Raw genomic sequence first — 57,671 nt, forward strand, 5'->3', positions numbered from 1 at the left:
GTTCCCCGACAACACAGTTCAGGCGGGAAAAGCCGTCTCTCTTCTCTAAGCAAACAGGGCAACCGTCATCTCCGAACGTTAATTATTCATGGTGCCCGCGCGATGATGCAGGGCGTACAAAAACGGGATGACCCTTTAGGCGAGTGGCTAAGAACACGGATTACCCGATGTGGCCCCATAAAAGCCATCGTTGCTTTAGCTAACAAGCTGACCCGAATTATCTGGCGTATTCTGACAGATGAGGTTGATTATGATATGAAAAAAGCTTTTGCTATCCATTAATTAAATTAAGTGAATTGAAACAGGCGCTTTAACCGAGTTTGCAAACACTGATGAAAAAACGGCTATCGGCCCTGCAATAACCTGAGTAAAACCTAGGTAGTCACATACCGATGACGGCTGAGAAGGAAACAGGGTGCGGATGACATCATGGCGCGGGCAAATAAGTCCTTTATGACGCCGGATATATGGTAGCAAACCGTATCGACTCAATGCTTGCACAACCGGGGGCGTCCATATATGGTTTTATGGTTTCAAGTTACACTTGCTTGTCAATCATCAGGGAGAAATTCTGGCGCTGAAAGTGACTGCCGGTAATGTGGATGATCGGGAGCCCGTTCGCGAATTGACGACAGAATTAACAGGATCTCTGTACGGTGATAAAGGTTACCTGAGTCAAGAGCTCGCGGAGGATTTGGGCAAAACCGGTGTCACTTTCATTACTCAAAAACGCCGAAATATGAAAGCCCGCCTGCAAGCTGCATGGGATAAGATGATGTTATCAAGGCGATTTATCATTGAAACGATTAATGGGCAATTAAAAATAATTTCTCAAATAGAACACTCGCGCCACCGAAGTATCAACGGATTTTTGTTGACTGTGCTAGGTGGGGTGATTGCTTACTGCCTTAAATGGAAGAAGCCATCACTGAAAGTGTTCTACTCAGAAGACGATTTTCCAATGACGGCTTAAACGGAATTCGGGTTAAATATTTTATGACGACACCATCTAAGGTGACGAAGGTATTTTTGATAATGGCACCAATGACATTAATGCGGCCTTTGGCGTGCCAGTCATGCGTACCAAAACAGCGTAACCCTTTTTCCGAATATCCATGTTGACGTGGCATCGACTGAGCAAAACCACTTTCATCCAAATACACAATCGGCCTGCCAGCCCGTTCATAGTCGCTGATGCGCTCGATAAATGTCTGACGAGCCTGAAGATCAGCGCGAGGGTGTTTTAACGTTTTTTTTATGGGTGATCCGAAGCCGTTTCAAGGCGTAATGAATAGCCGATTGTGAGACACCTAAACGTTTTGCTCTTTCCCATTGATAGTCATCGGGAAAGTTTTGGACATCCGCAATGAGCACCGCATCAGGGATTTTCGTGGCGGGTTTATCACGGGTCATGCAAGGTTCTATCTTATTGCACCACCGAAACAAGGTGCGCATGGAGATTTCAAAGTGGGCACTCGTTTGTTCGAAAGTCAACGAATGCTTGTCTTTGTATGCCAGTACTCTCTTTCGAAAATCTAAACTGTAGCCCATCTCGTGTTATGCCTTGTCGTCTAGGGTTTAGGTATTATGTCATATTAATATGATTTAGCTATATATTCCTGTATCCGAGTTGTATTTTTCCCCACTATATCAACGTAATATCCTCTGCACCAAAACTCACGATGGCGATATTTGAATTTTAGATCGCCAAATTGTTCATAAAGCATCAGGCTACTTTTACCTTTCAGATACCCCATAAAACTTGACACACTCATTTTTGGCGGAATTTCCAGAAGCATGTGGATGTGGTCCACACAACACTCTGCCTCCAGTATGTTCACGTTTTTCCATTCACATCGCTTTCTTAATATGCTTCCTATCGCTCTGCGTTTTTCCCCGTAGAACACCTGCCTCCGGTATTTTGGGGCAAAGACGATGTGATATTTACAGTTCCATCGGGTATGCGCTAAACTTTTCTCATCCCTCATTGTGGGACCCCCTTTCGATTTCTTGATTCACTTTTGCAGTTGCCAGACAGCAAGGTGTTTTAACAAATCAAAAGGGGTTTTTATAGCCGCTTCATCGCTGAAAGCTCTACGGAACCCCCCTGCCTAGCAGGGGGTTTTCTATATACAATAATCTCCGGCACGGCAGAACCGGAGTTTTTCTCCGGCCTCCTGTGGGAAATGACTTTAACGGCAGTGCAGAGCACATGATAACGGCCTCTCAGCTAATGCAAATCAGCCACTCAGAACGAAACGATATCTGCCGGATTAAGTGTGCTTATCACACCCAGAGCGCCTTTAATTAATGGAATAGCCACCGGAGAGAGATAGGAGCCCAGCGGAATACTCGTGTGGTCGATGCGGGTAAGCATGGTAAAGTCGTGGTTGCGCCCGGTGAGATCGTCGCTGATGGCTTTGCCAATACGCACCGTCTGCGCTACTCCATGACCGCTCCAGCCATGCACCATATATACAGGGACACTATCACCACTTTTACGGGCATCGGTGGCACCGTTCAGGGTCAGATCGCTAATCCCGCCCCAAGAGTATTCCAGTTCGGGTTTTTCCAGATGCGGGAACACGGTTCTGATACGATCAAGCAAATAATTGTTCACATCACGTGGTGACCAGGAGTTACCGGTGCCCTGTCCACCAAACAGCAGGCGGTTGTTGCGCACCGTGCGATAATAGTCTATCTGTAACTGTGTATCGTAGACCGGCAAATCCGACGGGATTAGCTCTTTGCTCTCCACTGGCAACGGCGGAGTTACCGCCACATAGGTGAAAAAAGGGACTGTAGTGGAAGGGCCGGAGATAAACTCACCAGTGGAACCATGCACCCCCAGTACTACGGCTTGACTCGCCCTGATAACTCCCCGTTCAGTTTCTATGACTGTACTGCCGGTATCTTGCCTGATTCCCTTTACTTTCGTACCGTCATAGACTCGTCCACCCAGTTTGGCAAAACCATAAACCAAGCCTCGCAGCAGCGCCAGAGGCTGAACTTGTCCACCGATGCTATCGATATTGGCACCATGATAGATACTCGAACGCACATATTCTTCCTGCAATTCGTGTGGCCCAATCACCTTTACCGCCGTATCTCCCAGCTGGCGCCGGGCATCAGCATTAGCGACTAATGGCCCCATATGGCCTGGATGTATCGCTGCGGTAATATGACCATATTTGCGGTCACATTCAAAACCGTAACGCTCGCGAAGTTCATCCACAAGATTCATTGCTTCAATCGATGCAAAGCGCCATAAGCGTTTGGCCTCATCGGGTGAAAATTCCTCCAGTATGGTTTCAGCTGCCCAGCGGGCAATTCCGGGGGTTATCTGCCCCCCATTACGGCCAGAGGCTCCCGACCCAATATTATCCTTTTCAACCAGAATCACATCCACGCCCGCTTCAGCAAGATGCAATGCAGTGGAAGCACCCAGCAACCCGCCGCCAATGACTACAACCTCACAGCTCTGATCTCTGGAAAAACTTCCAAAAGCCGGCCAATCAGCCAAAGAGGCCTCATAGTAGTTGGCGGGCATGGAGTTGGCACCCATGTCTCTATGCCAACTCCAGATGCGCGGATCTAACCCTAACCGACTTGTTCTGTGCTGTGCATCCTGCAACAGCGTCGGCCGGAGTTGGTCAATATTGACGGCCGGAGCATCAACCGCAGTTAAGGTCCGGGCAAGCAGAGATGTAGTAGGAAGTATGGATGAGAGTACTCCCGCTCCTGCGAGGGTCGCGGCAGTAGAGATAAAATCTCTTCTGTTCATTGCCATTTCAGCACTCCTTTATGACCGGAAATTACCCGTTAGTCTGGCCCGGAGTATTTCCCTGTGAGTGAATCCGGTTTTCTGAACTGTATTTATTGCTGTCCGCCTGCCCTTTCAGAGTGGCGAGAATCAGTAAGATAACAGTGCCAACAAACGGGATAAGATGTAACAGTAGCCACCAGGCGCTACAGTTGATATCGTGCAGGCGGCGGGCATTTACCGCCAGTGCAGGCAAAAATGTGATCAGCAGATAGATAGCGCTGAACCAGCCCATATAAATTTCGGGATTGGCAACAGCAAACAACCTTTCCAGGAAAGAAATGATGAGAACAGCCAGGATCTGAAACAGAACGAAATACCAGAACTCCTTACGCTGGGCCCGCCCCCTGAAGCAGGTATAATTTTTTAATACGTTTAAATACCAGTGCATTGTTATCCTCTCTTTTGAACCAGCGGTTTACCCCTGCCACCACGCGCATTTTGGGTTAATCCTTCTTTAGCTGTCTCCGGTTATAGTTATTTTCGGTTACAGTTATCTCCGGTTACGCGGCAGAATAGCCATTTGAGGGAAAATGCTGAGCAAACCAAACACTGACTCACTCAGCATCACTCTTACACTGACGCAGCATCGTCTGTTGACGAAGTGATAACTTCGTCGTTGGAACAACTCCCTGAGTTTTAAACCATTACTTTCCCTATTTACGGTTCAGATCGAGCAGCACAGATTTCAGAATGTTGAGTGCCTCATCAAAAACATCATTTTGTATGGTCAGCGGTGGAAGGAAACGGATCACGTTGCCGTGTACACCGCACGTCAACAGAATCAGCCCACGCTCCAGCGCCTTCTGACGCACCATGTTGGTAAAATCGGCATCGGGTTCCTGACTATCCGCACGGTTAAATTCCACAGCAATCATCAATCCAAGCCCACGCACATCGGCGATCTGCGGGACACGCGGTCGTAGTTCATGCAGACATTGTTTTAACCGCTCTCCCAGCTGCGTCGCACGCGCAGCCAGCTTCTCTTCCTCGATCACATCCAGCACCGCATGGCTAGCCGCAATCGCCACCGGATTACCTCCATAAGTTCCCCCCAAGCCACCCGGCACCACAGCGTCCATCAGCTCTGCTCGCCCTGTTACAGCCGCCAGCGGTAATCCCCCCGCCAGACCTTTTGCCATCGTGGTTAGATCGGCCGAAACTTCATGATGTTCCATGGCAAACAGTTTGCCCGTACGCGCGAAACCGGTCTGGATCTCATCGGCAATGAGTACAATACCGTAGCGATCGGCAATTTCGCGCAGGGATTTGAGTAGCTCAGGAGGCGCAGGATAGAAACCACCTTCTCCCTGTACTGGTTCAATGATAATGGCGGCAATACGAGTGGGCTCGATATCGGTTTTGAAGAGATCCTCCAGCGCGTTCAGCGTCTGTTCCACGCTGATACCGCGTAGTCCTACCGGAAACGGGACACGGTAAACGTCGCTAACCAGCGGGCCGAACCCTATTTTATATGGCGTAACTTTGCCGGTTAATGACATACCGAGGAAGGTACGGCCATGAAAAGCGCCGCTGAAAGCCACCACACCGCTGCGCCCGGTAGCAGCACGCGCGATCTTCACAGCATTTTCTACTGCCTCAGCTCCGGTGGTAACAAAGACAGTCTTCTTCACAAAATTACCCGGCACCAGACGGTTCAGTCGTTCGGCTAATGCTACATAATTTTCATAAGGCACGACCTGATGACAGGTATGGGTAAACTGTTCCAACTGCTCTCTGGCTGCGGCAATGACACGCGGGTGACGGTGACCTGTATTCACCACGGCGATACCGGCTGCAAAATCAATATAGCGTTGCCCCTGAGCATTCCAGATTTCAGCATTTTCCGCACGTTCAACATAGACTTGTGTGGTCACGCCAACGCCTTTTGCGATAGCCGCATTGCGCCTTTTAGCTAACATAGATTCAGTCATAAAGTAGAAACTCCTCAGCAATCTGAATAAATGGGCTTCAGCAGACAAACGCCCTGTGTGATTCAGTGTGTGATGACGGTAGAATCACCAGACGCAGTGAAGGTACTTCTCCATCTGCCGATCGGTTAACGTCTTGGCCCTTCAATAGCGAGCCTGAACGTACTCCCGGTACTGTTGAAGTCACGACACGTGCATCATCATTAATGATTAATGCTGGCTGACCGATAGCGCCCAAAGCCGGAAGAAGTAACCGATCCAGCGTCGAAACCAGCATATCCACCGCCGCAACACCGACAAACGCCTCATTGATAAGCACCGGATGGGCTATGGTAATTGTGTAGGCGCCGTTGCAGACATAATCCACATAAGGGCCATCGATGACGGGAAGGTGACGACTGGCCGGCTGCCGGAACCACTCAAACAACCGGAAATCCAAGCGCCGGCGCTGCTCCTGATTATGTTCCAGCTGTGCATACTGAATGGTATTCCCTTCCTGCCGCCACCACTCCAGCGTCCAGTAACCTCCCTGCTCCTCAACCGTCTTCGTTACCGCATAGCTGGCAAATCCTGCCCCGTTACACCAGGCGTTGTTACGCAGTACATCGTGGATATGTTCTTGTAATGCGCCGCGCTGCTCCCGTGCCAAGCGGACACCTTCCGTATGATATAACGGCTGCCCCAATAAAATACGCGCTGCCTTATCTGCCAGAGCTGCGGTGGCCTGCTGCGCCGCGACTAAGATATCGTCCAGAATGCCTCTGGCCCGTTCTACGTGTATGTCGTTGTACATATCCCTCCCCCCTCTCTTGGGATGAATGCAGCCACATTACTCGTGATCAGATCTCTGCAAGAATGGCGCATCAGTATCCATACGCAATTTGTATTCAAGCAGGTGGTCGGTAATTCGGGTAATCATCTTCTGTGCCAACTGATAACAAGCGAGGTCATCACCCTGATACAGAGAGGCCAGAAGTGTACGCCAGGCGGCGGAAACCTCGCTGTGAATGGCAGTCTCTCGGTACAGAAACACCATCAAAGGTGCCCATTCGACCTGAATCTCCAGCTCCTGATTGGCAAGTCTGGCCGACTGTGCCTGGGATGCCAGAGTTAACAGACAGCGCATATCTGCTTGTATACGAGCATCCGGTTGCGTTGCGGCTGCAAAACTGTCGATCAGTTGCCCAAGTTTTCTCAGTTCACCCGGCGTTGAACGTTGAGCCGCAAGCCTCGCGCTGTGACCGATCACTGCACAGTGAAATTCGCTGAAATCTGCCAGTTCGCCTGAAGCCATCAACTGCAACGGGTGATATTTCCGCATTGTCTCAACGGGAACCTGACACACAAAACTACCGCCATAACGTCCGCGCCGAGTATCGATCAACTGTCTGGCGCGCAGCGTGTTCAGGGCATCACGAACCGTTACCGGTGACACACCCAACAATCGCGATAGCTCGTTCTCGTTAGGCAGCTGCTCATCGGTCTGCAATATCCCGGAGATGATCGCGTTACTTAAACGTTCCACAACCTGTTCTGTCCGGGTAGCCTGATCCAGTGGTGCGTAGACGATAGAATATGTCGTCATTCTCTAATTCCTGATTGAAATGACATGAGATTTCAGCATGTCCTCATACAACGCTAAAAAATACCGTGGCGATGCAGCGCTTGCGCATCCTCTGGCACCGGAGAGATAGCATCCCAAAGCTCAGCCACTTTGCCGTTCTCAACACGCCATAGCTCAAAGTAGCTGTGACGTGCTCCGGCAATACTTCCCTCTGAGTGGGTCAGAACAAACTGTCCGTCGGCTACTGTATGGTGGATTTTTGCATAATGCAGGCCCTGCCCTTCATCCCTGAGTTGCTTAAGAAACGCAATGACCTCAGCTGTTCCATCGGGAATATCGGGGCTGTGCTGGCGAAACGCCTCACCATTGGTGTAGTTTCCAAACTCATCATAATGCCCTTCGATCAGGGTACGCGTGAAAAAATTAACCACCAGTTCTCGGTTCTTCTCTCTGTCATGGTTATGGCCCGTTTCAGTCGGGCCGTCTAACTGAGTTCGGCCACTGGCATTGGGCGCAGACTGCGGCACTAAGCCATCCCAGTGCTCCACGATTAAACCATCGGCAACCCGGTACAGATCGAAACCGACCAACGGCTGATCGTCTAACCCCGTAAAACGGCCGTGGATAGCAACCAGATCTCCGTCCTGTAGTACGCGATACGTTTCATGGTGCAGTGCAGGATGTGTCTGAACTAGCTCACGCAGACCAGTAAGGCCATCTTTGACCAATGGGGAATGTTCAATGAAATTCGGCGCAAAATAACGCTCAAGCGCCCCCACATCACGGTCAGTAAACAGCTCGTGGTGCGCGCGTGACACTATGTTTCGTAAAGAATTGTTCCATGAAGAACCGTCACGCAAAGATCTATTTTGATTCATTATGGGTGTCCTGTATTAGTCGTTGGAACTCATTACGTGTTTGATACGCGTATATTCATCGAAACCATAAGCCGACAGATCTTTACCGTACCCAGAGTTTTTGAAGCCGCCATGCGGTGCTTCAGCCGTAAGAGGAATATGGGTGTTAATCCAGACAGTTCCAAAATCAAGCTCACGAGACAGGCGCAATGTGCGGCCATGGTCGCGGGTCCAGACACTGGAGGCCAACCCGTATTTCACATCATTAGCTTTCTCGATAGCATCCTGCTCTGTCAGGAACTTCTGCACTGTGATAACAGGGCCAAAAATCTCGGTCTGAATCATTTCATCGCTCTGCTCCAGACCGGTAATCACCGTAGGTTCAAAGTAATATCCCGAACGATCGGCCTGACGGCCTCCTGTTTCGATACGGGCATGAGCGGGCAGACGGGCAATGAATCCTTTGACCTGCTCTAGCTGGCGGATATTATTCAGCGGCCCATACAGCGCCTCTTTATCTTCTGGATTGCCAAAACGGGTGGCTTTAGCTGCCGCCACCAATTTAGTGACGAAGATATCGTGAACAGATTCATGCACCAGCACACGTGAAGCCGCCGTGCAGTCCTGACCGGCATTGAAGTACCCCGCGGTAACAATGGTCTCTACCGCTTTGTCTATATCCGCATCAGCAAAAATAACTACTGGCGCTTTGCCACCCAGTTCCAGATGCGCTCTGGTGAGATTAGCTGCTGCCGAAGAGGCAACCTGCAAACCTGCACGTACGGAACCGGTGATGGAAACCATAGCCGGCGTTTTGTGTGAAACTACCAGAGCACCCGCGCTGGCATTACCCAAAACCACATTGAAGGTGCCGGCAGGAAAGAACGGAGCGGACAGTTCAGCCAGTAACAGGGTACTCTCCGGCGTAGTATCGCTCGGTTTAAGCACCACGGCATTACCTGCTGCCAGCGCAGGCGCTATCTTCCACACCGCCATCATCAACGGATAGTTCCATGGGGTAACCTGCCCTACTACGCCCAGCGGTTCACGCCGGATACTGGTAGTCATACCAGAAAGATATTCAGCTGTGGCCTTACCTTCCAAAAAACGCGCTGCACCGGCGAAGAAACGGATATGATCCACCGATGTTGCAATCTCCTCGGAGGCAATCAGGTGTTTGAGCTGCCCGGTATTGCGGCTTTGCGACTCAATCAGGCGTTCAGCATTTTTTTCTACCGCATCAGCCAGCGCTAACAACGCCTGCTGACGTGCCGAGGGAGTGCTGCGTCCCCAAATTTTAAACGCCTCTTTGGCCGATGCGTAAGCATCATCAACATCCGCCGCGGTCGCGTTAGGAGAACGCGCATAAGATTCACCGGTGACCGGGCTTACCAGATCAAAATATTCGGAACCTTTAGATTCAGTATACTGACCATTAATGAAATGCCTGAGCGTTGGTACTGACATCGCTACCTCCTGATAGATTAAATGTATAAGATATAACCTATGATTTAATATATTTAATGGTTGCATTTCAGTCAAACTTGTAGCAGAAATGTAAAAACAAGAGGTAATTTAGATACATACATGTAACTTTCAGTGTTTCTGTCAGAAAAAAATATTCAGATCTGTGAAGAGGATCGAGGATTTCATATTTACGGATCGGATGTTACGAAGCGGATGTTACGAAACGGACAGTACGAACAAACCAGCTGACTCAGTTCGGTTTATGACACTGCACTGTTACAAATAGACTTATCGGTTATCATGAAACCACCGCGAATCGTCATTTGAAATGACGACATCAATCAGGAAAAGCAGGTCCCTGAAAATGGCGGCTCCGAAAGCCGTTTGCCTGTCGAGCAAAGCGCAGACCTTATCGACTATCTGACCGCCAACTTGTTATATACGATCGCCCAAATTATGGCCTATGTTCGGGAGTGTTGGCAGATTACTTTCATTCTTACGCAGATTTATTAACAGCGTATATCAATCAGTGATAAATAGGTAATAAATTAAACTGTGCCAATAATTGGCAAATGATACCGAATATACCAAATGCAATGACTGTATAAATTAACCCCTTACCGCCCCATACTTTAAAACCAAATTCAGAAAATTTTTTTCGGGCTTTTAATACCATCACTGCGGGACAGATAATCGCCCAAATACAAGCTGCCATACCAGCATACGCAATAGCAATTAAAAATCCGTTTGGAAAAAACATACATAACAACAGAGGAGGAGTAAAACAAATCAGTGCTGATTTCAATCTTCCGCCAGAATTATCCTTAAAATTAAGCGTAGCCAATATATAATCGAATAATCCAATTGCAACGCCTAAGAATGAGCAAAATACCGCACTAATTGAGAACCATAATAAAAATGTTTCGATATAATCGCTAGTTAGCACAGTATAAAGAGAATCAATAAACGCGTCTAAATTACCTCCTTTGTTAATAATGGTAATAAATTGTTCTCTTGGTAAATTCCCCATAGTGCCGATCATCCAAAGTAAATAAATGATCAACGCAAGAACACATCCGACAATACAACTTTTTACCACTTTTCTTTCATTCTGATTATAAATTTTATATAAACTACACACATTTCCATGATAACCAAATGAAGTAATCGCATATGGAATAATAATAAAAACAAAAGGATACAATGCTAACTGGTTACTTCCCTCTACCGAAAAACTAAAGAGTAATGAACTTTTTGCTTGTATAAACAAGCCTGAAAAAGCCAATACAAAAAGCACTATTTTAATGAAAAGAAATAGTGAAGTAAGCCGGCTCGCACATGTCCCTCCCCACCATATGGTTGCACCAAGGACAATGGAAAAGATAATAAAAATCGCTCTCAGGTTGATATTATATCCATAGAGGCGTGAAGCGCCATAAATAACAGATCCAGCAGCGGAAATATAGGCATACATTAATATATATAAAACGAAAATCAATGATACATTAGCAATATAACATGCCCACTTTGGTAATAACTCTTTTGAAATATAAAAGTAATTTGTTCCTGCGCCATACTTTGATGTGCATTCAAGAATATATATTCCAGAATGAAGCATAATAAAACAAACGATAAGTAAAACCAAAAGAGAGTTAATAAACCAAGCGCCTGACATTATGGTCGGCAAACTAAACATTCCGGCCCCTATCATTGCACCACCCAGCACAAAACCTCCCACAATAATTGAGGGCTCTTTATTAATTAAATGGCTCATTGTTCTTTCCTTAATAGAATAAGGATAAGGCTCCCGTATTGCACGAGAGCCGTTATTAATGATGGTTATTTGATAGGTTTTAATCTGGCCGTAAAGTGTCTTAATACCGGAGGCTCATATTCAAATTCAAGCCCTTTAAGGGTTGGGAGCTTATCTTTCAGGCCAATTAATGTATCTGCAATATAATCCATATGGTCATTGGTATATACCCGGCGAGCAATAGTCAGGCGCATAAATTCCATAGCAGAAGGTTTCTGTTCTCCTGTTGCCGGATCACGTCCTAAAAGAAACGAGCCAATTTCTACCGCACGCACACCTGATTCCAGATAAAGTGCATTAATAACAGCCTGAGCAGGGAACTGATCTCCGGGAATATGAGGAACTAATTTTTTACAGTCGACAAAAACAGCATGTCCGCCAGTAGGGTACTGAATAGGAATACCACCTTCCCGCAGGCGATCTCCCAGATATTTCACCTGACCGATACGATAATGCAGATATTCTTCCTTCGTTCCTTCTTCTAACCCTTGAACCATTGCTGCCATATCACGCCCAGCGAGTCCACCGTAGGTGACAAATCCTTCCATAGGAACACAACGTTGTCTTGCTAAAGTAAAGGTATTTTCATCATTTTTAATACATACCAATCCACCGATGTTTAATAATGGATCTTTTTTCGCTGACATAGTTAATGCATCTGCATATTTGTACATCTCAAAAATAATTTCTTTGATTGTTGCGTTTTTATATTTAGGATCGCGCTCTTTAATAAAGTAGGCGTTTTCACAGAAACGCGCTGAATCCATGACTACAAAAATATTATGTTGTTTGGCTATTTCATATACTTCTTTTAAATTACTCAGTGCGACCGGCTGACCGCCTGCACTATTACAAGTTACCGTTGATACAATAGCAACCACATTATCCCCACCGTGTTCAGCAATAGTGGCTTTTAATTTTTCAATATCAAAATTACCTTTCCAATCATAATAATTTTCAGAGTCAAATGCTTTTTCAGTGACAATGTTAATTGCCTTACAACCGTTTAATTCTACGTGTGCTGCGGTTGTATCAAAGTGGAAATTTGAAATAAAGACAGGCTGTTTCGCTTTACCTTCTTGTTGTTTCATTTTTAACAACACCGGGAAAAGAATATTCTCTGCCCCACGTCCCTGATGAGCAGGAATAACATAATCGTAATCAAATAATTCTTTTACCTTATCCTTTAAATCGTAATAATTTCTGGAACCTGCATAAGCTTCATCACCAGTCATCATCGCAGCCCATTGCTGGTCACTCATCGCATTTGTTCCGGAGTCGGTTAATAGATCGATATATACCGCACTGCTGGGAAGTAAAAATGGGTTATAACCTGCTTCTTTTAATGCCGCCTCACGCTCTTCTCTTGATGGAATGCGGATATTTTCTACCATTTTAATGCGGAACGGTTCTACGATTCTTTTAGCCATAACAATACCTTTAATATGAAATTAAATAATTTAAGTAAAATTTTCTGACTCTTTTTGCATGAGCAAAAAAAGCGAAATAAAAATGAAAAGAGGAAAATAAATCAGGTATTATTTTTGAGGGAAAAAGAAGGCGAGTTCGGTATCAATATTAAACCATTTCTTCATATTGAAGAAACCTCTTAATACTATTAACACTTCATAAGACGAGTACATACTTTTATCCTTCCATTCTGGAACTAGTATACTTTTCGTAACAATGTATATAACAGTTAAGACCATATAGTAATAGTATCAATGTATAAATTGAACAATAATCACATTATTAGTAAGTTACTCATAAATAACTTAGACATTCGTCACATTAATTTTCCTTGTGGTTACTCTGGTCTATTAATAATGATGAATGCTCAGATATGCTAACCCGCCCGAAAAACACCACTATCCGTGATCTGGTCATTTTGCCAAGCAGCGTTGATCTTTAGCCACAAAAGAGATAGGCGCTGAAGGAGAAACTATGAACAATAATGTACAGAGCAGACAGGACAGCAACAAAGTTATCATTGGTATTGATGTCGGTACAGGCAGTGCCCGTGCCGGTATCGGTATCGGTATCGGTTTCGATTCCACCTGCTCATTGGTCGTACTGGATAAAGATAAGGAGCCGATTTCTGTCAGTCCGAGTAAAGACCCGAACCGTAATATCATTGTCTGGATGGATCACCGGGCGACAGCACAGGCAGAACGCATCAACACCTGAAAACAAAAATATATTATTAAACAATATATTAGTCGCGTGTAATTACGAACTACCACAAAACTTATCTGCTGACGGTATCAGGAAAAAGTATCGCAATAGGATACATCGTACTCAACTATGACAAATAAAATACATAAGAAAGTTTTGTGAAAATAATTCAGGTATCTGTGATACTGAATGGGCATTACATATCAAATGCTATCGCAAATGATTATACCAAACCGTTATACTGTTCAAATTGTTCAAATTCCACCCAGAAAACCTTAATATTCTCAAGTAGTTATTGACATACTATTAGTTATACAACATTATTAATATGTAAACTAATTGATTTAAATGTTGCATGTTTTATAAGTATTGGTCACAACTGCATCGCTGTTGTGTCTTTGTTGTTACTGATAGAGGTTATGCAAGATTATGATGAAAGATCATTATGTAAAATTCTTTCCCTGCGTTCATCACTCATGGCTGCAAGAATACAAAAACACTTTAACTCACTATTCATATAAGTTAGAAAAGTTTAACCTTTATTCCTTTAAATCCAACCTTAAGACAAACATCAGATCCTTTTCCAAACAACACCCAGCTCCGGCCAAAATCAACTGCCATTCATCATCAACTGGATAATTTATACCGGAAGGTGATCATAAAATAATTTTCATCGCTGTATGATAATTAAAATACAGCGATGAAGATTAATTTATTTATTGCCATCCAAAATCAACCAAGTTTTCTGAATTATTATTTTAACTCACTTATACATTGCTGAAATAAGCAAGGTGGACTTTATATGCAAAATTAAATATTAGCGCTTTTTTATTAACCATAAGCACCTACATTTATCATGCTGATGCTAAATAACATACCTGAGTGATTAAAAATATCACTTAGTTCTATTTCTATTAATTTTCCGACTGGAACAGAAAGAAAAAAATGTTATTGCAAAAAATTGAGTATCACTTTTCTTATAATGCCGATAAGGTAGCGATTTATTCTAAAACGGACGCCATGACTTATGCACAATTGGCAACCAATTCTTATAATATCGCGAAATCCATTAATCAGCGATTAGCTGAATCTGATTCTCTTATCGCCATTTTAATGAACAGACAGCCTGCTATTATTGCAACGCTTCTTGGAGTTATGCGATCAGGCAATGCCTATTCCATTGTGGAAGCAGGCAATAATCATCAAGAAACAATGGCAAGGTTGAATGCCATTCAACCGGATTTCATTATCACTGACGAAGATAATGAAACGTTCGCAGAGGAAAGCGGTTTCCGTTGGATAACTTACCGTGCAGCAGCCTCTGACCAGAATGATTCAAGGCTTCCATTAATGCCAGAAGGTCACACTGTAGCCTATGTATTATATACTTCAGGTTCAACAGGAATACCTAAAGGTGTTGAGGTTAGTCATGATAACCTGACCCATTATTGTCGCTCATTAACTGAACAACTAAACTTAGCGCCTCATTTAACATATGGTCATGTCAGCACACTGGCCGCTGATTTAGGTAATACATGCCTGTTCTTATCTCTTTGGTCTGGTGGTTCGTTATACCTCGCCAGTGAATCAGAACGAAAAGATCCTGCTGCCCTTGCCCGCCTTATCGCTGACAAAAAAATCCAGTTTTTAAAGATAACGCCAACCCATTGGCGACCTGTTCTAACAGCACTACAGGCTCAAAAGTATAATGAACCTCTTTTAGAATACCTGTTGTTGGGGGGTGAGGCCCTGCAAACAGAACTGGCTCAAACCAGCCTTGATCAACTGACAACACGACATTTAGTCAATCACTATGGTCCAACTGAAACGACTATCGGTGTCACAATCCATCAAGCTTCTCTTCAGGAGTTAAACGCTACCACCGAATTAACATTACCGATTGGTCAACCTTTCGGGTGTACTCAAATTCTTTTACGTAGGAATGATGGTGAATTCAGCGACAAAGGTTCCATTGAAGGGGAATTATTCATCGGTGGCCCTTCTGTAGCAAAAGGTTACAGAAATTTGCCTCAGGCCAGTGCGGAGCGCTTTGTAGAACTCTCTGGTTATACCGGTCGGTATTACCGCACAGGTGACCGGGTTCGAAAAGAAGCTAACGGGACACTACATTTTCTCGGTAGGGTTGATAGACAGGTTAAAATTAAAGGTTATCGGGTCGAACTTGAAGCAGTAGAACGAGAAATACGTCACCTTGGCGGTGTCGATCATGCTGTCGCCTTCTGTCACCGTTACAATAACCACGATTATTTATTGTGTGCTTACTCAGGCATCGCAAATAATATTGAGGCAATGCGCCATACTCTCAGTGAGCGTGTCCCTTCTTATATGATCCCTGCCCGCTTCGAATATCTTGGCAGTATGCCGATGACTCCCAACGGCAAAGTAGATTTAGCATCTATCAAGAAAATATTGATTGAAAATTTCGAACAGCGTCAGTCTAAAGAATCAATAGGCCCTGTCGGTAACCTTGCCGATAAATGCGAACAAGATGTTATACGCGCATTTAAAAAACAGCTTCAAGGCGTGATATTCACAATAAATGATGATTTCTTCCAATTAGGAGGAGATTCGCTTGATGCTATTCAACTGGTGTCCGATTTACAGCTTCAGGGTTATCCTCTCACCGCACATAGTTTTCTTGCCCAACCCTCGGTACAAGGCGTGTTGACGAGTTTACGCAACTCGAATAATCATAAAACAACTCAACGTAAGAAACACAGTGAAGCAACTTCTTGTTCTCCTTCACAGCAATGGTTCTTCCGGCAAAATATGAAGGAGCCGAACCGTTGGACTCAGGCACTCGCTCTGGAAGCCGGTACCAAACTTGACCACCACAAACTGAATACTGCGTTCATGCAGCTTGCTACAGAGCACCCCATGCTCACTGCACGCTTCTTCTGTAATGAGTTACAAGAATGGCAGTTTATTGCCGGCCAAACCAGCCAACAGCTATTTATCCACGAACGGCTCCACGATAACACGCCTGTCCGCTCTTGGTCAGAAAGAGAATCAGCCGTGCGTGAAGCTTATCAAAGGCTGGAATCACAATTAGACCTTCACACAGGTCAACTTTGTCGCGCTACCCTGCTTGATTTCTGCGACGGTCCATCAATCTTACTGTTGATCGCTCACCATTTAGTCGTTGATATCATTACATGGCGATTGCTATTAGATGATCTGATAAGGCATTACGCAGTTGAAGCAGGTCTGGAAACTTCAACAAAGTCGTTCAATATCAGCCAGTTTAATGACTGGTGTCAACATTTGGAATCTGAACGGAATTCATTCGTTAATGACCTCCATTACTGGCAATCACAGCCACAGATGGAAATAACGGAATTAAATCCCGGACAAGAAAAAGATTCAAAAACACTATGGCTTGCCCTGACTGAACAGGAATCCAGTCATGTTAATCAAATTGCAGCCAAGAAATGGAACTGCACGCTGGACAGATATCTGCTGGCTGCATTCCTTGAAGAAGCAGCGCAACTCAACGGAAAATCAGTTATCAATGTGGATGTAGAGAGTCATGGTCGTTTGTCACTGCGCTCTGATATTGATGTATCACGTACGGCTGGTTGGTTCACATCCATTTTCCCGCTTACATTCGACATAACTAAAGAAACAGATGACACATTAGTCTCTATCGTCAACGACAGGATGAACGCACTCCCTCATCTGGGTACAGCTTATGGTCTGTTGCCAAGAACAATAACAAGTACCGCTCCGGCAGCACTCTGCTTTAATTATGCCGGGCAATTTAAACTTGGCATGAGAAATGACTGGCAGTTAACGCCAGCCGATGTTGCTCTCCCATCATTAAGAGGAACAACGAATAGCCGCATACATGAGTTAAAACTCACTGGTCGTATGTATAAGCAGCAATTATTGCTGGACATCAATTTTAACAGTCAACAATACAATGATGAGCAAATGTTAGCGTGGGCACAGCGCTTACATGTTCGTTTGTTACGTCATATGCCTGTGGGCGGTAAAGGAAAACACCCCCCCATTCTGGATAACAACAACTCTGCCGGCGCTATCTGGAATCCACTGCCTGCTTTACTAACTCGCACAAAACAGGAAAAACAGCGTCAATATAAACAGATACTCCTTACAGGCGCGACGGGCTTCATTGGTATCCATGTTCTGCAAAAACTACTGGAACAAACGGATGCCTGCATTCACTGCTTAATTCGCCCCCGCACAGAAACAACCGCAGAACAACGTTTACAAGAAGCATGGCAAGTATTCTTTGAACTAGAAACGCTGCAACGCCATAAAGATCGAGTTCAATGTCTCTCTGCTGATCTAGTTCAGCCAAATCTTGGATTGACTCATTTAGTCTGGGAATCTTTAGGTCAAACCATAGACGCAATCTACCATTTTGCGGCTGATACAAAACTTGTAGGCAGTGGCAATACCGCTCATGACAATATTCTCGCTCCGGTAAAAGGTTGTATTCACCTTGCGGAAACCGGCAAACCCAAAGATCTTCACTTTATGTCAACGCTCGCCGTGAGCGGTACTCGAAAAGGTAAACAGACAGGCTATTTCGATGAAACAAGTCTGGAAATAGGTCAAGAGTTTCAAAACAGCTACGAGCGATACAAGTACGACGCGGAAATTTTAGTACGTAATTTCGCTTATCAGGGTAGCCAAACATTTATTTACCGTACCGGAAATGTAACCGGACACTCTCAAAGCGGGAAATTCCAACGAAATGCCGCAGAGAACCGTTTAGTACAAAGCTTAAAAGGCATTGTCGCCCTGGGCCAGATCCCGCTTTCTTACGATGAGGAAATTGTTCTCAGTCCAGTCGATATCGTTGCTCATGGATTAGTCGCCCTATCTCTAGACACATCTCTAAATGGTGGAACTTTCCATCTGGATTCTGAATACGCATTACCAATACAAACGTTTATTAAGGTACTGGAGCGATGTGGTGCTCAAATCGAAAAGGTGAATAGCCCTTCTCTGGAACACTTATTCCGTCAATCAGGCAGGTTAGATCATAAGGATATTGCCATCGGCTACTTCTGGTCAGCACGGGGTAATCGAAATATCCAATTCAACCATAGGAAAACACTGACGCACTTAGAGCGTCACGGTATTCAATTCAAACAACTTGATCGGGAATGGGTCGAGAAATTCATCAAACATTTGCTGGATCAGCACGTTATCCAACCATTCTTGATTCATTCAACAAAAGAAAAAGCCACTGCTTGTCATTCTGAAACTTTAGGAGCGTTATAATGAAAAACCATCAAGTTATTGCTATCTCTGGTGCTACCGCTGGCATGGGCAAAGCAGTGTTAGATCTCGCCGCACAAAACCAAACCGACGTTGTCTTCAGTGGCCGCAGAGCTGAGCGTATTCGTCAAATCGAAGAAGAACATCAGCAAATGGGCCACAATGTTATGGGGCTATGTGCCGATGCGACTGAGAACAACCATTATGACCAACTCCACTCACTGGCAGAGCAAAAAATCGGTCAGGCACCTACTGCTTTTGTATTGAGCGCAGGGCGAGGATTGCCGGGGACACTGACGACTTCCGATTCAGGGCAATGGCAGGATCTCATTAACATCAATTTATTAGGTGCCATGCACCAATTACGTTCTTGTGCAGCCCTGTTTTCGCAACAAGCACTCGTAGAACCCAGAGTCCGGGACATTGTTGTGATAGGCTCAACGGTCGGCCGTACCGTATCAGCCGGAAATCCCGTATACGGCGCCACTAAATTTGCCCTGCATTCTTTAGTTGAATCACTACGCCAGGAACTGTGCGGAAAACTCATTCGTGTCACATTAATCGAACCCGGTTTTGTCCATTCAGAGTTTCAGGCTACCGCTGGATACAATATGGAATGGTTCGAACAGATAGAACGCGAGCAAGGGCCTTTCTTACACGCTCAAGATATTGCGGATGTTATTCATTTCGCTCTGGAACTGCCTGCCCATGTCCATGTCGATGATTTTCGCATTCGTCCAACCAGACAACGTGCCTGATTGGCAACGGAAAATTTTGACGCAATAAGTCCCCAATAATCTAAACATCGCCGTAAAGATACGGCTGGAAAATTAGAAAGATAAAATGATGGAACACATCTCATGCTCAAAACGACAATTAGTCGTTGAATTATTTGAAAGAAGCGCTGAGTGCCACGCCAATAAACCCGCTTTAATTAGCGCTCATGATACGCTGACCTTTAATCAATTAAATCAGCACGCAAACCAGCTCGCTTCTTTCCTGAGCAAAAAAGGTATTACCAAGGGAGATCCCGTTCTGTTCTGCTACGAACGCGGAGCGAATGCCATTATTTCATTAATTGCATTACTAAAAATGGGTGCTTTCTATGTACCAGTAAATCCGGATTTTCCAAGCGATCGCATCGCAATGGTTGCTGAAGATGCGCAAACACACTTTGCGCTCACAGATACTGCAACATCACAGGCCCTTGATGGATTGGATATTGATGTCATCAACACCAGCACTCTTACACAGCTAGACCATTTTCCAACAGAAAATCCCGGCACAATATTGTCAGAAACAGACATTGCTTGGATCATTTATACCTCAGGCTCCACAGGCCGCCCCAAAGGCGTCATGGGCACGCATCTTGGGATGATCAACCGGCTAGAATGGATGTGGCAGGCTCAACCCTTCCAGCCTGACGAAGTGTGTTTTCAAAACACCGCATTCACAACGGTAGACTCTTTCTGGGAAATTTTTGGCCCCCTTTGTCAAGGTGTGCCACTCCAGCTCTTGCCTGACAACGTCGTAAAAGATGCCAATTTGTTGGTACCCGCACTGGCACGTTACTCTATTTACCGAATTTGCCTCGTGCCTTCCTATCTCAGCACCATGCTGACTATCTTCCCTGATCTCGGACAGCGTGTGCCAACCACTAAACTTTGGGTTGTGAGTGGGGAGTCATTAATTATCGATATCTGCAAACGGTTCTACGACAGCATGCCTGATGGCTGGCTATCTAACCAATATGGCCTGACCGAAAGCTGTGCAGATGTGACCTATTTTGATACACGTTCACTGCCATTCACGCAATATGAAAGCGCCGGAGAGTTTTCTGTACCCATCGGTCGCCCAATAAACAATGTCCATTTATTTGTTCTTGATGAAAAAATGGTGCAAACGCCGATTGGAATCGAAGGCGAGCTCTATATTGGCGGAGACAGTGTATCAGCGGGTTATCTCCGCCAACATGAACTCACCCAGCAGCGGTTTATACCGATAGTCCCTGACTCGGATATTTCCCGACAACTGGGTTTTCACGGAATTTTACTGCGCACAGGCGATCGCGCAGCCTGGCGCCAGGATGGTGAACTGGCCTACCTTGGTCGTGGGGATGATCAAGTGAAGATGAACGGCTACCGCATCGAACTGGGTGAAATAGAATCCGTGTTACAACGTCACCCCGATGTTCAGGACTCCGCTGCCACTGTTCAGCGAAACAGTCAAGGCCACCAGCGCCTGACCGCATTTGTCACCATTAAGCCGGATGCCATCGCGCGTTCACATACAATTCTGGCTGAAATACGCCAGTTGGTGGTTGCCAGACTGCCAGCCTATATGGTGCCTGGTCTTATATCATTTCTGGATGCCATACCGAAAACCAACTCCGGCAAGTTAGACCGTAAGGCTCTTGAACATCTGGTCGTTGATGTTCTTGCATTATCCCCCGATAAATATGTTGCCCCATCGGGTAAAACAGAAATTTGGCTCAGTCATCACTGGTCAAAACTACTGGATATCACCACTATCAGTGCCGATACCAATTTCTTTACTCTGGGCGGCCACTCTTTGCTGGCAACACAATTACTGTCAGCCATCAACAAACAGTTTGGCATGGAGCTTAGTTTGCGGCGCTTCTTTCAGGCACCCACAATCCGTGCTTTAGCGACACAGATAGATAGCGCTTCAAAAACAGAACACCGCTCAGAAATAGTGATTCCGCGTCAGGCGATATCTGAAAAATACCCGCTGTCTTTCCCTCAGCAACGACTTTGGTTCCTGTCACAACTGATGCCCGATTCAGCGGTTTATCATATCCCCATCGCCTTTGAATTGAACGGCACTTTAGATATCAAACGGTTGCAACAGGCCTTCGTACATGCCGCAAAATATCATCCATTGCTGCGTGCACGATTTATGCAAGAACATAATCAAGTAGTGCAAGTCTTAGCTAATGCGATGACGGAGCTAAAAGTCCAGCATTGTGAAGAGCTGGCAAACCTTGATAGAGCCAGTCTGCAAACCGAGTTGGCCCAATTGCTCAGTATTGAAGCTACACATACCATGGATTTGGAAAATGAAGGCGGATTGAGAGCAACCTTATTCCAGATCCATGAGCAGAAGCATTATTTGGCACTGACTTTTCACCATCTTATTACGGATGGCTGGTCACTCAGCTTGTATCTTCGCCAACTGGGAGAAGCCTACAACGTGCAGTGTGAGGAAAAGACTTCACTTTCTACACCGCAAGATATCAGTTATTTTGATTTTGCCGTTTGGCAGCAGACGCAAATCATGTCATCGGATATCAACAAACAGCTTGATTATTGGAAAGCGCATCTGCAAGACAGTGATGCCCTTCTGCCTCTTCCAACAGATATGCCCCGTCCTAAATCCACCACTTATCGTGGCGCATTGCACCAGAGCAGAATCAGTAAAGAGACGCTGGAATCTATCAAACAGTTAGGTCTGAAACAGGGTGCAAGCCCTTTCATGTCCTTAATTGCTGTTTTTTCCTGCTTGCTCGCCCGTTACAGCGGTCGGGAAGATATTATTGTGGGCACTCCGGCAGCCAACCGTCATTATCCGGGTGTAGAAAATGTATTTGGCCTTTTCGTCAATACCGTTGTTATCCGCAGTGGGTGCCGTGGAGAGTTAACTTTCCCTGCCCTTCTGGAACAAGTACGGGATACCACGCTCACCGCGTTTGAAAATCAGGATGTGCCATTTGAAAAAGTGGTAGAAATACTGCAACAAGAACGTGATCTCAGCTTTAACCCTATATTTCAGGTGATGTTCGATTATCAGCATCGGGATGAACTCCGGTTACAAATGCAAGGCATTCATAGCCAGCCATTGCTGGTGGATTCAAACAGTTCTCGTTTTGATTTATCGATGACAGTATTGGAAGACGATGATGGTGCCCAGATCAAACTGGAATACTCAACCGATCTGTTCCAGTCAGCGACTATCAAGCGATTCTGTGCAAACTTCAATACCCTATTAGATGCCATCGTACAGCAACCAAATGCTGCGCTGTACACCCATTCAATCACGAATACTGAAGAAAACAGAACGTTATCACAATGGAATGAAACAAGTGCCGATTTCGATCCAGCGCGCAATGTCAGCGAAATATTCAGCCAGCAGGCAAGTATTCGTGGTGATGCCATCGCCGTAGTTTGTAAAGATCAGCAACTGAGTTACACAGAACTCGACAACCGTTCTAACCAATTAGCGCATTATCTTCGCACCAAAGGGGCAGAGCCTGACAAATTGGTGGCGGTGTCGCTTGAACGATCTGTAGATATGGTCATCGCGCTGATGGCAGTGATGAAATCCGGTGCAGCTTATGTCCCGATTGATCCTGCATACCCCGCAGACAGAACCGAATACATGCTGACCCAGTCCAATGCCATTGTTTTAATCACCTCAGCTTCATTGAAAGATCAGCAAAACTGGCCGCAAGATAAAACGCTATTAATCGATACCAATTGGCCTGTTATTGCTGAATCAAGCAATTCTGCATTACCTGTACTTAGCAGGCCAGAAGATCTCGCTTACGTTATTTTCACATCTGGCTCAACAGGCGCGCCAAAAGGTGTTCAGGTCATCCACCGCGGACTCAGTAATCTGCTTCTCGATATGCAGCAACGGTTGAGAATAACAGCAGAGGATACCCTTTTGTCAGTCACGACGATCTCATTCGATATCGCCGGGCTAGAGCTATATCTGCCATTAATTTCTGGGGGTCAGTTACTGATTGCAGATAAAGAGGAAGCCGCTGACGGTGAACGGTTGGCAGAGCTTATCACAACAAGCCATTGCTCGATGATGCAAGCAACGCCTGTGACCTGGCGGCTCCTGTTAGAAGCACACTGGCAATGCCCGGCTGGATTCAAGATCCTTTGTGGCGGAGAAGCTCTCAGTGAAGAGCTTGCTCATTCACTCGTCGGCACAGGAGCTGAGTTATGGAATGTATACGGACCAACAGAGACGACCATTTGGTCTACCGCGGAGCGACTGTATCCTGATTTTGATAAAATCACCATTGGCCGCCCTATTGCCAATACCACTATCTATATCTTCGATAACCAGATGCAGCCAGTACCGATTGGGGTGATCGGCAATCTTTATATTGGTGGTGCAGGCTTAGCGCGTGGCTATCATCAACGCCCGGATTTAACGACGGAACGTTTTATTGAACATCCCTCGTTAGGTCGCCTCTATTTCACCGGCGATGTTGCACGGTTTTTAGCTGATGGCCGCATTGAATATCTCGGCCGTTCAGACAACCAGATAAAATTGCGGGGCTTCCGCATTGAGTTAGGTGAAATTGAACAGTGTCTGGAACAAGCTCCGGCGGTAAAACAAGCAGTGGTTGTTCCTGTCAAAGGCCAATCTGGCGATACCAGTCTGGTTGCCCACATTATTCCAAAACATGAACACACATCCACAGCAATGGATTTCAGCCTGTTCTACTTCTCTGCGGGTTTCGAGACGTCGGCAAAAGAGAGCTATCAGCTTTATCTGGAAAGTGCAAAGCGGGCGGATGCCCTCAACTTTAAAGCAATATGGACACCAGAACGCCATTTCCATGCCGTAGGCGGTCAGTTCCCTAACCCTTCCGTTTTGGGCGCGGCTATTGCTATGATCACGAATAAGATCCAGATCCGTGCAGGCAGTGTCGTTCTGCCACTTCATAATCCGATACGGGTTGTTGAAGAGTGGGCTGTTGTCGATAATTTGTCTAACGGTCGGGTCGGATTGGCTTTTGCTTCTGGCTGGAACCCTAAAGACTTCGCACTATTGCCTGAGAATTTTGCTGACAGACGCGAAATCATGACCGAACACATTGAAACGGTCAAAGCGCTGTGGCGTGGCGAAGCAATTACTGTCAAAGATGGCATTGGTAATACTGGCGAAGTCAGCGTATATCCAAGACCACAACAGGCAGATCTGGAAACATGGATTACCGCAGCAGGCGATCCCTCTACTTTTGTAGAAGCGGGAAAAACAGGAGCCCATTTACTGACTCACCTTCTGGGCCAATCCGTAGAAGTTCTACAGGAAAAAATAGCGCTTTATCGACAAACTCTACGGGAATATGGGCACAATCCAGCCGAAAAAACCATTACCTTAATGCTTCACGCCTTTGTCTGGAAGGATGAATCAGACGCTGTGGAAATCTGCCGCAAGCCTTTCTCTGATTATTTGCGTGCTCATTTATCCCTCGAAAAAATGGCAAAATCCTTTGGTAAGGAGGAAATGTTCGAAACAGAAGAAGAAGCGGAATCCATCATCGAGCTTGCGTTTGAAAGATATTCCAAAACGTCTTCACTCATCGGCAGCGTTGAATCTTGCTTGAATATGGTACGCCAATTAAAAGAGATCGGTGTCGATGAAATCGCCTGTCTGGTTGATTTTGGTATCCAATCATCACTGGTATTGGAGGGACTTGATTATCTGGGGCAATTACAGGAGAAAGCCAAAACCCTGTACTCAGTAGATCGCAACCTGCTGAAAGAACACATGCGCAGCCAGCTTCCTGATTATATGGTTCCGGCACACATTATTGTTGACCAAAGTTTCCCGATGACGTCCAACGGTAAAGTGGATCGCAAACGCCTTATTAAGGACACGCAAAAACAAGGGCTCATCCATATTGAAGAAGAAGAACGCCCTGCTCAAACGGATACTGAACATCGTTTAATATCACTATGGAGTGAAGTACTTGGTTTAGAAGTACGTAGTATCGGCGCAAACTTCTTTACTCTGGGAGGGCATTCATTACTCGCCGCACAGTTGATCGCAAAAATCCGCAGTTCGATGCAGATCAATTTGCCTCTGCGTGCAATTTTCGATGCCCCAACGATTACTCAGTTGGCCCAAAAAATTGATGGATTGCTGGACAATAGCGTAAATCAGGCTTCCCCAACTCACACTGAGAGGACATCAGATTTACTCTCCTGCGCGATTTCACGTGTTGCACCTTTATCATTTGCTCAAGAGCGATTATGGTTCATTTCCCGACTGCAACCAAATTCGCCGCTATACAATGTTCCTATCGCCTTTGTCTTAGAAGGTCTGTTAGACAAGCCTGCATTCGTTCGGGCATTTCATGAATTGTTGGTATCTCATGAAGTTTTCCGTTCAACGATTAATCAGGAGAATGAGCAACCTGCGCTGCATATCAGCGCCAACGCCCCTGATATCTTGCAATTTGTTGATGGTAAAGCGTTCGCCAATGATCAGCACTGGTTGCATAATCTCAATATGTCGTTGCAAAGCGAAGCAATCCAACCTTTCGATATTGAGCATGGGCCACTTATTCGGGCCAGCTTGATAGAGATAAGCGCCACTCGCAATGTCTTTTTCATGAATGTTCATCATCTGATCTGGGATGGCTGGTCACGTACCCTCTTCCTGCATGAACTTGGACAACGATACAGCGCTATCATCGACAACAGATCGATCCCCATCGATAAGCAAGGACTGTGTTATAGCGAATTCGCTACTTGGCAACGTCAGTATCTCGCTAATCCAGATCTTCAACATCAGGCAGATTATTGGCGCACTAAGCTATCCGGTGCCCCGGATTATTTAGCCTTGCCAACCGACTATACACGTCCGGCACAACTGGGTTATCACGGAAAAGTACTCAACTCCCGGATACCTTACGAAACCTATATGCAATTACGTAAATTAGGCGAACAGAGCGGTGCCACTTTATTTATGATGCTGCTTACCGCCTATAAGGCCCTGTTGTTCCGTCTGACCACCCAAGAAGATCTTGTTGTCGGCGTTCCCATCGCTAACCGGCATTATCAAGGAGTTGAAAAAACCATTGGCCTGTTTGTTAACACCGTCGCTATCCGCAGCCAGTGTGCTCCTGAGATGCCATTCAGCCAATTCTTGGAAGTCGTCAAGGACAATACACTGGATGCTTATGAACATCAGGATATTCCGTTTGAACGAGTCGTGGAAATCTGTCAGGCTAAGCGCGGGCTTAACCAGCATCCGGTGTTTCAAACTATGTTTGATATGCAAAACGAAAATGAATGGCAACTGGATTTGCCTGATGTAAAAACCACGTTCTTCGAAGTCGACACGCAAATCGCCCGCTTTGATCTATTACTTGCCGTTAAAGAAGATAGCCACGGACTTGAGCTTGCTTTTGAGTATTCGACAGAACTGTTCCGTGAAGAGTCTATCCGTCACTTTGCTGACAGTTTCACTAACTTACTTCAGGCAATCTCGAACACGCCAAAACTGGCGCTGGCAAGCATACCGCTGCAAACAGGTTCGTTGTCCATGCCTATGACATCAATATCTAAGGCCGAAGGTAATGTTGTGTCGATCTTCAGGCAACAAGTCAACGCTAATCCTGATGCCATTGCACTCATCGCAGGAGAACGCTCAATCAGTTATGCTGAATTAGATGCAAAATCATCAGAACTTGCAGACTTCCTGCAACTCAAAGGCGTTTCGTATGAAACACCGGTCGGTATGTTGTTACGCCCTTCGCCAGAAGCCATTGTCACGATTCTGGCAATACTTAAAGCGGGGGGAATGTACGTCCCTGTTGATAATGACTATCCAATAGAAAGAATTAATCTCATCCTGAACGATGCGAAAGTGCGATGTCTGATTACTGACAATGACACAAAGGACAAATGTAAAGCGTTTGAGGGTGAAATCATCTATCTAAACTCAATTAACGAGTTGCCTTACGCTGAAGGTGCCATTTCTGAAGCTATCTCTGAGCAGATAGAGATAAAGCAGGACAATCTGGCCTATGCTATTTATACCTCCGGTTCCACAGGCCTGCCCAAAGGCGTTTGTGTTGAACACCAAAGTATTATAAGGCTGGTGAAAGAAAACGGTTTTCTGGATATATCGCCAGAAGATCGGATTGCTCTCGCATCCAGTCTGGCATTCGACGCTGCCACATTTGAGATTTGGGGAGCACTACTCAACGGTGCTACGTTGGTCATTTTGGATAAAACAACCGTGCTGGACCCTCACAAATTGTTCTCCGCCATTCGTGAAGCGTCTCTCAGCGTGATGTGGTTAACATCCAGCCTATTCAATCAACAAATCTCCGCTGTCCCGGATATGTTCCGGCCATTGCGTGCTCTCATTATTGGTGGTGAAGCCTTGAGCGTTCCGCATATCCGAGAATTGTTAAATAGCGGAAAAGGGCCAGAAAAACTCATTAACGGTTATGGACCAACCGAAAATACCACTTTCTCAACAACATATGATATTACCAACCATAAGAATGACTTCGTACGAGGAATTCCTATCGGGCGCCCAATCAATAACACTTGTGCCTTTATTCTGGATAAGCAATTAAACCCATGCCCTGTCGGTGTTGTCGGTGAATTGTATTTCGGGGGACAAGGTCTGGCTCGTGGTTATCTCAACCGACCAGAGTTAACCCGCGAGCGCTTTATTGAACTTCGCACAACAGATAACCTCTCTTTGCGATTGTACAAAAGTGGTGACTATGCCCGATATCTCTCCAGCGGTGATATTGAATATCTCGGCCGAGCAGATGATCAAGTGAAACTTCGTGGTTTTAGGATCGAATTAGGGGAAATTGAAGCCGCCATGCTGACATATCCCGGCATTCACGCCGCAGTTGTTGTCATGCTCCAAGAGGAAAAGGGTGATAAAGAGCTGGCCGCTTACTTTTGTACCAATGTAACGCCAACACCTGAATGGATCAGACAGCTCCGACAAGCACTTTCAACACGTATTCCAGAATTTATGATCCCGGCATCTTTTACGCCTGTTGATGAGATCCCGCTCAACGCGTCTGGCAAACTTGAGCGCCGTCGTTTACCTGCGGTTTCTCGTCTGCAACTCAAAGACAATGCTTACCAAGCACCTCGTACGCATATTGAGCGAGCGTTAACCGAGTCTTTCCAGGAGGTTTTGGGACTGGAGCAAGTAAGTATTACCGATAATTTCTTCCAGATTGGAGGCCACTCATTACTCGCCTTGCGACTTATTGTCGCTATCGAAAATAAGTTGGGTAAGCCTGTACAAATCATAGATATTTTCCAGCACCCAACACCAAAAGAGCTGGCAAAAATCTTTGATGAAGTGACGCTGGGTCCAGACAAAGAAATCTTGTTAACCATTTCAGAAACGGATTCCGATGAAGCTATTTTCCTTGTGCATCCTGTTTTTGGTTTGGCGTTTCCATATCTTGCCCTGAGTAAACGTATGTCGGGCAAACGTATCTTTGGATTAAATAACCCTACCTTTGGTCAAAAACAGGGGCGTTTTATCAGTATAGAACAACAAGCTGAGCACTATGTTGCAGCAATTCGCAAAGTACAACCCAACGGGCCTTACCATTTAGGAGGATGGTCTTATGGTGGCGTAATTGCTTATGAAATGGCTCAACAGTTGCGTACCATGGGTCAAGAGGTTGAAATGCTTGTCCTGATAGATAGTTTCTTTGCATCAAATCGCCATTGGCAACAACCTGATGAGATCGCGTTGAACGACTTTATGTCTAAGGAGGGCGTTGATCCTGAGAGTACATTTGGTAAAGCGTTCTCGGTTGAGTTACAGCACAATCCAGAATTGCTGATGAACTATCAGCCGCGTCCTTACGTGGGTCGGGTCGTACTGATACAAGCGTCACAGAAACGAGAGCACAACAATCCGCTTATTTTTGACAATCTTGTTAATCATTGGGAAGCGTTAGTTGAGGGTGAATTTAGCACCTATCGCATTAACGCTACCCATGATGATATTTTTAAGGAAGATAATATCGAGGAAACAGCGGATATCCTCAAACAGGTATTTGCCCAACAAGGTGCTTTATCTGAAACCAATATACTCATCAGTGAAACAGAGTAATCAGTAACAAGGTAATAGCTAAAAACAACTGCCCCACAGCCATTCTTCTGTGGGGCATATTTATAAATTTGAGCAAGGATGTAAATTTGAATAGATACCTTCGAATAAAAAATATGATTCAGCCCCCTGATTGGCTGGACGATATACGTTCCATTCTGATACTTGCGATTCCGTTAATTATTTCTCAATGTGCGCAAAGCGGAATTTTATTCATCGATACATTACTGATGGGGAAACTCGGCCCACAGGCATTGGCAGCAGGTGCATTGGCTATTTCGGCATTTTACTTATGCTATATATTGTCATTCGGCGTCATCTCCGCTGCCGGCAACCTGGTTGCCATCTATCATGGCGCAGGCCGACGCCGTGATATTGTTTCTGCCATTCGTTGTGGATTACTTCTTGCACTGCTTTTATCTTTTGGAATGGGAATACTCTTGTGGAATATTACCCCACTGATGTTGATGCTTGGACAACCACCAGATACAGTGGAAATGGCTCAGGAATTTTTGTACATACTCGTTTGGGGGATGCCATTTGGCCTTTTATTTCTCGCATTGAGAGGATTCACCGCCGGCATTGGTAAACCGGGCCCTATTCCCTTCATTATGTTCAGTGCACTTATCCTCTCCGGTAGTTTAGGGTGGATTTTATCCAAAATGATGGGGATATGTGGTATCGCCATTGCTTCTGCCATTACATATGGTTATATGGGAATTATATTCGTTGTGGTTCTATGCCTGCATCCCGACTACAAACGCTATCCAATCTTTACCCGATTAACCCGCAAAGACTTAGCTACCATGCCCGAACTCCTTAAAATTGGGATACCTACCGCGGGAACTCTTGGTCTGGAAAATAGCTTGTTTAATGGCTGTGCCTGGCTAATGGGCGCTTTAGGTGCTATCACGCTGGCTGCTCATCAAAGCCTCATGCAATTGGTCATCACAGGTTTCACTGTGCCACTGGGTCTGATGTATGCAGTTTCCATGCGTGCAGGGCAAGCTTCAGGTGCTGGAAACTGGCATAAAGTACGTAACTTATCCTGGATTGGAAATGCCTTAATCCTATTATGGTCATCATTGGCTATCTCAATCTTATTGCTGATCCCAAATGAATTATTGTCCCTTTTTCTACCTTCAGATGTAAATCAGGCAACTGAGGCCAAAAATATAGCGTTAATGTTAGTGCCGTTTGCTGCCCTGCTATGCTTGCTGGATGGTTGGCAAACAATGGTATGTGGACTTCTCCGTGCTCTCAAGGATGCACAAGTTACGGTTATTATTTCTGGAGTAAGTTATTGGGGAATTGGATTACCCATCGCATGGTGGCTATCGCAATATTCTCTCGGCCCTGCGGGTGTATGGTGGGGCATGTGTACCGGATTGTTTATCGCTTGTCTTGTAATGCAAATCCGGTTGCGAATGCTGTTACGGCATCAGAAGACAACGTTCTCTGCAACAGCAAAATGCCCTGCTTCAAGAGCAACTGCATCCCTGCCTACAGCAGGACATGATTGCTAACTCCAAGCCCATGCGGAACTTCTTAAGGTTGTTCGAACAAGTGATTCCCAGTGATGCCAGCATCGGTACATTTAAACAGTTATACGGATAAGATTAAACAGCGTCTATATGTTTATGATGCTTGAAAAGCAGAAATGCCATAAGCTTCCGGTAACTTACTACCGGAAGCTGAATATAATTTATACCCTTAATCTTTCAAGTTGCCGCTTTGCTGGCTGTGCTCACCCCATACATAATTTCTATGCTCGGAGATTCGTTCTTTTGCCGTTGTGCGACATACTGAAATTCACTGGGTATATCATCTTTAACGATCAGTCAATTTGTGATGCGTTGAATTGATGTGTTGGTTTAACTATCTTATCTTGAGCAGCAACGAGCTGTAATTCAAACTCCTCACTTTTTTGCGTTTCCAACATCACTTCATAAACTGCCGCTGCAATATGTTCTAATGCAGCTTGTAGTGCTACGTTTGTCAAAGATGGGCTTTTCAATAGATTGACGAGGAATAAGCCACTGGTTAAGTCACCAACACCAACTGGTTGACGCACTCCTGTATCAATCAATGGGCGACTAACATGCCAACTATGTTCTTTAGTCACTAAGAGCATTTCAAAACAATCTGTTCGGTAACCTGCACGGCTTAAGTGCTTAACTAACACTATCTTAGGGCCTTTTTCACATAATTCACGCGCTGCGGATATGGCTTGTTCTACATTTTCAATTTTCCGCATAGCCAGTGTTTCAAGTTCCAGTAAATTAGGCGCAATAATATCACTGACGGGTAATACCTTCTCACAAAAAAATTCAGCAACACCGGATGCAACAATACATCCCTTTTCTGGGTGTCCCATGACAGGATCGCAGAAATACCATGCTTCAGGATTAGCTTTCTTAACCTGCTTCACAATATCGAGAATATGATTCCCCTGCTCCGCAGAGCCGATATAACCACTCAGAACAGCATTGCAGGATGCCAATTTATCAATTTCGCTAATCCCCCGCACAATTTCTGTCAGATGTTCTGGCGGCATTACACACCCACGCCATTGAGGATATTGGGTATGGTTAGAAAACTGCACCGTATTTAATGGCCATACGTTCACTCCCATACGCCTCATAGGAAAAACAGCCGCGCTGTTTCCCGCATGACCAAAGACTACATGAGACTGAATTGAAAGAATATTTTTCATTATAAGGCCTAATTTATATTTTAAGATCCGTGAGTAGCTGATAAAGATGCCAGATACTTAAAGGGCAACATCACTGTTGCCCTTTAATAACATCTTTATGAATTATTTCCAGTCGATAAGGCAATAATGTTTTTTACCACGACGTAACAAAGTATAACGCCCGAACAAACGATCACTGTCCGTAAATACATACATAGGCTCAGATTGTTTTTCGCCATTGATGGAAACTGCATTGGAACTGATCATAGTACGCGCTTGCCCACGGGAAGGAACAAACTCAGCAGAAACCAGGACTTGTTGCAAATCAGCCCCATTTTCAAGTTCAATCGCTGGCATACCGTCTTGAGCCAGTTGAGCAAAGTCATCTTCAGTCAAATCAGCCACAGCACCGGAGAATAAACTCTCAGTAATACGCTTAGCCGCAGCAAGACCTACTTCTCCATGCACTAATTTGGTGACTTGCTCCGCCAATATATACTGAGCACGTGGTGCCTTACCGCTATTTTTATCTTCTTCTTCCAGTGCATTAATTTCTTCAATGCTCATGAAAGTAAAGAATTTCAGGAAACGGTAAACATCTGCATCTGCTGTGTTAATCCAGAACTGGTAGAATTTGTACGGACTGGTTCTCTTCGGATCCAACCAAACTGCCCCACCTTCAGTCTTACCGAATTTAGTGCCATCTGATTTAGTGATCAGTGGCACTGTCATACCAAACACTTGTTTCTGGTGTAAACGACGAGTCAAATCAATACCTGAAGTAATGTTGCCCCACTGATCCGAACCACCAATCTGCAATTCAACACCATATTTTCCATTCAGGTTAGCAAAGTCATAGGACTGTAACAGGTTATAAGAAAATTCTGTGTAGGAAATACCAACATCATCGCGATTTAAACGTTGCTTCACCGCTTCTTTGTTGATCATCTGATTAACGGAAAAATGCTTACCAATATCACGCAGGAAAGCCAGCACATCCATTTTACCAAACCAATCATAGTTATTGGCTAACTCTGCACCATTTTCACCATCAAAACTAAGGAATGGCGAAACCTGCTTGCGAATTTTTTCAACCCATTCTTTGACTGTTTCTTCTGTGTTTAATTTGCGTTCAGTTGCTTTAAAGCTAGGATCGCCAATCAAACCTGTCGCACCACCGACCAACGCAATAGGCTTATGCCCAGCAAGTTGGAATCGTTTTAAACACAGCAAGGGAACCAGATGACCCAAATGCAAGCTGTCAGCGGTAGGATCGAAGCCACAATAGAGAGAAACCGGACCTTGCGCCAGTCTCTCAGCTAACGCCTCTTCATCCGTTACCTGGGCAACAAGGCCCCGCTCTTGCAGTTGTTTTATCAGGTTATTGCTAGACATTAATGACTCCATCGGTTTGTATACTTTACCTATATATCTATATAAGTATCTCGTTATAAATCACGTGCTATAGCATAAAACGCCAGTAATATAAGTGCCAGTATTAAAAACGGTAATTACCCCCTTTACCTTTCAAATCACTGCATTATTGACTGCAATTCGAAGGTCATTGAGGTTCATTCGGTACAGGGCATTTTGTAATAAGGCAAGGTTGTTAAGGCGCTAAGCGATCAATATGCCATTCATCACCTTCACGCTGATACAAAAACCGATCGTGAAGACGATGGGCGCCTCCCTGCCAGAATTCCACAGAATCAAATTCAACTCTGAATCCTCCCCAAAAACTGGGCAAAGGAACTTCTCCATTAAGAAACTTTTGCTTCAGCTCCAAGAACTTACCTTCCAAAATACCTCTGGCAGAAATTCGTGAAGATTGTTGGGAAGCCCAAGCGGCAATTTGGCTATCTTTTGGACGGCTATGGAAATATTTTACGACTTCAGCAGGTGACAGCTTTTCCGCCTTACCAAGAAAACTGACCTGCCTTTCCAATTGATACCATGGGAAATGGAGGCTAATTCGATTATTCTGGGACAGATGTTTCGCCTTCCGACTACCAAGGTTGGTATAAAAAACTAAGCTGTGAGCGTCAAAATGTTTTAATAGAACAATACGCTGGTAAGGTTGACCATGTTCATCTACCGTAGCAATACACATTGCCGTCGGATCGCTTAGTTTAGCTTCACAGGCCTGCTTTAGCCAATGTTCAAAAAGTTCAATGGGTTCTTTAGTAAGATCTTTGCGCCTTAATCCACCGCGTATATATTCGCGGCGCAATTCCGCAATGGCTGTTTCATTATGTTCAGACATTTCTAGCTCTCGATTTTTTAATGAGTATTAGCATATCATTGCTATCTACTGGCTAACTTATAAAGCTAACGATATAGAACTAACTATATAGCCACGCCAAATAGCTACCAACTGATTTTTAGCTCACTACAGGGTAAATTGCCCCTAAAATCGTTTCCCTGTCTGCTCCCGTTACTGATGGCAAATTACCAGACAACCCGGACATGGTTCGGAATGCCAACCAAGCAAATGCCAGTGCTTCCATGTCATCACCACTTAATCCATATTTGTCTGTCGTAGCCACTTCAGAATCTGGCAATAAAGCTGATAACCGACCCATCACAAGCGGATTTCGGGCCCCACCACCACAAACCAGAAGACGATCACATCCGCCACTCAATTCAACTTGCTGGGCAATACTTACAGCCGTTAATTCAGCCAGTGTTGCTTGAACATCCACAGGTGAAACATCAGGGAAATCAGCTAACTGCTTTTCCAGCCATGCCATATTAAAGTATTCGCGCCCTGTGCTCTTTGGTGCAATACGTGCAAAATAAGGGTCAGAAAGCATTTTCTGGAGTAAAGATTCATTGACAATGCCTTCACTGGCCCACAACGCATCTTTGTCATATGGTATTTGCTTATGCAGCCATGTCCAGGCATCCATCAACATATTCCCAGGCCCGGTATCATATCCCTTAACCGCAGAATTAGGCAGAAGCGCGGAAATATTCGCAATGCCACCAATATTCAAAATGACACGCCTCTCTGTCGGGTGACCTAATACCGCCATATGGAATGCCGGAACCAAAGGCGCTCCCTGACCACCATAAGCCATATCACGTCGTCTGAAATCACCTACAGTTGTAATATTGGTCAGTGCTGCCACACGATTATTGTCGCCAATTTGCATAGTAAACGGTTTCTCTCCATCTGGCTCATGCCATACCGTCTGCCCATGACACCCGATTGCAGTAATATCGCTCGCGGTTAGAGCTGCCTTATCCAACAACCCTTGCACAGCCTCGGCAAAAAGAGTACCAAGTTCATAATCAAATCTTCCCACCATTGATAATGTCGTTTGCTGCCCTTGGCAGATGGAAAGCAATTTTTGTTTCAGTTCTTGCGGGAAAGGATGGTTATAACTGACTTGCTGAGTAACGGCTTTATCACTAATCTCCGCTAGAATAACATCAACTCCATCCATGCTGGTGCCAGACATAACACCAATATAACGCCCTGACTTCATAAATATTCCCCCTCTTAAAGAATGGATTACATTTAATCTTGAGTAAACTATAAAGCACATCGATTCGGACTATATATGTTTAATGATTATTATCAGAGATAAAATCTGAGTTTTGGAAAGCTCTTCACAAAACATGCTAAACTTTTGGTCAGGAATTATTCCTTTCGGAGTTGATTGTGAACACTTATTATATATGTAGATATGAATCATTAGTGGTTGGCAAATTTATTCTTCCTGCCGCTAGCAATAGTATCTGCTACTAACAATAGTAGCCGAATGCTTGATTATAGGTTTATTATCAAGCTTCTCTATCGGGTATTAAAATAGGAGTGACTATGTTAAAACGTTTCCTGGTTGGTGCAGTTGTCCTTACCACATTGTCTGGTTGTGCAGATATGGGTGCGCTTTCTAGTGATACTTATTCCATTGGTCAAGCCAAGCAAGCTCAAACTGTAACCTATGGCACCATTCTGTCTGTACGTCCTATCACTATCAAAGGTAATCAAGCTGGCGATCCTAATATGTTAGGTCTCATTGGTGGCGCTGTTTTAGGCGGGTTGTTAGGTAATACGGTCGGGGGTGGTTCTGGTCAAAAGCTTGCTACAGCCGCAGGTGCTATTGCCGGTGGTCTGGCTGGACAAGGCATCGAAGGTGCTATAGACCAAACGAAGGGTGTTGAGTTAGAAATTCGTACGGACAGCGGAAAAAATATCATCGTAGTACAAAAACTAGATCAGGTCAGATTCAACAGAGGACAACGAGTCAGAATTGCCAACAGTGGAGATTCTCTGACTGTATCACCACTCTGAAACATTCAAGTAGCACAAAACTAAAAAATCGCGGATTGCCAGTATCTGGACCGCGATTTTATATTATTAATTCACTTTTATATAACCTGTTTATGTAATTGGCTAATATTTTTTTCGATTTTTTTTATTACGGAGGCTAGAAGAATTAACTCATCATGAGTAATTCCCTCCAAAATTTCTTTCCTTGTCAAATCAATAACACTATCCACTTCTCTGATAAAAGTTTCAGATTCTCCGGTTAATTTGATTCTTTTGGCTCGCCGATCATTGGCACATGTGTGACGCGTAATCAGTTTCTTTTCTTCTAATTGATCAAGAGTTCTCACCAGAGATGGCTGCTCAATACCAATAGCTTTCGCGAGCTGTATCTGTGACTGCTCTGGTGGCAGCTGACTAATATTGTATAGAGTAACCCAATGCGTCTGAGTTAATTTCAACGGTTTCAAACGATGATCAATTAAAGCGCGCCAAACACGAACTAAACGTGCCAGGTCTGATCCCAATGTCAATTCCAATTACCCCTCCTTATAATTAGAGACTCATATAACATCAATGAATTACCCAATCAGTTTATTCATATGAATAATGGATACGCACCCTATATCATTCTTACATTAGCAGAGTCAGAAATTTTGCTAATTACCTAATTAGTGTCGCGTTGGCTTGTTACTCAAAGTTGACATCTTCGTCGCCCTAAAGAGCGAAGTTTTACGGCGCACCGAATAAAATCGCGCATTAATCCACCAACGATATAAACTGTATAAAATAATCCTCTAACTAAACTATTGTAATTTTAAATATCAACTAAAAAAATACAATCCCCCAAAATATATACATTTCCACTCGGTTAAAGTTCTATAAGAATAACCGCCATCCAAATACTAATCTATATATTTTTACATTAATATCATTTTTCTCTTACTGATAGCGTCAACATTAGAATAAAAAACATAAAAAACAATAAGATAACAAAACAGCACTTTTATTGTTCAATAAATAATTCTTTAATAAGAAATTTTTACTGAAACATTTCAATTATCCAATGCGAGCGATATTTTAGAGTTACTTATGTCAAATAAAAGATATTTAATACAGATATTACATCATTTATTACTGGTAATATTTCTTATTTCCACGGTAATTATGAAATATTATTCATATAAGATTTTTTTTCGGCAATTCAGGATAAAACTAAAATAACCCTGGATGCTCTGGTATAATATTTCTTTCTTCCGCTTTTATTTTTAACTCTCTTAGATATCTATGATGACATAAGTGCAATATTTTTCTTTTTTCACCATCTGATAATTTCATCCATATAAATCGCTCCTCTCTGCTCCGATAGCACCCTCGACAAAAACCACGGGAGTCAGATTCACAGATCCCTCGGCAAGGGTTTGGAATAGCAAAAAATTCTAATTGTTCAGCCATCTCATCCTCCCGCATTCAGGTTTATAAGCCTCTTCTCCACAAAGAGTTTACTATGTTGACCAGTATAAAATCATATTGTAACAATTTATAACAAAAATAATAACAAAATGAAACAAAATAAATAAAAGGACGAAATGAATTATTTTATCTATACACGTTATAGTTGTATCAACTATAAAAGAAAACCATCTGTGCTTCACTGGATAAGCCCGTAATCAGCCATCATCTCATTGAAATTACTGTTTTTTCATTTTGCTTGTTTTCGTGCATTCAAGGCTATTTTGTTATTATCAGCACCCCATACAGCCCCCTGAACAGCACGAGGTATCCAAGCAGAAGAGTACTACTATCGTATTATATAGTATAGAAAAACGCCGTGGGCAGATGGTACTATGCGTTACCGTTGCTCAGGCGCAGACTGACGAGGAACTTCATCTTAAATTGGAGGGAATAGAATGAGCAAAAGCTTGATGATTACCGCTGCCTTCTGGGAAACAACCAAGTAGATGGTAATAACAAATATTTTGAGCTATTTCTTTTTAATAGCCCAATGCTCCAGTAGCTACGTATTTTCTGGTCGGCTAATTAACCAAACACCTAATAAGATAAAAACCACCCCTGCCGTTTTCAATAATGAAACAGTTTCATTGAACCAAGGCAATAAGGCCGCCATTAAATAAACAAAAGCATAACTCAAGCTAATAATAGGATACGCTTTATTCAATGGCAGATATTTCAAGGTAAAAAACCAACATAACATGGACAGCGCATACCCCGCCAACCCAGCCATAACCATCAGCAAAGGAGTATGATTTGCCCAAAGCCAATCGATATCCAGCCAATGTGCGGACAACGAAAGTTCTGGCAAACGGGCCACTCCCCATTTCAATAGCAATTGTGCTAACGTGACCAACAAGGCGCTCGCTATTCCCCAAAGATAACCTTTCATTAACTCAGGCTCATCAATAAAATTCCCAACATAATCGCAAAAACGCCGATCCAGTGTTTTAGCCCCACTTTTTCCTGATATAAAAATTGCCCAATCAGAGTCACTATTACAAAATTCATACTGAGCATAGGATATGCAATGCTCAGCGGCAGAAATTGTAATAATCGCAGCCAAAATATCATTCCTATGCCCAACAGAAGAATAGCACTGGACAGCCATATCGCCACAGATACCCCTTTATGAGGGGTATCTTTTTTTTGCCAACAAATAACTGCCTGTTTCTGGCATAGTTGTCCGGCACAGGTTAGTAAACTAACCAAAAATAATAATACTATGTTGCTGCTCATGGTTGTTTCTGATAAATCACTAGGACAAAACGATGGTTACTGCGTATTCTATCTGGCTTAGGTAACTCAGGCAGCTCCCCTTTTGAAGACAACAGGAAAACAATAGCAACCTGACCTTCTTTACGCGCTTTCTTTAACCATTCAGGAAATTCTCCGTGTGTTACATATCTATATCGGCTATCTGGGTAATTAAGCCCATATTCCAATTCGCCCGGACGATCAAACATATAAATGTCATTGCGTTTTAATTCCCATGCAATCGCCGCGCCTACCCCAACGGACTGAGACAGGATATATTTACTATCTGCCAATTCTTTTTCATTTTGTCTAACAAAGTGCTGAGGAAGTTTGGAGTTAATCGTTTTGTTAGGCAGTGCAGCTCCGATTGATAAACTGAGCACGATGGAACAGGCCGCAGCCCATAACCAATATTTACCATTATGAATGAAGCATAGATAACCAACCCCACCCCAAGCCCCAAAGGCAATAATGCCCATAATCCATTTCAGCCATTCATTGGGTTGGTAGAGAGGCTGACTAATCAACGTTTCCATGACAAAAAGCACTAAAATAGCAATCACTCCAATGAAAACATTCACTAGTCCATTTATTTTTAATGCTTTCATATTGCCATTTTTGACACAATCAATAGCATATTTTGCCATCATCAATGCCAATGAACCGATAAATGGTAAAACGTAAGTTGGTAATTTTCCTTTTGCTATACTGAAAAATGCAAATGGAACAATGAACCAACAGAACAAAAAAAACATCTCTGGATGGCTCTTTTTCTCTTTCCAGCTTTTAACCAGCGCACCAGGTAGTAATCCTAACCACGGAATCACACCTAATACTAATATCGGCAAGTAATACCAAATGGGTGCAATATGTTGTGCTTTCTCAGAAGCAAAACGTTGTATATGCTCTACCCAGAAGAAATAATGCCAATAATCCGGCTCGCGCAAAGCAACTGCAATCACCCACGGCAAACTAATTAAAACAGCAAATATAACGGCAATAGGTCCAAAACGAACCATTTCCAGAAAACGTTTCTGGTATATTGTGATGGGTACCATTGCTATCACAGGTAACGCCAATGCCAGAAATCCTTTGGTCATAAAAGCCATGCCGCAAGCCAGCCCTAATACAGACCATGCCAGAACCCGTTCTCGAGTACTTCCTGCCTTAAGCGCCCAATAGCAACTCACTATCCCCGCGGTAACCCATAAAGAGAACATCGGATCCAAGACACTATAAGTACCAATGGAAAGAACAATAAACATGGAAACATAAATCAGGCTAGCAACGAAAGCCGTCTGGCGACATTGCCACATCATCATGGCAAGCCGGTAAAGCAAAAATGCACTCAGTAGGATACTGAATACAGAGCCAAAACGAACAGCAAAGTTATTATGTCCAAAAATCCATTGGCTAATATTATTAAGCCAATAACCAGCAACAGGCTTTTCAAAATAGCGGATATCTAAGAAGTAAGGAACAATCCAATCTCCACGTTGCAGCATTTCCCGGCTAATTTCAGCATACCGCGTTTCATCCGGTTGCCATAATAGGCGGCTATCCAGAGGTAATAGGTAAGTAAGAATAAAAAAAAGAGCCATCAGAACGGCTCCAGCTTTACTCGTCCGAGTATTCAACATAACTGTGTTATACCCCTTGTTGGCAACCTAACCAGCCTTCACGACCGGGAAAACCTGAACGTACAATTTTCCCAACAGGAAGCGTGTCTCTATTTTCAGGTAATAAATGACTTAACTTACAGAACTGAACACCTTGCTGATGAAGCATGTTCAATAGTGTTTCAAACTGTGAAGACTTCGACATACCTTCAACTTCGGTATGAATGGTATAAACCGGAACCCCACGATCATTTTTGATGGCTTCAAGGATAAAATGATTAAAGTCATCATCGCTGACCTGTGTGCCAACAACTTCATCATAAGTCGGTAATGTGACAGGAATTTGTACAGTGCCCAAGTTTCCATCCGGCAAAAGTGGTCTAAATGGATGCGTCCCTCGACAATCGCTATTGTAATCAAACTCAAAACCCTGTTTAACCGTCAGTACACGTTCGTCCGCTCGCCAGCCAGCGACAGCCGAACATGTAACTGGCTGCCCTGTCGCCATTTCCAATGCCCTAATTCCCAATCGCACTTGCTCTGCTAGTTCAGCTTCGGACCAGTGCCCCACTTTAGCTTGCCAGCCTTGATGATCCCACGCATGCAAACCAACTTCATGACCTGCATCCCTCGTTTGTTTCATCAAGTAGCCCAGATCTTTTGCGATTTTTTTACCTGGCCATGCTGTACCCGCCAGCAAGATATCCAAGCCATAAAGGGATGCTGCATTTGATCTCAACATTTTCCAAAGGAATTTAGGTCGCAACAGGCGCCATAAATGGCGCCCCATGTTATCCGGCCCAACACTGAAGAAAAAGCTGGCTTGAATATCATACTTCTGCAAAATTTCAAGCAATCGCGGTACACCTTCCTTTGTGCCTCGATAAGTATCCACATCAATTCTCAAACCAACTTGTTTCATTACATTTAGTTCCCGATGCCGTTCTAATTTCCAATGGTTCTTTAGTGTTTTCTTTTCAGTTCTTCAACCGCTCCACACAAGAAGAAATCCAATGTTTCATCAATGGTTTGCTTCATATCAATAGTGGGTTTCCATCCCAACAAACGCTCCGCGTTTTTAATGCTGGGTCTGCGATGTTCAACATCCTGGTAACCTTGACCATAATAGCTACTACTTTCAATCTTCTTAAACCCGGCAAAGGGTGGGAAATGCCCCCGAAGTTCGTGTTTTTCAAAGCTATCTAACAGCATTTCAGCCAATTGCCGTATGCTGGCTTCATTTGTCGGATTACCAATATTGATAATTTGTCCGTCACACGCTCCATCCCGGTTTTCGATGATCCTGAACAGTGCTTCAATGCCATCATGAATATCGGTGAAACAACGTTTTTGCTCACCGCCATCGACCAGCTTAATCGGAGAACCTTCAACTAAATTCAGAATTAATTGGGTAATTGCCCTTGAGCTACCAATACGGGCCGAATTCAGGTTATCCAATCTTGGCCCCATCCAGTTAAATGGGCGGAATAAAGTGAATTTCAGGCCTTCTTTCACACCGTATGCCCAGATAACCCGATCAAGTAGTTGTTTGGAAACAGAGTAGATCCAGCGCTGTTTATTAATTGGTCCCACAATTAAACGTGAAGTATCTTCATCGAATTCCTTGTCATCGCACATACCATAAACTTCAGATGTTGAAGGGAAAATAATCCGCTTGTTGTATTTCACACAATAACGAACGATTTTCAGGTTTTCTTCAAAATCCAGTTCAAAGACACGTAATGGGTTACGGGTATATTCAATCGGGGTAGCTATCGCCACTAATGGAAGTACGACATCACATTTTTTGATGTGATATTCAATCCATTCCGTGTGGATACTGACATCCCCCTCAATAAAATGAAAACGCGGATTGCCAATAAACCGTTCAATAGCAGAAGAACCAATATCCATTCCATAGATGTCATAATTGTCATCAGCCAACAAACGTTCTGTCAGATGGTTACCAATGAATCCGTTAACCCCCAAGATCAAGACACGTTTCCGACGACTCACTTGTGCCGTGGCTTTAGGGCCAACATAAACCCCCGTCACAATGCCCATTTCAAGCGTGAGCCGATTGCCTTGTACATAAAGCCCTGACTCGCCCTGCCCGCTGATAATTTCCAACGCACCTTCACCACAGGCAATGACAAAGGGTTCCGTGGAAATGACGGTTCCGGGAAGTTTACCATGAGCCTGATTGAGTGGTTTTGAACGCCAAATTGTAATTTTACGCTCACCCAAGAAAGTAAATGCACCTGGGTATGGCTCTGTCACTGCTCTGACTAAGTTATTAATTTCTTTAGCTGATTTATGCCAGTCTATTTCACCATCTTCAGCCGTGCGACGACCAAAATAAGTCGCCTGACTTTCATCCTGTGGAATCGATGGATAATGACCCGATTTAATCTGAGGCAGGATGCCATTCAATAATTCAACGGCTGCTTCTCGTATTTTTCTATGGATATTCAGCGAAGTATCAGTTTCATCTATTTGTACAGCCTGCTGCGCGACAATATCCCCTGCATCCGGTTTTGCCAGCATTTTGTGCAATGTGACGCCTGTTTCTGACTCGCCGTTGAGTACTGCCCAGTTGACCGGAGCCCGACCACGATATTTCGGCAATAGGGAGCCATGAAGGTTAAATGAGCCTTTCTCAGCCAGTGATAAAATTTCCTGACTAAGCATATTGCGATAGTAAAAAGAGAAAATAACATCTGGTTTCATTTCACGGATACGCTCGACCCAAAGTGGGTGATTCACATTCTCTGGTGCAAATACAGGCAACCCTAAATCAGCACCAATGCGCGCAACAGATGAGAAAAAGTTATTTTCATGCGGATCATCTGTATGCGTAAATACAGCCTGAATATCAAAACCCGCCTTTACTAAAGCATCAAGTCCGATACAACCAATATCATGATAGGCAAAGATAACTGCTTTCATTAGCTTTCTTCCTGATTATCGTTGGTCTTTCTAACTCCGACCACTTTTTGAATAAAATAACGCGGACGGGCACGAACGTCGTTATATATCCTGCCGATATATTCACCAAGTAATCCCATTGCGACGAACTGTGCACCAATGAACATGAAAAGGATAGCAAATAGGGTAAACACACCTTCAGCAGCCCACATTGAGCCAAAAATAAGGCGTAGAGTAATCAACAATACCGCTAACAAGAAGCCCGTGACGGCAATGACGCTTCCCACTACACTCAATAACCGCAATGGAGCAGTAGTCAGGCAGGTCAGAAGGTCATACATCAGGTTTACCAATTTCATGAAATTGTACTTGGAATCCCCGAATTCACGCTCTGCATGAGCCACATCTATTTCTATCGTTTTACGTGCAAAGGTATTAGCGAGTATGGGAATAAAAGTACTACGTTCATGACATTGCAGCATCGCACGTACAATATGACGGCGGTAAGCCCGCAACATACAACCATAATCCCCCATTGAACGCCCCGTAGCTTTGGTGATCATCGCATTGATCATTTTGGAGGCACTTTTACGGAACCAAGAATCCTGACGGTTAGCACGACGTGTACCCACGACGTCATAACCCTCTTCTGCTGTCTTAACTAAACGAGGGATCTCTTCTGGCGGATTTTGTAAATCAGCATCAAGCGTAATAATCAGATCACCATCAGCCTGATGAAATCCCGCCATAATGGCGGAATGTTGCCCATAATTGCGGTTAAGCAAAATAGCAATCACATGATTTTCTGGGATTTCAGCCGCTTGGGTTAAAATATCGGCAGAGTTGTCACGGCTACCATCATCTATCAAAATTACTTCGTATTTCTGCTCAAGTTGTTGGCAGGCTGCGATCGTTCTTTTCAACAATTGGGGTAAACTTTCTTCTTCGTTATAAACAGGAATAACGATCGAAACTTTTTTAATCTTCTCAAACATCACTTACTTATGCTCCAAAAGAATTTCAGTTATCGCGTTCACAACACGATCTACATCATCGTTGTTCATATCTGGAAAAAGTGGCAGTGAACAGAGTGTTGACGAGTTCCATTCAGATACAGGCAGGGAAAGATGAGGATAACGCTCCCTGTAATATTTTTGTGTATGCGTGGCCTTAAAATGCAAACCAGTGCCAATATTTCGATCCTTCAGGCGTTCCATAAAAGTATCCCGATCAATACCACAGATACTTTTGTCAACACGTACCATAAAAAGATGATGGGAGTGCAAATGCGCATATTCAGGAACACTCAACATTTGCAAAGGTGAGTTGCTAAGGGCAGCAGAATATCGAGCCACCAACTCACCACGGCGTGCGTTCATTGATGCTAATTTCCCTAACTGCACAACCGCTATCGCCGCATGGATATCTGATAAATTATATTTAAAACCCGGTTCAATGACTTCTGCCTGAGGTTTTCTGCCTTGAATTTGTCGATCAAAAGCATCAACAGCCAATCCATGAAATTTTAAACAGCGGATCCGCTGTGCCAGTTCATCATCATCTGTAACGAACATACCGCCTTCAGCACAGGTCATGTTTTTAATAGCATGGAAAGAAAAGATAGCTGTTCCTCGCTCCCCTACCCACTCGTTTTTATAGCGGGTTCCGACGGCATGCGCCGCATCTTCAATCAGAGGAAGATTGGCTTCTTGAGCAACGGTGCGCAGTGCATCAAGATCACAAGGTGCTCCTGCGTAATGAACGGGAATAATAGCTTTGGTTTTTGGTGTAATGGCTTTTTTGATTGTTTCTGCGTTGACCATTAACGTATCACGGTCAACATCAACCATGACAGGCTCTGCGCCCAATAAACAAATCATATTGATCGTGGAAACCCACGTTTGGGACGGAGTAATGACTTCATCGCCAGGGCCTATGCCTAATGCCAGCAAAACCAAGTGCATGCCTGCAGTAGCAGAACATAAGGCAACCGCATGCTTACACCCGAACATGCGAGAAAAATCTTGCTCTAATTGGTGATTTTGCGGCCCTGTCGTAATCCAACCTGAACGTAAAACTTTCTCTACTGCTTCTATCTCTTCGCTGCCAATCGCAGGACGAGAAAATGGCAAAAAACTATCCATAATCGCCTTATGCCTTGCGTAATCTAAATTTGTTTTATAATTGAACGATTCTAGATGATGCTTGTTTAACGAAACATCAACGAAGAAACAAATATTAGTCAACCAAGACACCAAAAAAGATAGGCTTTAATGATTATGATAGATTTCAATTACAGAAATTACAGTTGGTTGACCCTCCATAATTTATAGTCAGTATTTTTAATATGTCTAATTTTTACTTCAAAAATTTCTGATAAATTTCGTTCTGTCATTACATTCTGCGGTATGCCAGATGTTAATAATTTTCCATGTGAAAGTAACCACACACCCGTCGCTTGCTCATAAGTATGATCAAGGTCATGGCTACTCACCAGTACCGTTCCCCCTAATGAACAGAATTGTTTGATCAACTTATCTAAAATAGCTTGTTGGGTAATATCAAGATTATTTGTAGGTTCATCAAGCAAAAGCAGTCTTCCGTCAGGATTCAATTCCGGCCATACCTGAAAAAAAGTTCCGGCTAATCTGACACGCTGCCACTCTCCACCTGATAGCTGACTAATTGGAGAAGAAAGTAATGGAAGGAGCTTCAGTTGCTGGCAGAGTTCATATAATACGTTTTCACTCTGCGCCAGTGGGGCCAATTCAGGGCGGAACATGTCCAAGTATTGGAAGACCGGCATAATGGGAGTAGACGATGATTGAGAAAACCAAGCTCGGCATCTTGCCTGTTCGTGTTGACGATAATGTCTCAACTCCCGGCCAATTAAATGAATACAGCCGCTGTAGGATAAAATTCCTGCAATCGCTGAAAGCAAAGTACTTTTCCCTGAGCCATTTAATCCAACCAAATGAATTTGCTCTCCAGCCATCACAGATCCAGATAATGCTTTCAGTCTGTTGTTAACACTAACGTTATCCAATTCCAAGATAGGTTTGTTAATCATGTTATTACTCTTACCTTATTTGCCTTTATTAATAGTTGGATAACCGTTTGTTTTTAATAATGATGTGCTCTTAATAAAAGCCATATAAAAACGGGAGCACCTAAGGTCACAGTAACGACTCCAATCGGTATCTCTGCGTGAGATAATGACAATCGGGAAAATAGGTCAGCCAATAACAAACCACAGCTCCCCGCTAACGCACTGGCTGGAAGCAGCGCCTTATGATCAGTCAAGCCAATCAACCTTAAGATATGAGGAATAACTAAACCGATAAAACTTATCGCTCCTGCAAGAGCAACGCTCAATCCAACTAATAATCCAACCACTGATACAAATAAATTGCGCCATTTGTGATGAGATATGCCTAGTTGTCGTGCCTGCAATTCTCCAAGCGATAGATAATTCAAAATGTTCCCCTTGCGGATTAGCCATAAGATAGCGGGGAATAATGCAATTACTAACCATTTCTGACGCCAGTCAATGCCGCTGAAACTTCCCATCATCCAATACATCAACTGCCTTAGATCCAAGCTTGTGCTGAAATAAACCATCCATGTCATCAAAGCCCCAAATATCACTCCGAAAGCAACGCCAATCAATAGCAAACGAGTATTCGTCACTTGATGCCTTCGGGAAAATCCCAGCAAAATTGCTGTCATAAAAAGCGCTCCAAATACCGCTCCAGCGCTTAATAACCATAATGGGGCAACACCATGAAAAGCCAGTATCAAACATACCACGACAACGCCTGCACCATTACTGACTCCAAGTAACCCCGGCTCTGCCAACGGATTTTCAAACAACGCCTGCATAATAGCGCCTGATACAGCCAAACTAGCCCCGACAGCCATCACTGCAAGCGCTCTGGGTAATCTCAATTGCCAAATAAATAACCGGGCAGAATCAGATAACCATTGATCAGGCCAGAACCAAATTTCACCTGCACATAATGACAAAACAAACAGGATAATAAAAAAAACAGACAGAATTGCTATCACTTGATGGTTACGTTTTCTCTGATAAGTGATCAACTCATAAACAGAGTGCATGGTGATATAGGACCATTTAGGAAAAGGAAATTCATCCCGTTGCTGACAATGGGATATGAAAGATAAGAAAAAGACCGCACAAGTGCGGCCTTTTTGTGTATTTATTCTTTGGGTAACGCTTTTTCTACCCGATTTTTCAACTTTTGGCCTGGGCGAAAAGTGACAACACGGCGAGCCGTAATCGGAATATCCTCTCCTGTTTTTGGATTTCGGCCTGGACGTTGATTTTTGTCTCGCAAATCAAAGTTGCCGAATCCAGATAACTTAACCTGCTCCCCGTTCTCTAAAGAGCGACGCACTTCTTCAAAGAACATCTCCACTAGATCTTTAGCGTCACGCTTGCTAATACCCAGTTTTTCAAAAAGATTTTCTGACATTTCAGCTTTAGTAAGCGCCATAAGTTCAGTCCCTCAAGGATGCTTGGAATCGCTGTTCTAATGCAGCAACGCATTTGTTAACGGTCGCAGCAATTTCTTCTTCTTCCAGTGTACGCATGGTATCCTGCAAGATTAAGCTAATAGCAAGGCTCTTGTAGCCTTCCGCGACACCTTTACCACAATACACGTCAAATAAGTTTATGCCAACTATATGATTTACGCCAACTTTCTTACATTCAGCAAGAACATCTTCTGCGGCTACATTTTCAGGCACAACGACTGCGATATCACGGCGGTTAGATGGGAAGCGAGAAACTTCCGTCATCTCAGGAATTACGCGGTCTGCCAGACTAGGCCATAATAACTCGAATACCACGGTACGGCCGTTTAAGTCAAGCTTACGCTCCAGTTCTGGATGAACAACACCAATATAACCAATGTAACTATTTTCCAGATAAATCCCAGCACTTTGCCCAGGATGCAAAGCGGAATGTTCTTCTGATTTAAAGGAAATGCCTGACATTTTACCTGTTAATTCTAAAACAGTTTCTAAATCACCCTTCAAATCAAAGAAGTCAACCGCTTGTTTTTCAATCGACCAGTGTTCTTCGAAACGATTTCCTGCAATAACGCCAGCAAGCATCAATTCCTGACGAATGCCATTCTCCGCATTTTCATCTGGTACAAATCGCAAACCAGTTTCAAATAAACGCACACGGTTCTGTTGACGATTCTGATTATACGCAACAGTAGTTAATAATCCCGTCAGCAGGGATAATCGCATCGCAGACATATCCGCCGAAATTGGATTAGGCAGGATTAATGCTTCTTCCTGTGGATGCAGATGTTGCTGAACCTTAGGATCAACAAAGCTATAGGTAATTGCTTCTTGATAACCTCTGTCCACCAGCATTGTTTTGACACGTTTCAGAGACAAATCGGCTTCGCGATGCGAAGTCATCACAAGATCAGCACGCACTGGCACGTCAGGAATATTGTTGTAACCGTAAATACGGGCAACTTCCTCAACCAAATCTTCTTCGATCTGCATATCAAAACGCCAGCTAGGTGCAACAGCTTGCCAACTATCACTCTGGACTGTTACCTGGCAACCTAAACGTGTCAGAATATCTGTCACCTGTTCATCAGAGATATAATGACCAATAAGGCGATCCAATTTCTTACGGTGCAGTGTAATAGTTGCGGGTTTTGGCAAATGAGACTCACTCGTCACATCAACGATCTCTCCCGCCTCTCCACCACAGATGGCAATCAACAACTGAGTAGCATATTCTATCGCTTTATGCTGAAGTTGTGGATCAACCCCACGTTCAAAGCGATGAGAAGCATCCGTATGCAGACCATAACGACGAGCACGTCCTGCAATTGCCAACGGAGCAAAAAACGCAGACTCCAGCATAATATGCTGAGTTTCCACATTAACTCCCGAATATTCTCCACCAAAAATCCCGGCTATAGCAAGTGGTTGCTTTTCATCAGAAATCACTAGCGTTTCAGCAGAAAGTTCCGCTTCATTGCCATCTAATAGAGTGAGCTTTTCACCTTGCTCAGCCATGCGAACAATAATTGAGCCATTTAAACGCGCTAGATCGAACGCATGCAACGGTTGCCCTAGTTCAAGCAAAACATAGTTGGTGATATCAACCACTGGATCAATGGAACGAATACCACCACGGCGCAGTTTTTCACGCATCCACAACGGAGTAGTAGCCTTGACATTCACATTTTTAATAACGCGCCCCAAATAACGAGGGCAAGCTTCAGGAGCGTCAACACGGATAGGGAATTTCGTGTCTATGGTTGGTTTAACCGTTTCGATTTTTGTTTCGGTCATAGACAATTTATTGATAACTGCTACGTCACGGGCAACACCCATGATGCTCAGGCAATCAGCACGGTTTGGTGTGATGCTGATTTCAATCGCGTTATCATCTAATTTCATGTAATCACGCAGATCAGTGCCAATCGGGGCATCTGCTGGTAATTCGATAATTCCGTCATGATCGTTAGCAATACCTAGTTCAGAAAATGAACACAGCATTCCTTCTGACGGCTCTCCGCGCAGTTTGGCGGCTTTAATTTTGAAATCACCGGGTAGTACAGCTCCAACTGTAGCCACAGCGACACGAAGACCCTGACGGCAATTTGGTGCACCACAAACAATATCCAGCAGACGTTCGCCGCCGACATTAACTTTAGTCACACGCAATTTATCTGCGTTTGGATGTTGGCCACATTCGACAACTTCACCAACAAATACACCGTGGAACTGGCCTGCCACTTTTTCAACACCATCAACTTCCAAACCAGCCATGGTGATTTGATCAGACAATGCTTCACTGTTAATGGCTGGGTTTGCCCACTCGCGTAACCAGAGTTCACTGAATTTCATGAGATATACCCGCCTTATTTAAATTGTTTGAGGAAACGCAAATCATTTTCAAAGAATGCACGCAAGTCTGTAACACCGTAACGAAGCATGGTCAGACGCTCCATTCCCATACCAAAGGCAAAACCAGAATAGACTTCAGGATCAATACCAACGTCACGCAATACATTCGGATGTACCATACCGCAGCCCAACACTTCCAGCCACTTGCCATTTTTGCCCATGACATCAACTTCTGCGGAAGGCTCTGTAAATGGAAAGTAAGAAGGACGGAAACGAACCTGCATATCTTCTTCAAAGAAGTTGTTCAAAAAATCATGCAGTGTACCTTTCAGGTTGGTAAAACTGATATTTTTATCAACAATCAGTCCCTCTACCTGATGGAACATTGGGGTATGAGTCTGATCGTAATCATTACGATATACGCGTCCCGGCGCAATGATACGGATTGGTGGTTGACTATTTTTCATGGTACGAATCTGTACCCCAGATGTCTGAGTGCGTAATAAGCGTGTCGCATCAAACCAGAAAGTATCATGATCAGCCCGTGCTGGATGGTGCGCAGGAATATTCAGCGCATCAAAATTATGATAGTCATCTTCGATTTCTGGCCCCGATTCAACAGAAAAACCCAGCTCGCCAAAGAAAGTTTCAATACGTTCAATCGTGCGGGTAACAGGATGCAATCCACCATTTTCCATACGGCGGCCAGGCAATGAAACATCGATTTTTTCTGCTGACAAGCGTGTATTCAGAATATCTGATTCTAACTTCGCTTTACGCGCATTCAATGATTCTTGGACTTCTTGTTTCGCCTGATTAATAACAGCTCCAGCCGCTGGACGCTCTTCAGCCGGTAAATCACGCAGCGATGACATCTGGAGAGTTAAATGGCCTTTTTTTCCCAGGTATTCAACTCGCACCAAATCCAACGCGGCAACATCCTGGGCTTCTTCTACGGCTGCTTTTGCCTTTGCAACCAGCTCAGTAAGATGTGACATCGTTTTCCTCTTCCTTTGGCCAGATGGCCCTTTAGTTGTTATCGACTATGCCCTCAAATTATCTATTAATGAGGCCATAAAAATAAAAAAGCCTCCACACTGGAGGCTCAAGCGCTATTTTTCGTTTCTTTTCTTACGCGCAAAGCCCCCTGTTCTCAGGTGCTAAAGTAAAAGAAGAAACGAAAAAAGGCTAACTTCATCATGTCGGTTCTCTCTCTTGTATCCTTTTTAAACCGGCTACTCGTAATCTGGTTATGATTCAAATCTAAATAATAGACTAAGTAATAATAACTTAAACAACAATAACCTAAACAATAGTAAGCCACATTTTGGAAAAAAGTAAAAGAGGGAGCAAGCTCCCTCTTTTAATCTGACTTATGCCAGAGCGCCCTTCGCTTTTTCAACCAGAGCAGCAAATGCTACTTTGTCGAATACAGCGATGTCAGCCAGAATCTTACGGTCGATTTCAATCGAAGCCTTTTTCAGGCCGTTGATGAAACGGCTGTAAGACATGCCGTTCTGACGTGCAGCAGCGTTGATACGTGCAATCCACAGTTGGCGGAACTGACGTTTACGCTGACGGCGGTCACGGTAAGCGTACTGACCAGCTTTGATAACAGCCTGGAAAGCAACACGATAAACGCGCGAACGAGCACCGTAGTAACCTTTCGCTTGTTTCAAAATTTTCTTGTGACGTGCACGGGCAATAACACCACGTTTTACGCGAGCCATATACTTCTCCTATCGTCTCTGAGTTCTAATCTAAAAAATTGCTTATGCGTATGGCAGACAAGCAACAACCAGGCCCAGATCACCTTTGGAGACCATGCCTTTTGGACGTAAATGACGTTTACGCTTGGTTGATTTCTTAGTCAGAATGTGACGAAGGTTAGCGTGCTTACGCTTGAAACCGCCGCTTGCGGTTTTTTTGAAGCGTTTAGCTGCGCCGCGTACTGTTTTAATCTTTGGCATTTTAATTTCCACTTCGCATTGTTAATTACAACGAACTAGTAAGGCGAATAGACTCCATCCAGAAACTGGCTGGAGCCCATTACTTGTTTGCCTGACTATTTCTTCTTAGGAGCGAGCACCATGATCATCTGGCGGCCTTCAACCTTCGTTGGGAAGGATTCAACCACTGCCAGTTCACTCAGATCGTCACGGATACGGTTAAGCATCTCGATACCAATCTGTTGGTGCGCCATTTCACGCCCACGGAAACGCAGGGTGATTTTAGCTTTATCGCCATCTTCCAGAAAACGAATCAGGTTGCGTAGTTTGACCTGATAGTCGCCTTCATCTGTACCAGGACGGAATTTAATTTCCTTGACCTGAATAACTTTTTGTTTCTTTTTCTGTTCTTTGACTGACTTACTCTTCTCATAGAGGAATTTGCCGTAATCCATGATACGACAAACTGGCGGTTCGGCATTTGGGCTGATTTCCACTAAATCAACACCAGCTTCCTCAGCTTTCTCAAGAGCTACCCTCAGACTGACAATACCAATCTGCTCGCCATCTAATCCAGTTAAACGAACTTCAGAGGCGCGAATCTCTTCATTAATGCGATTTGGGCGCGCCGGTTGAATTCTTTTTCCGCCTTTAATACCTTATTCCTCCAATTGATGAAGATTACGACTGCGTATTTCTGTCAGCAGTTTTTCTGTAAATTCACTGACGTCAATGCTACCTAAATCCTTGCCGCGGCGAGTACGGACAGATACTTTTCCTGACTCGACTTCTTTATCGCCACAAACGAGCATGTAAGGTACACGACGCAGAGTGTGTTCACGGATTTTAAAACCAATCTTCTCGTTTCTCAAGTCTGCTTTTGCACGAATGCCCGCATCTTGAAGTTTTTTAACCAATTCCTGTACATAATCTGCCTGACCGTCAGTAATATTCATGACGACGACTTGCTGAGGAGCCAACCATGTTGGGAAAAACCCAGCATATTCTTCTGTCAGGATACCGATGAACCGTTCCAGAGACCCCAGAACCGCACGGTGAATCATTACAGGAACCTTACGTTCGTTATTTTCACCTACATATGACGCACTCAAACGCGCTGGCAGTGAAAAATCGAGTTGCACAGTACCACATTGCCACGCACGATCCAAACAATCATGTAGAGTAAATTCAATTTTAGGGCCATAAAATGCACCTTCGCCCGGTTGGTATTCAAATTCAATACCTTTTTGGGTCAATGCTTCAGCAAGATCGGCTTCTGCTTCATCCCACTGTTTTTCTGTACCAATGCGTTTCTCTGGGCGAGTTGATAATTTAACGACAATCTTCTCGAAACCAAATGTACTGTAGACATCGTAAATCATTTTGATGCAGCTACTGACTTCCTGGAGAATTTGATCTTCAGTGCAGAAGATATGAGCATCATCCTGAGTAAAGCCACGTACACGCATTAAGCCATGCAAAGCCCCTGATGGCTCATTACGGTGACAACTACCAAATTCAGCCATACGCAGAGGTAAATCACGATAAGATTTCAACCCTTGGTTGAAAATCTGGACGTGCCCTGGGCAGTTCATTGGTTTTACACAGTATTCACGGTTTTCGGATGAAGTCGTGAACATATTTTCTTTATAGTTTTCCCAGTGCCCCGTTTTTTCCCACATGATGCGATCCATCATGAATGGGCCTTTAACTTCTTGATATTGGTACTCTTTCAGTTTTGTACGGACAAAAGTTTCCAACTCACGGAAGATTGTCCAGCCATCATTATGCCAAAACGCCATGCCTGGTGCTTCTTCCTGCATATGATACAGGTCAAGCTGTTTACCGATTTTACGGTGATCACGTTTTGCCGCTTCTTCCAAGCGTTGCAGATAAGCATTAAGCTGTTTCTTATCAGCCCATGCAGTACCATAAATACGTTGCAACATTTTGTTGTCGCTATTACCGCGCCAATATGCTCCAGCAACTTTTTGCAGTTTGAAATGATGGCAGAAGCGCATATTAGGAACATGCGGCCCACGGCACATATCAACATATTCTTCATGGTGATACAGACCCGGACGATCATCATGGCTGATATTTTCATCCAAAATCTGGATCTTGTATTCTTCGCCACGAGCTGCAAAGGCATCACGCGCTTCTTGCCAACTGACTTTTTTCTTAATGACATCGTAGTCTTTTTTGGCAAGTTCAAGCATGCGCTTTTCAAGCAACTCGATATCTTCCTGCGTCAAAGAGCGATCCAAATCGACATCGTAATAGAAGCCATTATCAATCACTGGGCCGATAGCCATCTTCGTATCAGGCCACAATTGCTTAATGGCATGCCCCAACAAGTGTGCACATGAGTGGCGAATGATTTCCAGACCTTCTTCATTCTTGCTCGTGATAATTGCGAGATTGGCATCGGTTTCAATTAATTCACACGCATCAACCAACTCACCATTAATACGGCCGGCAATACAGGCTTTTGCCAAGCCGGCACCGATATCACGCGCCACATCCATTACGGAAACAGCATGCTCAAATTGACGTTGACTACCGTCAGGAAGAGTAATTACAGGCATTTAAAATCCTTATATACAGTGGTGACCCACACGCAAGATCACTTGTATTAAATCAAATTTATTATTAATCAGCACGTTAGAAACAAATTCTTGCTTCACTCCGCAAGATGTGTACGCATTTTAAGGACACATTTTGAAAACGTATCCGGTACATTTGCCTAACTCGCTCGACATACTATCACACAGAGTAGGTGTTAAAATAGCTTATCTTGATATTACATCAGGTTAATCAATTGATTGATAATTATTCTGGTGCAAAATCCAAAACAACTCTTTTGAAAATTACCAATGTGAGGAAAGTGACCGAATTCCATCATAGAGCGTTTCACACCATGAGACATAATCATGCCCACTGGGTAACTCACGGGTTTCTAATGGATAGCCTTTCTGGGTTAATAACTCACTCAACCGATAGTGATTCTGAATAATGCCTCCCCAGCTTCCCCGTTTTTCAAATAACCCGGCCTCAAGATAAAAACGAATTGGTTTCTTTTCCATCGTTGCCATTTTTCGCAATAACCACTCGTGCTCTTCCCCTTCAGGCGCCCACCAATAAGAGCCTGACATACTCAGTACATTGCCGAACAGTTCCGGGTGCTGCAATGCGTTCCAGGTAGAAGCCAGACCGCCATAGCTTGAGCCAGCAATAATCGTTCTGCCAGCCGGCACTGTAATACCTGTCGCAGCAAGTGCCGGCATCAGCTCCTCTGCGAGAAACTGCGGAAAATGTTCATTAGGTGGCAATTCCTTTCTTCGCAGCTTTGGACTGATGCTGTCGACAAATACAATATACATTGCGGGCATTTTCCCTGCGGATATCCAGTTATCAAAAAAATCGGCCATCTGATAGGTATGCAGATAAATCTGCCCATCAAGTAACACCAACATTGCTGGAGTTGGCGTCTCTGTAGCAGGGTGTAATACCGCAATCTCCCGGCTGTTACCCATCACTTTACTTTCAAGACGGAAACTCTCCAGCCTGCCTTTGCGATGGTAATTTTCTATTTCTCTGAAATGGCATTGGCGCTGTTGCGGAGTAAGTGATAACAATGAAAAATGATTGTATTTATCCCGCCGTGATGTCGGAGAAGGAAAATGGTTCAAGGGATCGGCCTGTGCGGTCGTCAGTATCGCCTTACGTTGAGCAATACCGTCTTGAGCTATTTTAGGAACATCTGGGGCAATCTTGTACTGCATCAGAGTGTCATCAGGAGTGATAAACGTTCTGTACCAAACATCTGAACCGGGCAAATGAGACATCACCTCATGATTACCGGAAGGGGCTCCCAGAATATAAACGTTAGATTTCGCACCTCGCCACAGGAAAGTCACTTTCATTTGTTTTTCTGAATGAGGCTCAACAAGCGGTGTTCCTATTGTACTGATTTCATTCCAGAAGTGTGTCGTAGAACCGCCCTCTTCTATTGTTTTCTTTAATTGCTGTAACTTTGGGCTGATAAGCTCATCTTCAACCTGAATAGCTAAAGGTTGATAATCCTGTATATCGAAGCTTATCTGCCACCCTTGCTCTGGCTCTCCTTGCAGTTGCAGATGGTATTGCTCTGTTATCGGCACAATGTAAGAAACTGATTGCGCTTCCTGAACCGGAACACGTTCAAGCAATACTCTGTAAGGTTGGTTATCAGCATCTGACAGAATTATGGATGAAAAACCCTGCCCCTTTAGCTGAATATATTGTTGGTCTGAAAACTGGATAGTCAGGCAACTTTTGCCTTCTTTATCATGTATACCTTCAATTAATGGGTTTTGAGCAATCGTCTGCATACAATCCGGCTCTGAAGCTATAGCCAATGTTGATATCAACATAGCGCCAATGAGTGGGAGAGATTTCACGTATTTTCCTAATATTATATTTTTTGATAATAATAATTATTATCAAATAACTCCCCCTCTCTCAATCTTCATTTATCTGTTTCTGCATTAATTGATTTATCAAATGTAATACGCTCAATAAGCGATAACGCTGTTCTGGTGTTAAACGTAGATAACGACGAGTCGCCGGGATCCGGCTGACCATTTCAGAAGCAGCAAAATGTTCAACTTCGCAACGCCATTTTCCCTCTCTGATTTGCAGGTTACACAACCGAAAATCAAGCTCTTCTAAGGTCTGCCGGATAACTGAGTATTGCTCA

The 57,671-nt window shown here is 44.1% G+C and carries 45 protein-coding genes, 1 pseudogene and 1 other annotated feature (1 of these 47 running past the window's edge); of the genes and pseudogenes, 8 read left to right on the plus strand and 38 right to left on the minus strand.

Going from position 1 to position 57,671, the window contains the following annotated elements; translation table 11 throughout:
• Together Xmir_RS18015 and Xmir_RS18020 are read left to right on the plus strand one after the other, a co-directional pair.
• On the plus strand, positions 1-282 hold a 282-nt coding region (locus Xmir_RS18015), incomplete at its 5' end, for a transposase (protein ID WP_145956923.1).
• 181 nt (positions 283-463) lie between these two features.
• On the plus strand, positions 464-973 hold the full coding sequence (locus tag Xmir_RS18020; protein WP_339373862.1) for an IS982 family transposase: 510 nt from the start codon (positions 464-466) through the stop codon (positions 971-973).
• Here Xmir_RS18020 and Xmir_RS32870 read toward each other — a convergent pair.
• The 13 genes from Xmir_RS32870 to tnaC all read right to left on the minus strand — a co-directional run bounded on the left by Xmir_RS32870 (position 909) and on the right by tnaC (position 13,164).
• Positions 909-1,163 carry a hypothetical protein gene (locus Xmir_RS32870; protein ID WP_339373861.1) on the minus strand — a complete coding sequence of 85 codons (255 nt, stop codon included), beginning with the start codon at positions 1,161-1,163 and terminating at the stop codon, positions 909-911. The genes Xmir_RS18020 and Xmir_RS32870 overlap by 65 nt on opposite strands.
• A 64-nt stretch (positions 1,164-1,227) precedes the next feature.
• On the minus strand, positions 1,228-1,551 hold the full coding sequence (locus tag Xmir_RS18030; protein ID WP_099115511.1) for an IS630 transposase-related protein: 324 nt from the start codon (positions 1,549-1,551) through the stop codon (positions 1,228-1,230).
• A 44-nt stretch (positions 1,552-1,595) separates the two neighbouring features.
• Positions 1,596-1,988 (minus strand): IS200/IS605 family transposase, encoded by a 393-nt coding sequence (gene tnpA / locus Xmir_RS18035; RefSeq protein WP_099115512.1) that lies wholly within the window; start codon positions 1,986-1,988, stop codon positions 1,596-1,598.
• Between the two features lie 260 nt (positions 1,989-2,248).
• Positions 2,249-3,790 carry an NAD(P)/FAD-dependent oxidoreductase gene (locus Xmir_RS18040; RefSeq protein ID WP_099115513.1) on the minus strand — a complete coding sequence of 514 codons (1,542 nt, stop codon included), beginning with the start codon at positions 3,788-3,790 and terminating at the stop codon, positions 2,249-2,251.
• A gap of 25 nt (positions 3,791-3,815) precedes the next feature.
• Positions 3,816-4,214, minus strand: a complete 399-nt coding sequence (locus tag Xmir_RS18045; RefSeq protein WP_099115514.1) for a DUF805 domain-containing protein — start codon at positions 4,212-4,214, stop codon at positions 3,816-3,818.
• A gap of 265 nt (positions 4,215-4,479) precedes the next feature.
• Positions 4,480-5,757, minus strand: a complete 1,278-nt coding sequence (locus Xmir_RS18050; protein ID WP_099115515.1) for a 4-aminobutyrate--2-oxoglutarate transaminase — start codon at positions 5,755-5,757, stop codon at positions 4,480-4,482.
• A 37-nt stretch (positions 5,758-5,794) separates the two neighbouring features.
• A complete protein-coding gene (locus Xmir_RS18055; protein WP_099115516.1) occupies positions 5,795-6,547 on the minus strand; it encodes a cache domain-containing protein in 753 nt (250 codons plus the stop codon).
• Positions 6,548-6,583: 36 nt separating this feature from the next.
• Positions 6,584-7,339 (minus strand): FadR/GntR family transcriptional regulator, encoded by a 756-nt coding sequence (locus Xmir_RS18060; RefSeq protein ID WP_099115517.1) that lies wholly within the window; start codon positions 7,337-7,339, stop codon positions 6,584-6,586.
• Between the two features lie 53 nt (positions 7,340-7,392).
• Complete coding sequence (locus Xmir_RS18065) at positions 7,393-8,196, minus strand: nuclear transport factor 2 family protein (protein WP_099115518.1); 804 nt, start codon at positions 8,194-8,196, stop codon at positions 7,393-7,395.
• A 15-nt stretch (positions 8,197-8,211) separates the two neighbouring features.
• Positions 8,212-9,642: a gamma-aminobutyraldehyde dehydrogenase gene (locus tag Xmir_RS18070; RefSeq protein WP_099115519.1), complete on the minus strand. Its 1,431-nt coding sequence runs from the start codon at positions 9,640-9,642 to the stop codon at positions 8,212-8,214.
• 526 nt (positions 9,643-10,168) lie between these two features.
• On the minus strand, positions 10,169-11,416 hold the full coding sequence (locus tag Xmir_RS18075; RefSeq protein ID WP_099115520.1) for an aromatic amino acid transporter: 1,248 nt from the start codon (positions 11,414-11,416) through the stop codon (positions 10,169-10,171).
• A 65-nt stretch (positions 11,417-11,481) separates the two neighbouring features.
• Positions 11,482-12,885, minus strand: a complete 1,404-nt coding sequence (locus Xmir_RS18080) for a tryptophanase (protein ID WP_099115521.1) — start codon at positions 12,883-12,885, stop codon at positions 11,482-11,484.
• A gap of 108 nt (positions 12,886-12,993) precedes the next feature.
• Positions 12,994-13,164 carry a tryptophanase leader peptide gene (gene tnaC / locus Xmir_RS34565; protein ID WP_099115522.1) on the minus strand — a complete coding sequence of 57 codons (171 nt, stop codon included), beginning with the start codon at positions 13,162-13,164 and terminating at the stop codon, positions 12,994-12,996.
• A gap of 235 nt (positions 13,165-13,399) precedes the next feature.
• On the opposite strand from tnaC, the pseudogene Xmir_RS18090 reads away from it, so the two are divergent.
• From Xmir_RS18090 to Xmir_RS18110, 5 genes and pseudogenes are all read left to right on the plus strand, one after another.
• Positions 13,400-13,636, plus strand: a pseudogene (locus tag Xmir_RS18090) (ribulokinase); the annotation flags it as partial.
• A 939-nt stretch (positions 13,637-14,575) separates the two neighbouring features.
• Positions 14,576-18,907 (plus strand): SDR family oxidoreductase, encoded by a 4,332-nt coding sequence (locus Xmir_RS18095; protein ID WP_099115523.1) that lies wholly within the window; start codon positions 14,576-14,578, stop codon positions 18,905-18,907.
• Positions 18,907-19,662, plus strand: coding sequence for an SDR family oxidoreductase (locus Xmir_RS18100; protein WP_099115524.1), 756 nt, complete (start codon positions 18,907-18,909; stop codon positions 19,660-19,662). The genes Xmir_RS18095 and Xmir_RS18100 overlap by 1 nt, the downstream gene beginning before the upstream one ends.
• A gap of 85 nt (positions 19,663-19,747) precedes the next feature.
• Positions 19,748-29,788 (plus strand): amino acid adenylation domain-containing protein, encoded by a 10,041-nt coding sequence (locus Xmir_RS18105; protein WP_099115525.1) that lies wholly within the window; start codon positions 19,748-19,750, stop codon positions 29,786-29,788.
• Positions 29,789-29,874: 86 nt separating this feature from the next.
• Positions 29,875-31,311 carry an MATE family efflux transporter gene (locus Xmir_RS18110; protein WP_145956924.1) on the plus strand — a complete coding sequence of 479 codons (1,437 nt, stop codon included), beginning with the start codon at positions 29,875-29,877 and terminating at the stop codon, positions 31,309-31,311.
• A 311-nt stretch (positions 31,312-31,622) separates the two neighbouring features.
• Here Xmir_RS18110 and pdxY read toward each other — a convergent pair whose 3' ends face one another.
• The 4 genes from pdxY to anmK form a co-directional block, all read right to left on the minus strand.
• Entirely contained in the window at positions 31,623-32,501 is an 879-nt protein-coding gene (gene pdxY / locus Xmir_RS18115; protein WP_099115527.1) for a pyridoxal kinase PdxY, read from the minus strand.
• 102 nt (positions 32,502-32,603) lie between these two features.
• On the minus strand, positions 32,604-33,875 hold the full coding sequence (tyrS, locus tag Xmir_RS18120) for a tyrosine--tRNA ligase (protein WP_099115528.1): 1,272 nt from the start codon (positions 33,873-33,875) through the stop codon (positions 32,604-32,606).
• A gap of 214 nt (positions 33,876-34,089) precedes the next feature.
• Positions 34,090-34,743, minus strand: a complete 654-nt coding sequence (pdxH, locus tag Xmir_RS18125) for a pyridoxamine 5'-phosphate oxidase (RefSeq protein ID WP_099115529.1) — start codon at positions 34,741-34,743, stop codon at positions 34,090-34,092.
• Positions 34,744-34,861: 118 nt separating this feature from the next.
• A complete protein-coding gene (anmK, locus tag Xmir_RS18130) occupies positions 34,862-35,971 on the minus strand; it encodes an anhydro-N-acetylmuramic acid kinase (RefSeq protein WP_099115530.1) in 1,110 nt (369 codons plus the stop codon).
• A gap of 335 nt (positions 35,972-36,306) precedes the next feature.
• Here anmK and Xmir_RS18135 point away from each other — a divergent pair, with 335 nt between their 5' ends.
• Entirely contained in the window at positions 36,307-36,780 is a 474-nt protein-coding gene (locus Xmir_RS18135; protein ID WP_099115531.1) for an outer membrane lipoprotein, read from the plus strand.
• 77 nt (positions 36,781-36,857) lie between these two features.
• Here Xmir_RS18135 and slyA read toward each other — a convergent pair whose 3' ends face one another.
• From slyA to Xmir_RS18235, 21 genes are all read right to left on the minus strand, one after another.
• Positions 36,858-37,295, minus strand: coding sequence for a transcriptional regulator SlyA (gene slyA / locus Xmir_RS18140; RefSeq protein ID WP_099115532.1), 438 nt, complete (start codon positions 37,293-37,295; stop codon positions 36,858-36,860).
• Between the two features lie 676 nt (positions 37,296-37,971).
• A complete protein-coding gene (locus tag Xmir_RS18145) occupies positions 37,972-38,211 on the minus strand; it encodes a DUF1289 domain-containing protein (protein WP_244170977.1) in 240 nt (79 codons plus the stop codon).
• 562 nt (positions 38,212-38,773) lie between these two features.
• Positions 38,774-39,160 (minus strand): 4-amino-4-deoxy-L-arabinose-phosphoundecaprenol flippase subunit ArnF, encoded by a 387-nt coding sequence (gene arnF / locus Xmir_RS18150; RefSeq protein ID WP_099115534.1) that lies wholly within the window; start codon positions 39,158-39,160, stop codon positions 38,774-38,776.
• Entirely contained in the window at positions 39,160-39,507 is a 348-nt protein-coding gene (arnE, locus tag Xmir_RS18155) for a 4-amino-4-deoxy-L-arabinose-phosphoundecaprenol flippase subunit ArnE (RefSeq protein WP_099115535.1), read from the minus strand. The genes arnF and arnE overlap by 1 nt, the downstream gene beginning before the upstream one ends.
• Positions 39,504-41,165, minus strand: a complete 1,662-nt coding sequence (gene arnT, locus Xmir_RS18160; RefSeq protein ID WP_099115536.1) for a lipid IV(A) 4-amino-4-deoxy-L-arabinosyltransferase — start codon at positions 41,163-41,165, stop codon at positions 39,504-39,506. The genes arnE and arnT overlap by 4 nt, the downstream gene beginning before the upstream one ends.
• 7 nt (positions 41,166-41,172) lie before the next feature.
• Positions 41,173-42,066: a 4-deoxy-4-formamido-L-arabinose-phosphoundecaprenol deformylase gene (gene arnD / locus Xmir_RS18165; RefSeq protein ID WP_099115537.1), complete on the minus strand. Its 894-nt coding sequence runs from the start codon at positions 42,064-42,066 to the stop codon at positions 41,173-41,175.
• Positions 42,067-42,107: 41 nt separating this feature from the next.
• Positions 42,108-44,093, minus strand: a complete 1,986-nt coding sequence (gene arnA, locus Xmir_RS18170) for a bifunctional UDP-4-amino-4-deoxy-L-arabinose formyltransferase/UDP-glucuronic acid oxidase ArnA (RefSeq protein ID WP_099115538.1) — start codon at positions 44,091-44,093, stop codon at positions 42,108-42,110.
• A complete protein-coding gene (arnC, locus tag Xmir_RS18175; protein WP_099115558.1) occupies positions 44,093-45,067 on the minus strand; it encodes an undecaprenyl-phosphate 4-deoxy-4-formamido-L-arabinose transferase in 975 nt (324 codons plus the stop codon). The genes arnA and arnC overlap by 1 nt, the downstream gene beginning before the upstream one ends.
• Positions 45,068-45,070: 3 nt before the next feature.
• On the minus strand, positions 45,071-46,216 hold the full coding sequence (gene arnB / locus Xmir_RS18180; protein ID WP_099115539.1) for a UDP-4-amino-4-deoxy-L-arabinose aminotransferase: 1,146 nt from the start codon (positions 46,214-46,216) through the stop codon (positions 45,071-45,073).
• Positions 46,217-46,374: 158 nt separating this feature from the next.
• Positions 46,375-47,142, minus strand: a complete 768-nt coding sequence (gene btuD, locus Xmir_RS18185) for a vitamin B12 ABC transporter ATP-binding protein BtuD (RefSeq protein ID WP_099115540.1) — start codon at positions 47,140-47,142, stop codon at positions 46,375-46,377.
• A 53-nt stretch (positions 47,143-47,195) separates the two neighbouring features.
• Positions 47,196-48,191: a vitamin B12 ABC transporter permease BtuC gene (gene btuC / locus Xmir_RS18190; protein WP_099115541.1), complete on the minus strand. Its 996-nt coding sequence runs from the start codon at positions 48,189-48,191 to the stop codon at positions 47,196-47,198.
• A gap of 101 nt (positions 48,192-48,292) precedes the next feature.
• On the minus strand, positions 48,293-48,589 hold the full coding sequence (gene ihfA, locus Xmir_RS18195) for an integration host factor subunit alpha (RefSeq protein WP_038233943.1): 297 nt from the start codon (positions 48,587-48,589) through the stop codon (positions 48,293-48,295).
• A 4-nt stretch (positions 48,590-48,593) separates the two neighbouring features.
• Entirely contained in the window at positions 48,594-50,981 is a 2,388-nt protein-coding gene (gene pheT, locus Xmir_RS18200; RefSeq protein ID WP_099115542.1) for a phenylalanine--tRNA ligase subunit beta, read from the minus strand.
• Positions 50,982-50,995: 14 nt separating this feature from the next.
• A complete protein-coding gene (gene pheS / locus Xmir_RS18205) occupies positions 50,996-51,979 on the minus strand; it encodes a phenylalanine--tRNA ligase subunit alpha (RefSeq protein WP_099115543.1) in 984 nt (327 codons plus the stop codon).
• An 81-nt stretch (positions 51,980-52,060) separates the two neighbouring features.
• Positions 52,061-52,183: a sequence feature (Phe leader region), on the minus strand.
• Entirely contained in the window at positions 52,135-52,182 is a 48-nt protein-coding gene (pheM, locus tag Xmir_RS34570) for a pheST operon leader peptide PheM (protein WP_157879546.1), read from the minus strand. Its footprint overlaps the feature before it by 48 nt.
• A gap of 171 nt (positions 52,184-52,354) precedes the next feature.
• The gene (gene rplT, locus Xmir_RS18210) at positions 52,355-52,711 is read right to left on the minus strand and encodes a 50S ribosomal protein L20 (protein ID WP_010847342.1); all 357 of its coding nucleotides are present in this window, start codon (positions 52,709-52,711) and stop codon (positions 52,355-52,357) included.
• A 42-nt stretch (positions 52,712-52,753) separates the two neighbouring features.
• Positions 52,754-52,951: a 50S ribosomal protein L35 gene (rpmI, locus tag Xmir_RS18215; protein WP_006118955.1), complete on the minus strand. Its 198-nt coding sequence runs from the start codon at positions 52,949-52,951 to the stop codon at positions 52,754-52,756.
• Between the two features lie 95 nt (positions 52,952-53,046).
• Positions 53,047-53,586, minus strand: a complete 540-nt coding sequence (infC, locus tag Xmir_RS18220) for a translation initiation factor IF-3 (RefSeq protein ID WP_099115544.1) — start codon at positions 53,584-53,586, stop codon at positions 53,047-53,049.
• A gap of 3 nt (positions 53,587-53,589) precedes the next feature.
• The gene (gene thrS / locus Xmir_RS18225) at positions 53,590-55,518 is read right to left on the minus strand and encodes a threonine--tRNA ligase (RefSeq protein WP_099115545.1); all 1,929 of its coding nucleotides are present in this window, start codon (positions 55,516-55,518) and stop codon (positions 53,590-53,592) included.
• Positions 55,519-55,800: 282 nt separating this feature from the next.
• Complete coding sequence (locus Xmir_RS18230; protein WP_244170978.1) at positions 55,801-57,372, minus strand: alpha/beta hydrolase-fold protein; 1,572 nt, start codon at positions 57,370-57,372, stop codon at positions 55,801-55,803.
• A 61-nt stretch (positions 57,373-57,433) separates the two neighbouring features.
• Positions 57,434-57,671: the 3' portion of a DUF3156 family protein gene (locus Xmir_RS18235; protein ID WP_244170979.1), read on the minus strand. It continues 284 nt past the right edge of the window; 238 of the gene's 522 nt are visible here — the last part of the coding sequence; its start codon lies beyond the right edge, outside the window — the gene reads right to left on this strand; the stop codon is at positions 57,434-57,436.

The organism is Xenorhabdus miraniensis (assembly GCF_002632615.1).

Coding starts and splice junctions, on each gene's coding strand:
- arnE (WP_099115535.1), bottom strand. CDS start 39,507: ATGAGCAGCAACATAGTATTATTATTTTTGGTTAGTTTACTAACCTGT.
- pheS (WP_099115543.1), bottom strand. CDS start 51,979: ATGTCACATCTTACTGAGCTGGTTGCAAAGGCAAAAGCAGCCGTAGAA.
- pdxH (WP_099115529.1), bottom strand. CDS start 34,743: ATGTCTGAACATAATGAAACAGCCATTGCGGAATTGCGCCGCGAATAT.
- Xmir_RS18040 (WP_099115513.1), bottom strand. CDS start 3,790: ATGGCAATGAACAGAAGAGATTTTATCTCTACTGCCGCGACCCTCGCA.
- Xmir_RS18105 (WP_099115525.1), top strand. CDS start 19,748: ATGATGGAACACATCTCATGCTCAAAACGACAATTAGTCGTTGAATTA.
- rpmI (WP_006118955.1), bottom strand. CDS start 52,951: ATGCCAAAGATTAAAACAGTACGCGGCGCAGCTAAACGCTTCAAAAAA.
- Xmir_RS18050 (WP_099115515.1), bottom strand. CDS start 5,757: ATGACTGAATCTATGTTAGCTAAAAGGCGCAATGCGGCTATCGCAAAA.
- tnpA (WP_099115512.1), bottom strand. CDS start 1,988: ATGAGGGATGAGAAAAGTTTAGCGCATACCCGATGGAACTGTAAATAT.
- Xmir_RS18060 (WP_099115517.1), bottom strand. CDS start 7,339: ATGACGACATATTCTATCGTCTACGCACCACTGGATCAGGCTACCCGG.
- anmK (WP_099115530.1), bottom strand. CDS start 35,971: ATGAAGTCAGGGCGTTATATTGGTGTTATGTCTGGCACCAGCATGGAT.
- rplT (WP_010847342.1), bottom strand. CDS start 52,711: ATGGCTCGCGTAAAACGTGGTGTTATTGCCCGTGCACGTCACAAGAAA.
- Xmir_RS18080 (WP_099115521.1), bottom strand. CDS start 12,885: ATGGCTAAAAGAATCGTAGAACCGTTCCGCATTAAAATGGTAGAAAAT.
- Xmir_RS18070 (WP_099115519.1), bottom strand. CDS start 9,642: ATGTCAGTACCAACGCTCAGGCATTTCATTAATGGTCAGTATACTGAA.
- pdxY (WP_099115527.1), bottom strand. CDS start 32,501: ATGAAAAATATTCTTTCAATTCAGTCTCATGTAGTCTTTGGTCATGCG.
- tnaC (WP_099115522.1), bottom strand. CDS start 13,164: ATGGTCTTAACTGTTATATACATTGTTACGAAAAGTATACTAGTTCCA.
- Xmir_RS18055 (WP_099115516.1), bottom strand. CDS start 6,547: ATGTACAACGACATACACGTAGAACGGGCCAGAGGCATTCTGGACGAT.
- Xmir_RS18100 (WP_099115524.1), top strand. CDS start 18,907: ATGAAAAACCATCAAGTTATTGCTATCTCTGGTGCTACCGCTGGCATG.
- arnD (WP_099115537.1), bottom strand. CDS start 42,066: ATGAAACAAGTTGGTTTGAGAATTGATGTGGATACTTATCGAGGCACA.
- arnF (WP_099115534.1), bottom strand. CDS start 39,160: ATGAAAGGTTATCTTTGGGGAATAGCGAGCGCCTTGTTGGTCACGTTA.
- ihfA (WP_038233943.1), bottom strand. CDS start 48,589: ATGGCGCTTACTAAAGCTGAAATGTCAGAAAATCTTTTTGAAAAACTG.
- btuD (WP_099115540.1), bottom strand. CDS start 47,142: ATGATTAACAAACCTATCTTGGAATTGGATAACGTTAGTGTTAACAAC.
- thrS (WP_099115545.1), bottom strand. CDS start 55,518: ATGCCTGTAATTACTCTTCCTGACGGTAGTCAACGTCAATTTGAGCAT.
- Xmir_RS18030 (WP_099115511.1), bottom strand. CDS start 1,551: ATGGGCTACAGTTTAGATTTTCGAAAGAGAGTACTGGCATACAAAGAC.
- arnB (WP_099115539.1), bottom strand. CDS start 46,216: ATGGATAGTTTTTTGCCATTTTCTCGTCCTGCGATTGGCAGCGAAGAG.
- Xmir_RS18095 (WP_099115523.1), top strand. CDS start 14,576: ATGTTATTGCAAAAAATTGAGTATCACTTTTCTTATAATGCCGATAAG.
- arnT (WP_099115536.1), bottom strand. CDS start 41,165: ATGTTGAATACTCGGACGAGTAAAGCTGGAGCCGTTCTGATGGCTCTT.
- btuC (WP_099115541.1), bottom strand. CDS start 48,191: ATGCACTCTGTTTATGAGTTGATCACTTATCAGAGAAAACGTAACCAT.
- Xmir_RS18145 (WP_244170977.1), bottom strand. CDS start 38,211: ATGGCTGAACAATTAGAATTTTTTGCTATTCCAAACCCTTGCCGAGGG.
- Xmir_RS18065 (WP_099115518.1), bottom strand. CDS start 8,196: ATGAATCAAAATAGATCTTTGCGTGACGGTTCTTCATGGAACAATTCT.
- Xmir_RS18045 (WP_099115514.1), bottom strand. CDS start 4,214: ATGCACTGGTATTTAAACGTATTAAAAAATTATACCTGCTTCAGGGGG.
- tyrS (WP_099115528.1), bottom strand. CDS start 33,875: ATGTCTAGCAATAACCTGATAAAACAACTGCAAGAGCGGGGCCTTGTT.
- Xmir_RS18075 (WP_099115520.1), bottom strand. CDS start 11,416: ATGAGCCATTTAATTAATAAAGAGCCCTCAATTATTGTGGGAGGTTTT.
- pheT (WP_099115542.1), bottom strand. CDS start 50,981: ATGAAATTCAGTGAACTCTGGTTACGCGAGTGGGCAAACCCAGCCATT.
- arnC (WP_099115558.1), bottom strand. CDS start 45,067: ATGTTTGAGAAGATTAAAAAAGTTTCGATCGTTATTCCTGTTTATAAC.
- Xmir_RS18135 (WP_099115531.1), top strand. CDS start 36,307: ATGTTAAAACGTTTCCTGGTTGGTGCAGTTGTCCTTACCACATTGTCT.
- arnA (WP_099115538.1), bottom strand. CDS start 44,093: ATGAAAGCAGTTATCTTTGCCTATCATGATATTGGTTGTATCGGACTT.